The organism is Tepidibacter sp. Z1-5, from assembly GCF_037844525.1.
GTDB lineage: Bacteria > Bacillota > Clostridia > Peptostreptococcales > Peptostreptococcaceae > Tepidibacter_A.
This window is the reverse complement of the sequence record NZ_JBBMMD010000015.1, coordinates 1-50,136: the sequence shown is the minus strand read 5'-3', so window position 1 is coordinate 50,136 and position 50,136 is coordinate 1. Positions and strand designations below refer to the sequence as shown.

Below are 50,136 nucleotides of genomic sequence, written 5' to 3'. Positions count from 1 at the left end.
AATATAGAGAACAATTGAAAATAGGTAAGTTAATCATACGCGCAGATAGCGGATATGGAACTGAGGAAATAATAGATATGGTATCCTCTATATCAAAATTAAAATCCATTTCATATCTAAGAAACATATTAAAAAACAAATGGCATTAAAATGTTAGCGAATGATTTAAATATTTTTGTATAAAACTTGAATTATAGCGTTTGAATATCCGTTAAGAAAGTTCGTTGTTTGACCTTGAGGGAGTTCAGAACTTTTAGGAGATTCAATAAGATGTAATTCTTAGTTTTATTAAAAATATTTACAACATTAGCGGTATTTTAATGTCATTTGTTTTGGGATTAAGAGCTATAATTTTTCCAAATTAGAGATTTGATCAATTGGTATTTTATAGTGAATAAATAATTACATTTGTACGAAATTTAGGTAGTTAAAGATATAGAAAAAGAATATAAGCATGATGTAGAATCAATATTATATGCCTTTGCGAATAAATTTTTAGAAGGTAAAGATTTAGAAATGGTAAAGGAGGAGTTGAAAGTGACTGAAATTGGTAAAAGCTTGATAGATGAAGGTACGGGATGGATTGATGCTATTTTTTTATGTAGGTATGGGATCAGTCGGGTTCCCTATGGCGACAGAATATGACTTAAAAAACTTTCCATTCCTGTGTAAAGTTAAAGTTCGATTAGTTGTATTTATGGTTATACTATAATTTTAAATAAAATACCTTCTGATATTAATATATTAATACTAATTGTATATATATTATTCTTATGATATAATTTTTTAAAATATTTTAATGAATATCAGAATATTTAGTCTATAACACCTGTATTTTTTCTATAAATAATTATTGAAAGGAGGTTTTACTGTATTATTACAGTAAAATTAAAAATGAAATTAAAAAAAGAATCATATTTAAAAAATGTTAAGAGAATAGTTGTCAAAATAGGAACATCCACTTTAACTCATTCAACAGGATTACTAAATTTAAATACAATGGAAAATATAGTAAGACAATTAGTGAATATCCATAATCAGGGGATTGAAGTAGTTTTAGTAACATCAGGAGCTATAGGTGCAGGTATGGGGAAATTAGGACTCAAGTCAAAGCCAAAAACTATTCCACAAAAACAAGCTGCGGCTGCTGTTGGACAAGGTATATTAATGCATATGTATGAAAAACTGTTTTCTGAATATGGAAAAATAGCTGCTCAGATACTTTTAACTTCAGAAGATATGTCAGACCGAAAAAGATTTTTAAATGCACGTAATACATTTTTTTCCTTATTTAATCAAAAAGTTATTCCTATTGTAAATGAAAATGATGCTATAGCTATAGATGAAATTAAGTTTGGTGATAATGATACTTTATCAGCAATGGTGACAACTCTTGTAGATGGAGATTTGCTGTTAGTACTTTCAGATATTGATGGATTATATAATGCTAATCCTAAAACAAATATAAATGCTAAACTTATTAGCTATGTAGAAGAGATAACAGAAAAAATTAAATGTTCTGCAGGAGATGCAGGTAGTAACTTAGGAACAGGTGGAATGATAACAAAATTAAAAGCAGCAGAAATTGCCGTATCATCAGGAGCTTCTATGATTATTGCAAATGGTTCTATTCTAAATATTATTAATAGGATATTCCAAGGAGAGAATATAGGTACATTTTTTCAAGCAACTAAAAATCCTCTTCAAAGCAAAAAAAGCTGGATAGCATATAATACTGCTGCTAAAGGGAAAATAATCATTGATGATGGTGCTAAAAAAGCTATTCTAGAAAAACGTAAAAGTCTACTCCCTTCTGGAGTAAAATCTGTTAATGGAAAATTTAATAAAGGAGATGTTGTTTACATTGTAGATTCAGAATACAAGGAAATAGCTCGTGGTATTACAAATTATAATTCATTAGATATAGATTTAATAAAAGGAATTCAAACATCAGATATAACTGATCAACTAGGCTATAAAAATTATGACGAGATAATACATGTTAATAACCTAGTAATACTAAATAATGATTAAAAAACTTTTATAAATTAATATTATTTAAAGAGGTGAAAATTATGGATATAAAACAACATTTAATAGAAAAAGGTAAGTTAGCAAAAAAGGCTTCCAGAAAAATGTCTACCTTAGATACAAATATAAAAAATAATGCACTAAAAGCAATGGCTGAAGCTCTTATAATAAATAAAAATCTAATTCTTGAGGCTAATGCTAAAGATATTGAAAATGGTAAGCAAAAAGGATGTTCACAAGCTTTACTAGATAGACTTTTATTAAACGATAACAGAATAATTGAAATGGCTAATGGACTTAGAATGGTATCTTCACTTAAAGATCCTATTGGAGAAGTAGTGAAGATGTGGAAAACAGAAAACAATCTTCAAATTGGTCAAATAAAAGTTCCTCTTGGCGTTATAGGAATGATTTATGAAGCTAGACCTAATGTAACAGTAGATGCTGCAGCCTTATGTATAAAATCAGGAAACTGTGCAATTTTAAGAGGTGGTTCTGAAGCTATAAACTCAAATATAGCATTAGCAAATATTATCACGAAAGCAGCTATTGAGAATGGTCTTCCTGAAGGTTGTATACAGCTTTTAGAAACTACAGATAGACAAGCTGCTAATGTACTAATGCAGCTAAATGAATATATAGATGTACTTATACCAAGAGGTGGAGCAGGCTTGATTAAAGCTGTAGTAAAAAATGCTACAGTACCTGTTATTGAGACAGGTACTGGAAATTGCCATATGTTTATTGACGAAAATGCAGACTTAAAAATGGCTGAAGAAATAATTGTAAATGCAAAAACTCAAAGACCTGCTGTATGTAATGCTCTAGAAACATTACTTATTCACAAAAATGTAGCATTAGAATTTTTACCAAAGTTAGAATCTCGTCTTACTTCTATTGGAGTGGAATTGAGAGGGTGTCCTTTTACTCAAAATGTAATATCTAATGTAAAACCTGCAACAGAAGATGACTGGTCTACTGAATATTTAGATTTAATATTAGCAATCAAAGTAGTGGATTCATTAACTGAAGCTATAGATCATATTTTCAAATACAGCACAAAACATTCAGAAGCAATAATAACAAATAGTTACTCCAATGCACAAAGATTTTTAAAAGAAGTTGATGCAGCTGCAGTATATGTAAATGCATCTACACGATTTACAGATGGAAGTCAATTTGGATTTGGAGCTGAAATAGGTATTAGCACACAAAAACTTCATGCTCGAGGACCTATGGGTCTTACTGAACTTACAACTATTAAATCTATAATATACGGAGAAGGACAAATTAGAGAATAAAATTTAATAGTACTTAATGTAATAATGTCAGTAGGGTTCCTTATAGCTGGCAGAGATAGAGTATGGAACTAAAAATAGTAAAAAAAGAACAGGTGGTGGCTTATTAGATTGTATAAATATAACATATATTATTTTATTAATAGTAAATATTGTCGGATATATAGTAGCTATCACCAAATAATGAATTGAACCCTTTAAGCTTATATCTTAAAGGGTTTTTCAAAATGTAAAAAATATATTATAATGTTATTTTAGTATATATAATAATTAATAGACAACAGGAGGAAAAATATGTATAAATTAATTGGATTAGATATGGACGGTACTTTACTGAACAAAGAAAAGAAAGTATCAAAGGCTAATTATGAAGCTATTCAACAGGCAAAGAAGCAGGGAAAGAAGGTTGTTCTTGCAACTGGAAGACCACTTCTTGGTGTAAAGAAATTTCTTAAAGAGTTAGATCTTATTTCTGATGAGGATTATGTTGTAGCATTTAATGGAGCTTTAGTTCAAACTACTAAAAGTGGAAAGATTATCTCTAAGATAACTTTAAGCTTAGATGATTATAAAGAGCTTTATGAACTGAGCAAAGAACTTGGTGTTAACATACATGCATTAACAGAATCTAGTGTAATTACACCAAACAATAATAAGTATACAGATTTAGAGGGTAGTATGAATGGAATAGATGTTTATGAATTACCAGTTGAGTCTGTTGATAAAGATGAAACTATAGTTAAGGTTATGATGATTGATGAACCTGAATTAATAGATGGGATTATTCCTAAAATACCTCAAAATATTAAAGATAAATATACTATTGTAAAGAGTGCTCCTTTCTTTTTAGAGTTTTTACACAAGTCTGTAAATAAAGGTGTAGGAATTGATGCAGTTGCAAATGAGCTTGGTATTAATTCAGATAAAGTAATTTGTGTTGGAGATGCCGAAAATGATCTTGCAATGATTGAATATGCAGGACTTGGAGTTGCCATGGAAAACGGATTTGATGAAGTTAAAGAAATTGCAGATTATATAACCTTATCAAATGAAGAAGATGGTGTTGCACATGTTATAAATAAGTTTATGATAGAAAAAGTAGAAGCAGTATAATACAAAGACCCCTTAAATTTAAGGGGCCTTTGTATTATAGCTTTAGAGTCATTATATTGTATAATCTCGTCAATACTATCCTTAGTTTTTTTCAATTCGTCTATAGTTATTATATCTAGTTCACTCCTTGAGTAGCCTTTTGCTTTATACCCTTTAAACTTTTTGGGCTCGGTTTAGAGAATGAAATTCAGCAATAACTCCCATCATACCTTCAAGAAGCTTACCTATTGGAGTATTATCAAAATTTTCTGTAGTGCTTATTAAAATGAGGTTGTCTTTTTTATGTGGATATAGATTCAGATGCATTACCAAGTAATAATATATAATTATACTAAAAAATGGTATTTTCGTATATAATTAGATTAAGAAAATTAAATTTGAGAATACATAAAAGATACTTACAAATAAGGAGGATTCATATTTTGAAAAAAATAGTTCTAATTACCTTGATTAGTATAATTATTGTTGCTATGGGTGAAGTCTGCGAGGCTTCAGAAAAACCACTTACTATCACAGTAGATGACAAAGTAATCCTGTTCGATGAATCTACGGGATTCCCTTATGTAAGTGATACAGGTCGTACTATGGTACCTTTACGAATTTGTTTGAATTCAATAGGTTGTGAAGTGGACTGGAATCAACAGATACAGACTGTGATATCAAGCAAGGGTGAAATTAAAGTTGAAATTCCTATGGGTAAAAGTGAGATTTATAAAAATCAAATACCGATTTCTATAGATACCGCTGCAATAGTAAAAAATGGACGTGCTTATCTGCCTCTTAGGGAGGTTATGGAGGCTTACGGATATGCCGTTGATTGGGACAGCAAAACTAGAATTATTTCAGTAACTCAAAACACCTCATATGACAATGTGATAGAGTTCACACCATTCAATATTAATGGAGGTTCTACAGGGATATTCTCACGTAAACAGCTTGAGTTTAAAGGTTTTGATGGTGTACAAGCAGAAATTACACTACCTATGGTTACAATAGCAGAAAAAGGAGACTGTCCCTATGTATATTTTGGTTTTGACTGGACAAATGATGTTGGAAATGTTGAAGGTGGTTTTCAATTCATTGAAGATTCTAATCATCCCAACTATAATAAATGGACTGTATATATGCGTCAAGGGAATGATTGGCTCTGGGGGAACAATATTGCTTTAGAGCAAGGTTCTACCCATCATATAAAATTTTATAGCGAGAAAGTATCTAAAGAACAAGTGGATTTGGTGATTGAACTTGATGAGAGCGAAATAATCCGAAAAGTTTCAACGGTTAGTGATTTTAGAAATGCTTCTGTAAAAGCAGTCACCTCAATAGCAATGTCTAAAACTTTTGATGGTACTAACTGCTTTTCACGATCAGACAATTGCAAGATTGCTAATATGAAGGTATCCGAGGTGAAATCCGATTTGTATTTAGATTTCAAAAGCTATGATTTATACAGCAAGTGGAGGCCAACAATTGGAGTTAGCGGTACATGGTTTGGAACAGTAGACTGCATTCCTTCTTATTTGCATATTGGAACGGATGGAGCAATTTCTATATATAAGGGACAGTAGACAATAAAACTGTCATTCTTAGATACATTTGTTTACTATTTATATTAGTTACCCAGATTTCGTACAAAGGTAATCAATTCATCACCATTATTTGTAATAAATATTCTGTTTTATTTCTGACCTAAATTATCATAAATTAAAACTCAACTGCTCATACGAAGGATTACACATTGCGTTAGCAATGAGGTTTGTAAGTTTAGTGACGGTTGGAATATATACAATTATTTCATTGAAAGTACGCCTTACAAATCCTTTTACATTTCCTACTTTTTTCACTAAGTCTCATATACCTATATTTTTCAGCTGGGTATCTTTTAATAATGTTTCTTTAAATAATACAATAAGATTATGAGTTATAAAAACCATCCACAGAAAAGCATATATTCTATAAAACTTAGTAGTTCTAAGGTTTCTAATGTGATAAACATTCTTAGCCATTTTAAAAAAAGCTTCTATAGTTTGTCTTTTATTCTATGGTAAAAATAAGGAATGAAGTTGTAAAATCAAAGGCGATGACTTTGCCATAGCCTTTGATTTATTTTATTTATTAAGTTTATTTTTAATAGTTGTCCAATAATCAGAATTTTCAAGTCCAAGTCTCCAAATGGCTATACCAGATAAGTCGTAGTTGTTAACTAGGTCTAATTTATAACTAATACTTTTATCATTTTCAAACCATACGGTATGACTTATGCCATTAGAATCTGTATAAGTAAAGTATGGACATTGTGAAGTAGAATCCCAAAGTATAGAACTTCCGCATGTGGATGCCAAGTTATAAATACCTGAAATGCTATAAGCTTTAGTTCCATTTGAGGACCAATCATATCCATAAGCTGCAGTTCCAAGAAGAATTTTTTCTTTTGGAATAACGCTAGTTGCATAGTTTATCACATTTTCTACCCAATTAATTGAAGCTATAGGTCCTGGGCTGCCCCCAGGATAATGTTCATCGTAAGTCATTAATACTACTTTGTCTGCATATTTACCAAGTTCAGCATAATCATAAGCTCCACTCCAAGGGCTAGTAGGACTATCGCTTGTTTTCGCTGGAACAGAAACTGTTATAGTAAAGCCTTGCGAATTAAGTGTATTATAAAGTTCTTTTATAAATGTAGTATAATAGCTTCTATCATAATAAAAAACTCCTTCAAGGTCGATATTAACCCCTTTATAATTGTTAGCGTTTAACTGAGATAGTATATTGTTAATTAAATTTTGTCTATTAGTTGGATTTTCTAATAAAGTTTTTGCTATGTTTCCGTCAAAATTATTAGCTACCATGGCAAGTGCTGATATTCCATTATCATTTGCATAAGTTATTTGATTATTTGGAATTAATCCTATGATATTTCCATTACCATCTGTTGTATAATTGTGAGTTGCAATTGTATCTATCATTGAAGAATTAGAAACCATAGAATTATAAGATGAACTATCTCCTTCATAATAGTAAGTTGTAAATCCTAGAACAGTTTTTGTAGGATTAATAGGATCTACAGGTATAGGGGCAATTGGTGTTGGCTCTTCATTTTGGGTTGTTATTTTTATATGGATTGAATCTTGTGATAGCCCATATTGGTTATAGGCTTTTATAAAGTACCAATAATCAGTTGAAGGATCTAAATTACTATCTTTATATGTTGTAGATGAAGCTGTTGATACTAATGTATAATTTGAATCATTTAAATTTGATCTATAAACTTTATATCCTGAAGCCTTTGATACATAAGACCAATTTAAAGTAACATTAGTTGAGTTAATACTTGTTGCTGATAACTGAGTTGGTGCATTAGGTGGAATTTTATTCTTTCTAGGCCTAGCCATTCCCTCGTTAGTGTTTAATATAAAAACAAATAAAATTAGAAATAGTGCTAAAATATTTTTTGAATATTTCATTTTATTAATCTCCCTCCTTATTTTCTTAAATTATTTATCGGAGATATATTTCGACAAAATTACATGCAATATATAGCAATTTTAATATTAATAAATAAAATTTTTTAGCCAAGGTAAGAAAATAAGAAACTTTCTAAAGTTGAATTAATATGGGGAAAAGATCAAATTGAATGATTTTTTTTTAAGGTTATTTTTATAAGGTATTATAAAAAATGACATTTTGGGTAAGTAGTGTATAATATTGTATGAGGATAGAAAATAACCACAAAAGTAAAGATTTTAAAAGGAGTGTTAGAAATGTATACAGCAGATTATTTTATTAAAAAACTAAATATGAATTCTCACCCAGAAGGTGGATTCTACAAAGAAACATTTGTTTCTGAAGAAACTATTACAGATAATGACCTAGATGTGAACTTCAAAGGTTCTAGAAAATTATGGTCAAGTATTTACTTTTTATTAAGAGATGGAGAAGTTTCAAATTTCCATAGACTTAAATCTGATGAAATGTGGTATTACCAAGCAGGTTCTCCATTAACAATATATATGATTTCTCCTGAAGGTGAACTTACAGAAGAAAAGCTTGGATTAGATATTGAAAATGGAGAAAAGCCTCAAGTTCTAGTTCGTAAAAACTATATATTTGGCTCTGCAATGAATAATCATGGATATGCTCTTGTTGGATGTATGGTTTCCCCTGGATTTCAATTTGAAGATTTTGAGCTATTCGAAAGAGAATACCTTTTGAATAAATATCCTCAGCATAAAAATACTATTATTAAATTAACAAGGAGTTAATTAACAGTAGATTTATTAATACTAGAATGATATATTTTATTATACAATGACAAATTAAGTTAAGGGGTGCAAAAATGTTTCAAATTTGTAAAATCAAAAAAACACTAAAAAGGATTATACCATCAGTAATACTTTTAATAAATTTTTCAGTGGTTAATGCTCAAGAAATATCAGATATTAATCATAGTTCTGACTATGCAATAGAGTCAATACAAAATTTATCACAGCTTGGTATAGTAAGTGGGGATGAAAAAGGAAACTTTAATCCTAAAAAAGCAGTAACAAGATCAGAAATGATTAAGATGATTGTAAAAGCTCTAGATATTGACACGAATAATGTAGACAATAATGCAGTTTTTAAAGATGTTCCAAAAGAAAATTGGGCATTTGAGTATGTTCAAGCAGCATATGAAGCAGGTATAGTAAAAGGGATTTCAGAAGACGAATTCGCTAAAAATCAAAAATGTACTCGTGAACAAATGGCAGTAATGTTTGTTAGAGCATTAAGTATGAATGAAGGTAATGATGTATTAAACAATATAAATGGACTGAATGATATGAATAATATATCGGATTGGTCTAAAAAAGAAGTAGACATTGCTATTGGATTAGGTCTTATGAATGGGGTTGATAATAATACATTCGATCCAAAAGGTGATGCAAAAAGAGAACAAGTAGCAGTAGTAATAGATAGATTTATAAAGAATAAAGAAGAATTAACTGAAAAATATGTCAATCCTTCTAAAAATTCGGAGTTTTCTAAGGACGTAGTTGCTAAGGTTAACGACAAAATAATAACTGTTAGTGAATATGAAAAGACTTTAGCTATGTATAAAAAGAATTTTGAAGCTATATATAGTCAGGAAATATGGACAACTGAAGTTGAAAATGGAAAGACAGTAATAGAGGTTGTAAAAGAGCAAGTTCTTAATAATATGATTAATAATGAGGTGATTTATCAAACAGCTCAAAAGGAGAATATAACTATAGAGGATAAGGATGTAGAAGAACAATTTAAACAGTTTAAAACTCAACTTGAATCAAACGAAGAATTTAAGAAATTCTTAAAAGAAAAGGGAATAGACGATCAATTTCTAAAGAATCAACTTAAAAAAGATATGTTAATATCTAAATACAAAGAAAGTTATATAGCATCTTTAGAATTAAATGATGAAAAACTAAAAGAGTACTATGAAAATAATAAAGACGAATACACAAAAGAAGAAGTAAAAGCTTCTCATATATTATTTAAAACTGTTGACGATAATATGAATCCTTTATCTGATGAAGATAAAAAGGAAGCAAAGAAAAAAGCAGAGGATATATTAGTAAGAGCTAAGAATGGAGAAGACTTTGCATCTTTAGCTAAAGAATACTCTGAAGATACTGTCTCAGGAAATAACGGAGGAAATCTTGGATACTTTGGAAAAGGTGTTATGGTTCCAGAGTTTGAAAAAGGGGCTTTTGAACTTAAGCCTGGAGAAATATCTGATTTAGTAGAGAGTCAATTTGGATATCATATAATAAAGGTTATTGATAAAGCAAATGAAATTATACCTTTTGAATATGTTAAGAATCAAATAAAGTTTGATATAGAAGGTGACTCATACAAAGAAAAAATTGATCAGATTCAAAAAGAAAATAATATCGAAAGATTTGAAAAGAATATAAAGTAATATATTAAAAAACTAAAAGAGTAGATAGCAGCATGATCTCGATATTCAATCGGACTCATGCTGCTTTTTAGTTAGATTCTCTATCTGGTTTTGTGGATATACTCATATAACAGTATCTAAAGTGTACTTATCTTAAAAGTTACAGACTATAAAACAAAGGGGGTTAACATTGTTTAAGAATGAAAAGAAGGATAAGAAAAATTATTATACTATCCTGCATCTAAAACAGTACATCATGATATATATTCAGGATTACTATATCATACTTATAGAATGCTTAAAAGTTAGTCGGAATTTATGATGGAATATATAAAGATTTATTATTTGCAGGGGCTATTCTTCATGACATAGGAAAATTAAGAGAATTAAATGCTAATGATATAGCTTTAGTAGATGATTATACAAAAGAAGGCAATTTACTTGGACATATGATACAAGGAATTAAAATAATAAATAAAGCATGTGAACAATTATCAGTACCTGAAGAGATTTGCTTAATGCTAGAACATATTATAGCTTCACATCATGGAAAGAAGAATATGGAGCAAAAAATTTAACAAAAGAAGAAATGGGTAGAAAATATGATGTGATATCTCAGTAGTAACTGCGTGCGTGTATCAATAACATGTATTAGCATAATAAAACTGATATTATTACATATAATAAACTTAATAACTAAAATCAGACATATAGGAGTGATATTTATGGCAAATAAGAAAGTTGTTCCTCAAGCAAAGGCTGCACTTAATCAAATGAAACTCGAAGTAGCTAATGAATTAGGTTTGTCTAATTCTAACAATGTAGATAAAGGAAACTTAAGCGGTTATGTTGGTGGTCATATGACTAAAAAGTTAGTTGAAATGGCAGAAAAACAAATGATTGGAAAATAATATATTTATATAAACTAAAGATCTATATAAGCGTAATATTTGAAGCCATGGTTCTTGCGTTAAAGTTAATTTACAGAGTAAAGATATATATAGTTAAAAAAATATAAACGGAAGTGGGTATTTCAACTTCCGTTTATATTTTTTTTATGGTAGCCACAGGGCCATTACTTTTGATTGATTTAGTTATGGCATTCATGTTCATGGCAAGAATCACCAGAATCGGAAATAATGCCTTCAAGCCATTTGAGTGCAACAGTCTTAAGATCGCCTGAACACCCGCGTATTACTTCAATACCACAGTTGTTTAACACACGTACGGCACCATCACCCATATTACCTGCAAGCATAATTGATACACCTATATCTGATAAAATTTGTGCGATATTTGATTTGCAACCACAGCCTTCTGGTGATGCAATGGTTTCTTCAGAAATTATGTCCTTGTTATCTTTGTCAACTGTAAAAATAGTAAAGTATTCGCAGTGACCAAAATGGTCGTCTATAAGATTTTGACGAGATGGTAATGCAATTTTCATATAATTATTCCTCCTATAAAATAGTTAAATAAGCATGATGCATTTGTGGAATTATTGGCATATGCTCTTTTATAAAATAATATAGAAGTATAAGATATATGTCAAGAGTTAAACAACTAGTTTGGGTCATTGTATATGCTTAGCAAATGCTTCTTCGAATAAAATAATTTAATATCTAAGAAGAGCATAATAGCTTTTTACCGGGAAATAATTGAGTATAGATTTATTAGAAAAAATGGACAAGTACTAGGTGCTGGAAAAAATAAAGTAGAAGTAAAAAAGTTCAACGATTAACTTAATTGCAATCTAGATGGAGTAAGACTCCATCTACATTAGTTTTATTTTGCTCCTATGAAACTGTTTATTTTAAGTAAAAATTTATCCCATACAAGACTTATTAGAATAAATTGAACAGGTATCATAATTAGAGTTTTAATTATGCGAGTAGGAAGTAATGCTACATATCCTTTACCTATAAGTATTGATAGCCATAAAGTATCTAGACCTAAGTTAAGTAAAATACATACTATTAAAACGGATAGGAATAGTCTTTTATGTGACTTAGGTTTGTTGAAAAATAAAATCCCATAAGTAAATCCTGTAAGAAATGCAGTTAATGTAAAACCAGGAAAATAAGTTCCCGTTGGGAATAAAGCAAATCCAATAAGGTCTGCTATAGCAGCTGCAATTCCTCCCACCCAAGGTCCGTACAATATTGAAGTTATAGCTAATGGTAAAAAACCAAAACCTATTCGAACTATTGGTGTATGAATAGACATAAATCTTGTTAATATAACTTGTAAGGCTATTAAAAGTCCAACCTCAGTGGTTATTTTTGCATTAAGTTTTTTATTCTTTTCATTACTCATAAAATCACCCTATTCATTAGTAATTGTGTGCATATATGCAAAAATGCAATGGAATAATTAAATAAATATGTAAAATATTTGTATTTAAATTATAACATAATTGAAGTGCCTTGTCAAAAAAATATCAAGTTAATATTGTAAATTAATCTTGAAATTATTGCTAGTTAATAGAAGTTTGTATTATTACACATAAAATTATATATTTGGATATGAAACAAGTTTCTAGAAATGTTGATGATATAGTTGGATTTATAAAATAAAACAAGGGGATGAGTAATCCTAACGATTTAGTAAAAATGACAGAGGAGGATACACTTGGTAAAGGAGTAACTGATACAACTTAAGTTGAAGCAATTATACAATAACGGAAGAATTAAGTGCAAACTAAAAGGAATGAGCCCTGTACAAGACAGGATTCACTCCTCATTAGCTACGTAATTAAATTTGTCTGATTTTTTGGATTTAGTTCAACTTATATGCTTTTAAAAATCATAATGATATTAGAGTCTTAGTTCTCTTCAGAAGCTTCTGCATCTACTTTTGTTTTATGAACTGTACCATGTGGATGCTCAGGTGGAGCATAGATAGCGTACAATTTAAGTGGTTTATTACCTGTATTGATTACATTGTGCCATTTACCAGCAGGTATCATGATCGCAAAGTTATCATAGACTTTTTCTTGATAATCCAATTTATTTTTTTGGTCACCTATTTGAACAAGACCTTGACCTTCTTCAATACGTATGAATTGATCAACTGTTGGATGAACTTCTAAACCTATATCATCCCCAACCTTGATACTCATCAAGGTAACTTGTAAATTGTCTCCTGTCCATAAAGCGGTACGATAAGTATTGTTTTGTTTAGTAGCCTTATCAATATTAATTACAAATGGTTCTGGTCCATAGTCTTTCAATTTAGTAAACTGTTTCGAAGAGTCTGAGTTATACATTGGCGAATTAACCCTGTAATAATGTGGATGATTATATATAGTGCGTAAGTTATATATTAGTGGGTTAATGTAGTAAGGACATAGATATGGTTTATAAAAATTATACATATTGCACACTCCTTTCATACCCTCATAAAATTATCATATGCTCTATGTTTAGAGAATGTGCCTTGAGTCACAGGAAGGCTGTGTCCCTGACTTCATAACATTAATTGAATTAAATCAATGAGGGCCTAAAAAATCTTGTGGAGTAATAGGGTTTAGTTTGTGTGAGAGAATATATAAATTTTAAAAATCCAGTATACTAATTTTTTTAGTTAGTTATACTGGATTTTCTATTTCAAGATGGTAAATCTTTGACGGATACGTATATATTAAGATATGTAGAATATAAATAATCAAATATTGTCTAGAATTTATAGCAATGAACAGTATAGTAAAGTACATAATTCTTTAGAAAGGAGTTTAATAAAATTTAGATTTATCAATAGAATTCTTAACGGTTATATCCTATATGAAAATTTTTATACACATTAAAGTTTACATCAAAGAGCAGTTTATTTTTTTATGGAATTTAATAGCCTATTTATAGATATATAAGTTTCATTTAATAGATCATAATCTCCATTATGAATACACCAATCATAAAGTATACCTCTTGACAATCTAAGTAAATAGGTTGTTATTTGAGATGCGGTAAATTCTTTTGTAATTTCATTATTATCTTGTCCAAATTGTATAGTATTTTTTAGTATTTGATTTAATTTTCTTTCTTCAGATATGAAAAATTCCCTACCATCATAAAGTTGTGCTTTATATACTTGTTTAAGTATATCAATGCCCATTTTTTTTGCATAACTAACTTGGTATAAAATTATTGATAGTATTTTATCTATATAGGATTCTTCACTAAGATTATTATTTACATAATCTTCAAGTGTAATATCAAATTCTTTATAAAATTCTACTATTATATCTTCTTTAGACTTAAAGTGATGATAAAACCCTCCTATAGATATACCAACTTCTTTACATATTCGACTTATTTTTACATTATCATATCCATATTCCGAAATTAATTTCATTGAAGTATCTAATATTTGTTTTTTAGTTTCTATAGCCTGAGCTTGCCTTTTAGTTAAATTACCTTCATTCATTTTAAAATCCCCTACTTTCAATCCGATGTATAACAATTTAATTATACACAATATTTAATATTAGTAAAGTTTTATGAAAAGGTTTTTATTTTTTAATAAAAGATATTGACAATTAACTAACGAAAAGTTATTATATAAGCAAATACAGAATGAATTCGGCGAATTTATTCTGGTGAAAAAGGAGGTATATTTATGACTAAATATCAAAATCTTTTTGAAAGTATGAAGATAGGAAAAGTAGAGCTTAAGAATAGATTTTCTATGGCACCTATGGGACCTATAGGTTTTGCAAATGAAAATGGAAGTTTTAATCAAAGAGGGGCAGATTATTATGTGGAAAGAGCTAAAGGTGGAACAGGACTTATAATAACTGGTATTTGTAGTGTAGAAAATGAAATAGAAGAATTAGCAAGACCTTCTATTCCATGTCCAACTATAAACCCTACTGCATTTGTTCTTAGTACAAAAGAAATGACTGAAAGAATACATGCATATGGTTCTAAAATATTTATGCAGTTAACTGCTGGATTTGGTCGTGCAGGTCTTGGTCACATAATTAAAAAGGCTGTTGCACCATCTAAAATAGAAAATATATGGGATCCAAACTTAATACATACAGAATTAACATTGGAAGAAATAAAAAAATATATACAAAAGTTTGCTGAAGCTGCTGCAATAGCTCAAAAATCTGGATTTGATGGAGTAGAAATACATGCAGTTCATGAAGGATACTTATTAGATCAATTTGCTATAAGTTTATATAATAAAAGAACTGATGAGTATGGTGGAGATCTAAGAGGAAGACTTAAATTTGCAACAGATATAGTTAAAGCTATAAAAGCTACTTGTGGAGAAAATTTCCCAGTTTCACTTAGATATAGTGTGAAGAGTTTTGTTAAAGATATAAGACAAGGTGGACTTCCAGGTGAGGACTTTATTGAAAAAGGTAAGGATATTGAAGAAGGATTAGAAGCTGCTAAGATATTAGCTGAAGCAGGTTATGATGCTTTAAATGTAGATGTTGGAACTTATGACTCTTGGTACTGGAACCATCCTCCTATGTATTTTGGAAAAGGTGGTATGTACTTACCATATACTAAAGCTGTTAAAGAAGTTGTAGATGTTCCTGTTTTATGTGCTGGTAGAATGGAAGATCCAGAATTAGCATCTAGAGCAGTTGCAGAAGGTATGTGTGATGGTGTAAGTTTAGGTAGACCTCTTCTTGCAGATCCAGAAATACCAAATAAGATAAGAAAGAATAAGGCTGACAAAATACGTCCTTGTTTATCTTGTCATGAAGGTTGCATGGGAAGAATTGCCAATGCTGGAACTTTATCTTGTGCAGTAAACCCACAATGTGGTAGAGAAGAAATATATAAATTAACTCCTGCATGTACTAAAAAGAAAGTCATCATAATAGGTGGTGGAGTAGCTGGTATGGAAGCTGCTAGGGTTTGTGCTCTTAGAGGTCATGAAGTAAATCTTTATGAAAAGAGTGATAAACTAGGTGGAAATGTTATACCAGGTGGAATACCTTCTTTCAAAGAAGATGACCATAAATTAATAAGATGGTTTGAAGGTGAGTTAAGAGACCTAAATGTAAATATTCATATGAATGCAGAGGTTAATGAAGAATTAGTTAAGAATGAAAATGCTGATACTGTAATTGTGGCAACTGGTTCTAAGCCATTTATATTAGATATAAATGGAAAAGAAAAGAACAATGTTTTAACTGCTGATAAAGTACTTTTAGATCCTTCTTTAGCTAAAGATAAAGTAGTAGTAATAGGTGGAGGTCTTGTTGGATGTGAGACTGGCCTTTGGTTAAAACAACAAGGAAAAGATGTTACTATATTAGAAGCAGCAAAAGATATAGTAGGTGGACCTCATGGTATACCAGTTATGAACTATCTTATGTTAAAAGATATGTTAAAGTTTAATGGAGTTAATGTTATGATTTCTTCATTAGCAAGTGAGATAACTGAAGATAGTGTAATTGTTAAGACTAATGATGGTGAAGTTAAGGTTGATTGTGATACTGTAATATTTGCAGTTGGATATAAATCTGAAAATAACTTATTTAATAAGTTAGAACTTATATGTGATGATGTTCATCTTTTAGGAGATGCAAAAAATGTTAAGAACATAATGTTTGCTATATGGGATGCTCATGAAGTAGCTAGAAATATTTAATAAACTGACATAAAATTTAATTGAGGATATAATTCATACGAACAGATATATTGATTGAAATTTAGGATGCTTATGAAGTTGTAAAAAATATTTAAAAATTGATGATGAAAGGATTTTAACTATGTCAAATAAATATGAACACTTAATAATGAAAGATATAGAATGGACAAAAAGTTTACCAGACCACGAAGGATCCATAGGAGACAAAGGTTTTCCAATATTAATGAGCAATGAATTTGTGCCAGAAGCAAAAGCATGGGTTTGCCCTGCACTATTAAGAGCAGATAAAAAAACAAGTGAAGCAATTGCAAACGGATCATTTGGCAAAGCGACTCCACATATACATGATGGAGATGAGATGTACTTAATCCTAGGAGAAGAAAACTCTTCAACAATTGCAGTGACTTTAGGAGACGATTATTATGAAGTTACTACACCAGCAGCTGTATATATTCCAGCAGGTTTACCACACTCAATTGAAGCAAAGAGAATAGATGAAGGTAAATTTGGTGGTGCATGTCCAATATTCTTAGGAACGGAATATATAACAAAACCTGTACCAGAAAATCCATTAAAAATTGAAAATACTGAGAAGTTGGTAATGAAAGATATAGAATGGGTGAAAAGTTTACCAGACCATGAAGGTTCCATTGGAGATAAAGGTTTCCCAATATTAATGAGTAACGAATTTGTTCCAGAAGCAAAAGCATGGGTTTGTCCAGCTCTTTTAACAGCGGATAAAAAAACAAGTGAAGCAATTGCAAATGGATCATTTGGTAAAGCGACTCCACATATACATGATGGAGATGAGATGTATTTGCTTGTTGGGGATGAAAACTCTTCAACAATGGCTGTGACTTTAGGAGGAGAATACTATGAAGTTACAACACCAGCAGCTGTATATATTCCAGCAGGGCTACCGCATTCAATTGAAGCTAAAAGAATTGATGAAGGCAAATTTGGTGGTGCATGTCCAATATTCTTAGGAACAGAATATATAACAAAACCTGTGCCAGAAAAATAATTGAATGCCAAAATAATTGTTATGGTGCAAAAAGTAGAATAGTGATAGCAAGTTAAGTATTTAAATAATATGTTAAGATTTCATAGTTTTGAAATAGCAGAAAAAACTATTTGTGGAATCCAAGCAATGAATATGATTAGAAAAGGGCAGGTTGAAGAAATTCAATGTGCCCTTTCTGAAATTGAGTCCATAAATAAAAAAGTATATATAGATAAGGCTCAGTTATATTATTTTTTGAATTAAATTTAATCAATTACTTGCAAATTGGTGTTAAATGAAAGAAAATGTTAAATGATTCTTTTAGATTGTTGACAAAGTTAAAAATTTTAATTAATAATTAGGAATCCTTAATTTCAAAAAGGATTCCTTGATTTTTGGAAAATAAATATATGAGTATATTTATTTGAAAAGGAATGACAACTTTATTAACTAGAAATGAGGAAAGACAAAGCTCTATAAAATCAATAATAATTAATCAATCAATTTCTTAAATCTAAAATTTAAATTTAAATTTAAATATGAAACTTACACACATTTAATTACATACTCAGTATTTTCTACAAAGTATCAATAATTTTCTGACCTAATAAATTTATATTTTTAACATCTAAATAGATTTTATACATGTTTATTACTATTAATTTCTCAGTATCACTATTTAATGAATTAAAGATGTCTTTTGCTTTTTCATCAAAATTTTGCACATTAATATTTGTATTAAAAATCTTCGCTATTGAGTTTACGAAAGTAGAGTTATTATCTAGATAATTACTTGCTTTTAATAGAAAGCTTATATCAGTAATAAAATTATTTTGTTCACTTAATAGATTTTCAATATCATTGCATTTTAATTCTTTATTATTATAATTGATTCTTCTCCAAAAATAATTAGTAGTAAGTAGCATAATTTCTAACTTATTTTTATCTATATTATCTTTATCTAATTCATTTAAAATGCGTTTATTTAAATCTATATATTTTATTATAGTATTTTTAGTATCATCTTTTAATTTAAAAGGAAAGAAAATATTCATTATTATTGCTGTAACAATTGCACCTATTAAAGTGAACAATACTCTATATTTAGTTAATATAAAACCTATATTGTTAGGATACATTATTTCAACACCTAATATAGAGTTAAATGTTATAAAGATAGATCTTATATTATAAGGCACTGTAAATGATGAATGGTATGCAGATATAATCAGTAAAATTATCATCAAAACTACATTATCATTTATAATCAAGTTTATTATACTAAATAAAATACCTCCTATAATAGTACCTATTATCCTATCCTTAGCTCTTTTTTTGTTAAATTCAGCATTTGGGAATAGCAATATTGCTATTGTATATATAGCCCATTGTCCTTGGTATATATGAAAATAGTTCACTATAAAAACAGATAAAGAAATTAATACGGATGCTTTTGTTGCTATATTAAATCTTAATGAAGTCATTTTAATATTATTTTTTAACCCATATAAATTTTCTTTAATTAATTTTAACAATTTAATTCTTTCATTTATATAAAGCGATTTAACATTATCCATATCTTCTATGGATTTGTAAATTTCTTCTATTGAGGATTTTAAAATGTAGTAATTGTATTTGTCTATATCGTCTGTTATTTTATCTGTTTCTAGGTTGTTATAATAATTTTTTAAGTCATCCTTTAACTTTTCCAAACTATCTTCATTTAATATATATAACTTTATATCTTCAAGCATTTTTGCTATATTTTCAAGCATAACTATGTTACTTTCTTTTCTTTTTGCCATAGGGAGAATTGTATTAAATTTTCTTAATAAAACTATTAGTATATCTTTTATATAAGTACTTTCTAAATCATTTTTAGAACTCTCCATTCTCTCATATATTTTGAGTTTTATATTTTTCAATCTAATATTTACGGATTTATTTTTATTATTTATTTCATTATCAGCTAAAATTAAATCTATCTCTTCTTTTATTAAATCTATAACACTGATAATTTCTTTATTTATAACAGCATTAAAGTTGTATTTGGATAAAGTACAATACAATAGCATTATTATTATTCCTGAGAATGCAAGAGCAATTAACCTTAAAGGTATATCATTTAATGGAACCGGAGAATATAATAACATTAAATATGTTATTATAAATCCAATACTTTTTGATGGTTTAGCATCATAACTGAATAAATAGTAAATAATAAAACTTACAAAAAATGTACAAGCTAATCCTAAAAAATGATTTATACCTGCAATATATGAAAAAACTCCTATAAAAACATTTATTATAGCAAGTAGTATAGTAGTTGTTGTTATATCAGCAGTATAATCTTCTCCAAACATAGTTGACGCTGTAATAACTGCTGCTATTCCAACTACCAAGTTATTGCTTCCAAATATACAAAATAGCAAAACAGCTACTAAAGCTATTAAAAATATTTTTAACCTAATTAAAGTTAAGTTATTTTTTGTATTACTTTTCATACCAAGTCACACCTTTACAATTATTTTTCATCAAAAATTTTTCCTTGATAAATAAAGTTTAAAAACTGAACTTTATTTTATATTACATTTTAGTATTTTGAGTGAAAAAAGTCAATAAAAACTGAACTTTAATTCATATTTATTGATTAATGTCTTATTTATATATATAATTATTATAAGAATGTATGGAAATAGGTGATTATATGCAACAAAAGATAAGAGAGCCTAAACAAAAAAGGGCTATAGAAAAAAAAGAATGTCTTATAAATGCAGCTTTTGAGTTATTTAATGAAAAAGGTTTTTATAATACAAATTCAAAGGAAATTGCGAAAAAAGCAGGAGTATCAACAGGATTATTTTATAATTATTTTAAAGATAAAAGTGATATTTTTTTAGAAATATTAAATAGAATATCTCATAAAAGATATCTAAAAATAGAAAAATTTTTAGATGAATTACCTAAAGAAAATGATAAAAGAAAAGTATTAAAAAATTTTTTTATTGAAAATATAAAACTCTTATCTGAGTTGGCCTTTATTTATAAAGATATAGAAACAATAAAAAAAGAATATAAAGAAATAGGAAAATATAATGACAAAAATAAACAATATACAAAAAAGTCAATGATGAAATTTTTTAATAAAATTAATAGTAAAGAAAGTATAAAAAATTCATATATAAAATGCGAAATAATAATGACAACTATAGATTCAAATTGTATTCTAATATCAAAAATAGAAAATCAAGATGATAAGATGAAATTTATAGATGAAATAGTATGTCTAATACATGATTATATGTTCTAGATTTCAAAATACAAGAGAAGAAAATCAAAAACATCCCTCATTGTTATCTGACCTCAAAAATTTATATATATAAGGTTCAGCCCATTAAGCAGATTCCTTTTTTATATTAAAATGTACCCCATAGAATAGACTTTTTTTTAATCGTCTACTCTATAGGGTACATTTTGATTTTACTCTTTACGGTTCCTTATTATTCTAAAAATTAATCTAATAAATACTCTTTATGTAATACCCAAGTATTATCAACCCATTTATAAATACAAATATTATCAAAATTACAATGAAAATCACAAGGTATTAAAGAAACATAATCCCATAATTTATTAAATATATTTCTTATTTTTTTAGAACTTATAGTAATATGAAAAACTTTATCTTTACCATCTTCTTTAGAAAAATCTAAATAATTAATTTTATTTAAATCGTCAATTAATTTATCATGAATAGTTTTACCTTCATCACTCATTAAAACTTTCATAAATATAACGCTATCATCAAAATGGTCATATCCTTTAATTTTATATTCACTAGAATTATGAGATTTAGAAAAATTATCTAAAATATTTTCTAAGTCATTTATATCATCACTTTCAAAAGGAGCTTTTATAGTAAAATGAGCAGGAAGTTTTGAAGATCTAGCTTTAAACTTTTCAAAAACTTCTTTTCTTAAGTTGTTATTAAAATTACCAGCATTGCCTTTTACAACACTTACAATTACATATCTCAAAATATACCTCCAAAATTAATTTAATAAATATTATATATACTATTAAGTAGTATATCCTAAAAAAATTATTATAATAATAGTCAAAAAAACAAATTTAGAATAAATACAAAAATATAATAATATGAGATAAGAATTATAGTGGTTATAATCATTAACACATCTAACTGGATAGGTTATACTTAATTAGACAATAAATACTCGGACATGATAATGTTAATTAAATAAAATCGGAGAAGATATCATGTCTAATAAATCAAAACGATACACAGATGAATTTAAGCAACAAATAGTAAAATTAGCTAACAACGGTAAATCTATGAAGGAAATAGCTAAAGAATATAATATAGCTAGATCAACGGTAAATAAAAGGGTTTCTGATTATAATAATACAAAATCTTTTGAAGCTAAGGATAATAGAAGTGATGAAGAAAATGAACTTATAAAACTCAGAAAAGAGATTAAGCGACTAGAGATGAAAAATGATATTTTAAAGCAAATAAAGATAAGTACAGTGAAATCATCGGGTATGCTGAGGGTAAGAACAAAGATGCTCAACTTGTATGTAGAGCATTTTCCAAGATTAAAAGACCCCTTAATGAGATTGAAATACTATATACTGATAGGGGAAATGAATTTAAGAATAGAGCTATAGATGATAGAGGTATATGATGATTATGTAGATTTTTTAAGGGCAGGCTAACGCCTTAAAAAATCAAAAGCGTAAAAAAACTTAGGTAAAGTATATATAAATGTGATGGAATGATTATCATAAATTAATATTATTAATATAAAAAAGCACCTAATGGAATAAAATTTCCATTAAGTGCTTTTTTTCTAATGTCAATACAAAAATATTGTATTGATGCAACATTAAAATAATGGAGGGCGGTTTAGCAAAAATAGAGTAGATTATTTTGAAACTACTTTTGACTAGTCTTTCTTTCAAAAATTCGCGTGCCATAAATATTTAGCAGCTCTTTCACATCGAATTCCATTTGATCAATACAAGAATCAGAGATAATTTCACTAATAATGTGCTTGGGAACGTTATACGTTGATAGTGCTATGTCGAAGTAAGTCTTCATTCGTATACGGAATGGAATATCTAGGCAGTTAACTCTGTTACAAAGATAACTGTATATAATACCGTCCATAGCGAGTGTTTTAGGATAAAAACTGTCGAAATCACAATTAGGATTGTACTCTTTAAACCAGTTCATATTAGTTCTAGCAGTATGTCTAGCTATTGTATGCATTATTAGAGGCGCATGAAAGGCTTCGTAAATAATATCCAAGCAATTGTCGTAGTGCTCTGCAAGATAAAAAGTACAAAATGTTGTTACGGCATAGTAATAAGCGTTGCTTAAACCCTTATCTTTATAAAAATCTTCAACCATTTCCCTGTATGTTTCGAAAGTCGAGATGGCTGTATATGAAAAAATTTCCTCTTTATTCTTGAAAAAATGATAAATACTGCCTACTTGCATCCCTGTAGCTTCAACTATTTGCTTAATAGTAGTTTTATTATATCCCTGAGTGCGAAATAGTTCATTGGCGGCTGTTGCTATTTTCTGCTTTGCATCTTCATTCATAATAATACCTCATCTTGTTTTTAGTAATTAAATAGTAATGGAACTATAGTATTTGCTTTTTCTTGTATACAAGAATACTATCACAATTAATATTAACACTATTGAAAAGTTAATGCAAGTAATTCAAATTCAAGTCTAACACCACTTTACAAGAAATCATAAATTAATTGAATATAAATAACAAAATTAGACACCTGAATCCTAGGGATACTAATTAACAAAACCGGAAATACTTATCTTAAATCAAAGATTGAAAAACTATCAATTTCAAAATCCCCAAGTAATAAAGCGTGAAATAGCTAGTTGCATTCAGAAAGAATTAATTTTAACCAGTTTCGTATCTTCACTCGAAAATAGAAAAATATATTCTACTATAAAAGAATCCGCTAATTACTATTTGAAGGGGAAAAAGATTGCTTAGTCAAACTTGTGAACTGGTGTGAAGTCTAAATAAAAGTTATATAAAGGCAATATCATCCGCTGTGCGTGTAATAGGAGACGGTGTTGTAGAACTCCTATTATGCTCTGTTTTTAGCCATCTGTTGTTACTGAATTATTAAATGGGATTTGTTGCGATTTTATGATAACGAATTATTTATATAAAGTATTCTTCCAACACAAGCTTGAATGAATTCAAGTGATTTTATGAGAACTTAAAAAGATGCATTTCAAAAAAAAAACCGCAAAAGTGTGTGAAAACAAGGATTAACAGTATTGACAATTTTAAAAACTATGATAGAATTAAGATGTAACTAGAATGAGTTCAAATTATTTTGGAGGTGATTTACGTGTCATTTAAAGCACAAAAAGAAAAAATATACGCAGCTCCGGTCATTTTTGGTCCTCAGCCTTGCATGATTCAAAATGATAGCGAACAAAGATATGAAGGTGTACAGGAATCTGTACGTCAATACAATCTTGCATACGAAGTTGACAGAGCAGCTTTAGAAGAGTTTTTACTTGAGGGAATGGAGTTAATAGCCCCAAATTTACTGCTACGTTTTGAAGCACTTGAAAATGTAGCTTGGCTTGCAGGACGAAGTATGAACCGAGTTGAGTTATTGGTTCCAGTAAAAATGAATGGAAAAACGGGACTTTATAACATGGTTACATGGGAAAATAACGGAGATTCTATTCTTGCAGGAAGAGATGTAAAGGGACATGCAAAAGTTTATGCTTGCATTAAAGAAGAAGAAAATAATGGAACGAACAGTTTCAAAGCGAAATCATGGGATTTCGAATTTTTAAAAGCAGATTTTGTGTGTAATTCAGATCAAACAACGGAAGAAATTCCAGACTACTTGAAGCAATATGGTGGAACTTTCCATTATAAGTATCTTCCTCGTACAGGGGAGGGGTTTGTGAAATCTGATGCAGATTATGTTCTTTTTGCAGAGGAGAAGAATCATGTAGCGTATAAGTCGTGCGCTAGTGCTACCTTCAACTGGAACAGACCTGCGTTCGAAGATGCACCTACCCAATATCACTACATTCAGAAAATTGAGGCATTGATTCCAAAGAAAATCGTATGTGCTTATTTTGCAGAATTTGAACGTATTGATGACGGTTATGACCAAATAAAAATAGGTTAAATGAGGTGAATGTGATGAGTTTTCAAAAAAATAAGAATGAAATGTATATGATGCCGGCAAATTTTGGTCCTTGTGTCAGCCCACGCAGAAGAGGAGATGGAAAACGATTTCTAGGAGATGGACCTATAAAGTCAAACCGCTATATAACGGTTGCGGCATTGGAAGATCCAGAACAGGTAGAAGCGTTACTTCCAGAAGGTATGTCTTTGATAGCTCCATTTATGATTGTCGGTGTTGATTATTTGACAGAAATTCCATGGTTAGGTAAAAAACAGTATGCACTGATAATTGTTAATTTCCCAGTGTGCTTAAGATCTGATGAAGGTCCTATGTATGGGCAATATATGGGTGCTATTTGGGAAAATCATGTGGATCCTATTATAACAGGCAGAGAACAGTTAGGATTTGCTAAAGTGTTCTGCGAAATTAGTGACCCTGTGGTTGATGGATCAAAAGTGACAATTACAGCTTCTGAATATGGTAATAAATTTCTTGAGTTGACTTTTGATTCAAATAAACTTCCACAAAATCCTGTTGTATTCGATGCTGTTATGAAGTCGAAGAGCGAGGGAATGTTCCACTATAAACACATGACAAACTCTGCTGCTCCTTACTTTGGTGCTGACGTGGATTACATTGCTTTTACACCAACAGAATTTGATATTCCAAGTGATTATGAAGTTAAACCAATGAATGGTATGGAAATCACTCCTGGATATTCAGACTTTAAAATCAACTCGCTGAGTTGGGAGGAGTCTCCAGCACACCATCATAAAATTCAAACTCTAAGCGAGATTAAGATTAAAGGTTGTATTGGTGGCGTGCACATGAAATCAGAAACTGTTAATGATATATATAATCAACGTATAGTTAAAAAATATTAAATTAAATTATATTAAATAAATGGAGGGAAAAATTATGAGAACAGCAATGTTTGGATGCGGTGCAATGGGAACTGTTATGGGGGCTATCCTTAATAGAGAAGGCGTAAAAATGGACATGATTGATATTTATGAAGATCATGTCAATGAAATGAACGCAAAAGGAGCTAAGCTGATAGGCTCTGAGAATTTTACTCAACCAGTTAATGCACTTTTACCTTCTCAAATGGAAGGAATTTATGATCTAATTATTCTTTTAACTAAGCAGACTGCCAATCAACAAGCTTTCGAGCAGATTAGCAAGCATGTGGACGAGAATTCAACAATCCTTACTCTTCAAAATGGTTTCCCAGAACCATATGTAGCTAATTTCTTCGGTGAAGAAAGAACAGTTGGTGGAACACTTCTTTGGGGAGCAACATTCATCGAGCCAGGAGTATCTGAAGTAACAGAGCCATTAGAGAAGAAAGAAATACTATTTGAAATTGGTAGAATCAACGGTAAAGTTGATGACAGAGTTAAGATGATAGCAGAGATACTGGAAAAGATGGGTACTACTGTAATCACAACTGAGCTTGAAAAATCTAGATGGAACAAAGTATTATACAACTCTTGTATGAGTGGAATGTCTGCTGCACTATGTTGTGAATTTGGTAGAATTCTAGACAATGAAAAAGGAATGAAGCAAATCGGACGTCTTGCTGAGGAAGTTGTAAATGTATGTAAAGCTAGTGGCGCTTCTTTTGAGGACTTCCTGGAAGAGATAATAGCTAGTTCAGAAGGTGACCTGCAGACAAGAATGATTAAATTCTTTAGCCAAGGTTATGCAAACATGCGTCCAGCTAAAGCTAGTATGCTTCAGGATTTAGAAAAGAATAAGATGACAGAGGTTGAATACATTAATGGATACGTTACATTAATGGGACGTAAGCACAATGTAGCAACACCTACGCATGATTTAATCGTTAAAATGGTACATGAGCATGAAAAAGAAGATGGTATGTTATCATTTGAAGAAAATCTAAGCAGATTTGAAGACTAATATATACAGACTTCAAAGAGACTATTAAAATAGAAATAATAAACTGCGTAAATAAGGAGGGTATTAAGAGTGAATATAATGAACTATAGTATTGCTTGTCCCGTTCAATTTGGTTCAGGTGCTATTTCACAGTTAAGCAATGTCTTAGGAGGGCTTGGATGCAAACATGTAATGTTTGTTACTGATAATTTTGTTTCTAGTCAGTCATGGTATGCGGATTGTAAGACTAAACTTGAACAAGCAAATATCAAAGTAAGTCAATACAACCAGTGTCTACCTGACCCACCAGACTACACAATAGTTGAAATTGCAAAACAAGCAAGAGAGCTTATGGTAGATGGCTTAGTGGCAATCGGTGGCGGTAGTGTAATGGATGCGGCTAAGGGAGCTAATATTCTAATAAATAATCCTGGAACTCCAGCGGATTACTATTTTGTACCACCAGAGAACCAGAAACAGGGATTCCCACTAGTGTGTATACCGACAACAGCCGGTACTGGTAGTGAAAGTACGATGTATTCGATAATAACGGATACAAAAAACAATGAAAAAAATGTTCTGATTCATCCGGCAACTGTAGCAATTGTGGATCCTGAACTAACTTTAACTGCACCACCTAGTGTTACGGCTAATACTGGTATGGATATTTTTGCACACAGCATTGAGGCTGTTACAGCAGGAATGCGTAATCCTTATTCAGAAGCTCTGGCGCTGGATTCTATCCGTCGTGTGGTGAAATACCTGCCAATAGCTGTAGCAACTGGAAGTGACATCGAAGCAAGAGAAAACTTGGCAGCAGCTAGTAACCTAGCAGGAATAGCCTTTAATAGCAGCTCAACGCATATAGGACATGGAATCGCTCATGTATTGGGTGTAAAGTATCACATACCTCATGGTATTGGATGTGCTATGGCGTCTCCAGAGACATTACGTTGGACAGCTGAATTCCTGCCGCGTGAAGTTAAGTTGATTGGAGAAGCAATGGGTTTAACTTTTAAGGGAAGTGAAGATAATGCAGAAATCGGTAAAAAGGTCGCAGATGCAGTGCTGGAGCTAATGGCTAAGGTTGGAATTCCACCACTTTCAAAATTCTGTAAATCTGAAGAAGAGGCAGTTTCAATTTCTGGTATGATACTGGCAGACCCTAATGTTTCTAGATGTCCTATACCGATTGACCTTAGAACAATCAAGGAAATTATGGCAAGGATATATAGTGCTCAGAGATAACGAAAATATGTTGGTTGCGTAATGATTATTCTTTCGGGAATGAGGTATGAAGATTTAGCAATGCGCAACTTAAGTTCTCAAGAAAGTTGGAAGTAATGCCCATTCCCTAGTCATAAGACCATAATAAAAGTTAGTCAGACAAGACTAGGGAATGGGCATATTCCATTGATGTTATATTGCTTAGCGAACTATACGTCTCAATATGTTGTACTCATAATGCCAAATGGTTGCAGTATAGGTTGAATGCTACGCGAAAATATATTGTAATAATCTGTGCGTCTGATGAAGAAAGATGAGAGAATCAAAAAATATTGAGTGTGTAAAAAGCTTTAATAATTCTAATAAGTCAATAGTGAATTTTAAAGGAGGATGAATAACTTGAAAAGTAATGCAAAAATCACGAAGGCACATCTGAAATTAACCACATTGATTGTAACGTGGCTTGTAATATGCAATGTCATTTTTGAACAACTGCACATTCATGATGCATGGCCCGCATTCTTTATCTCTGTTTTTTTCTTTGCATATGAGCTTGACACAAAAAGATTGAAAGAAATATTCATTGGTGCAGCATCAGGTCTTGTATTGGGGTATTCTATACCGATTGTTCTCGGAATATTGGCGCCGATTTTTGGCCCTCAAATAGCGTTTAATATGTATTTGGCAATGGTTCTATTCTTTATTATGGCAACAAAGCCGATAGCACACACGGCATTGAATTCTATTACCTTTGCCTATGGTACCCTGTGCCTTATGAATATCACGGAAATAACTGATCATGTTGTAGAATGGGGCTTGATTATGGTTTTTGGAGGTTTATTGCTGATCGGAGGCATCATTGGAATCGTCAAGATACTAGCAAAAGCAGATCAAGGTCAAGCAGCAAAAAAATAGCCATCCAATTAAAAGGGTAGTAATTATATCATTTATACCCTTTTAAAAAGAGCTTCTAAAACTGCTTTCTTTCGAAATCAGCTTTCAGCAGCTCTTTTTAAAAGGGTGTAAATCCACAATCACACCCCAAAGTCTAATTAGGTCTGCAGCTTGAAATCCATTTACCTTAGCTCCTTTTAGTTCGATAGGTGGTGAGGAAATCATGGGAGCTATAAATTTTATCTGTTTGTAGAGTAAAAACACTATAAATGTATCAAAATAACTACAAAAATAGAATTATATTAAAAAGAAAATTATGTATCAAATAAGATGCAAAAATGCAGTTGATATCTAACAAATATAGCTAAAATACAGCCGGAGTATCAAAAATGATACACGAGCTGGATTGTTTTTAAAATGTTATCCATAAAATGTAAAATGCTATATATAATCACAGTAGAAGAATCATATGTATAGGAGGAAGTATTAATATGAAGAAAAGATTAGAACTTCAAGATGCCATTAACATGATTGATGACGGTATGACATTAATGATTGGTGGTTTTATGGCAGTAGGAAGTCCACATGCTATCATAGAAGGCTTATTAGAAAGCGGCAAGAAAGATTTAACTATTATATGTAACGATACAAGTTTTATTGACAAAGGTATTGGTAAATTAATAGTTAATAATCAAGTTAAAAAAGTAATTACTTCTCATATCGGAACTAACAGAGAAACTGGTCGTCAAATGAATGAAGGTCTTATCGAAGTAGAACTTGTGCCACAAGGAACTTTAGCTGAGCAAATTAGAGCTGGTGGAGCTGGTCTTGGTGGAGTATTAACACCTATTGGAATAGGAACACCTGTTGAAGATAATAATGAGGTTATCGAAGTCGATGGAAAACGTTATATCCTAGCAAAAGGTATTAAAGCAGATATCGCATTAATCCACGGTTCTATAGTTGACGAAAAAGGTAATATTTTTTATAACCAATCAACTAGAAACTTTAATCCACTTATGGCATCAGCAGCGGATGTAGTTATTGTTGAAGCAGAAAAAGTAGTTAAATCAGGTGAACTTGATCCTCATATGATTGCGACACCTGGATTATTTGTAGATCATATTGTAGAGGGGGCATAAGAATGAATCCAAAAGAGATTATAGCAAAGCGTGTTGCAAAAGAATTTAAAGATGGTGACGTAGTAAATCTTGGAATCGGACTACCGACGATGGTAGCAAATTACGTAAGTGACGACATTGAAATTCTTTTACAATCAGAAAATGGTTTTGTAGGCTTAGGCCCAGCTCCAGAAGAACATTTAGTTGAAAAAGACCTAGTTAATGCTGGCGGACAGCCTGTAACTATTAAACCAGGTGGAATGTTCTTTGACAGTGCGATGTCATTTTCTATTATTCGTGGTGGTCATCTGGATGCAACAGTACTAGGTGCTTTACAAGTAGACGAAAAAGGAAACTTAGCTAACTGGATGATTCCGGGAAAATTAGTTCCAGGAATGGGTGGAGCTATGGACCTAGTTGGTGGAGCAAAGAAAGTTATTGTTGCGATGCAGCATACTGCAAAAGGTAATCATAAGATTATGAAAGAATGTAATCTACCTCTTACAGGTCGTGGTAAAGTTAGCAAAATTGTGACAGAGATGGGTGTTATGGAAGTAACTGATAAAGGGCTTTTACTTACAGAATATAACCCAGAGTTCACATTGGAACAAATTCAAGAAGCAACAGAAGCTAAATTAATTGTTTCAGATTCATTAATTGAAATGATTTAAATGAAACATGAGATTCAAATTCCCCCCCTTAAACTATATTAATGTTTAAGGGGGGGAAGATATTAAAATTTTTTGTTTTCAGGTGCATTTGAACTTGAAAAATAAATTTTAAGGAGTGTTATTAAATGAAAGCTACAGAAATCAAAAAGATTGCTTGTATTGGGTCTGGTGTTATTGGAGCTAGTTGGGCTACGAACTTTATAATGAAAGGCTATCCTGTCAATGTATACGATATTAAACAGGAACAACTAGAGTTAGCTAAATCAAATATTGATAATAATTTGAAATTTCTTTTTGAAGAAAAAATATTAACAGCTGAAGAGGTTGAAAAGGCAAAAAGCTTAGTAAATTATACCACTAGTATGAAAGAAGCTGTAAGTGATGTGCAATTTATTCAGGAGTCTGGTCCAGAGAGATATGAGATAAAGCATGCAATTTTAGATGAATTAGAGAAATATACTAGCCCAGAAACAATATATGCAAGTAGTACATCAGGTTTGTTAATTACAGAGATAGCCAAAAATGCTAAGCATCCTGAAAGATGTATAGGTGCACATCCTTATAATCCACCTCATCTTATTCCGCTAGTGGAATTATCAAAGGGTGAGAAAAGTAGTGAGGAAGCAGTAAAGACTGCATCTGATTTCTTTAAACTTCTTGGAAAGGAACCTATTACTTTACAGAAGGAAGCTTTAGGTTTTATCTCTAACAGATTACAGGTAGCTCTATATCGTGAAGTAATAGAGTTAGTAATGAGAGGTGTATGTACTGTCGAAGATATTGATAAGGCTGTATGTTTTGGACCTGGATTACGTTATGGTACTATGGGACCGAATCTAATATTTCAGTTAGGTGGAGGACCTCATGGTATTAAAGGTATAATGAAACACATTGGTCCTTCGGTTGAGTTATGGTTAAATGATATGGCTAGTTGGACTAAAGTGCCAGAGGAATGGGCAGACATAGCTCACGAAGGTGTTGTAGAAGAAATGGCAAACAGAGAGCCTGAGTTTGGACAGAACAATGAAGATCTTACTAAATTCCGTGATAGAATGCTTATAGACTTATTAAAGCTACACAAGAAGCTATAGATTTAATAGTTTTAATTTATAATACCATGGTTCTATAGTTGAAGGAAAAGGTAATCATAAGGTTATGAAAGAATGTAATCTACCTCTTACAGGTCGTAGTAAAGTTAGCAAAATTGTGACAGAGATGGGTGTTATGGAAGTAACTGATAAAGGGCTTTTACTTACAGAATATAACCCAGAGTTCACATTGGAACAAATTCAAGAAGCAACAGAAGCTAAATTAATTGTTTCAGATTCATTAATTGAAATGATTTAAATGTAACAAGGAAAAATAGGATGGAGGAAAGAATTATGAAAGAAATAGTAATTGCAAGTGCAGTGAGAACTGCTGTAGGTTCATTTAACGGAAGTTTAAAGAATGTAACACCAATGGATTTGGGTGCTACTGTTATTAAAGAAGCTCTAGAAAGAGCAAAAGTAGAACCAGCGTTAGTTGATGAAGTATTATTTGGTTGTGTACTTCAAGCAAGCTACGGACAAGGTGTTGCTCGTCAATCGGCTATGAAGGCTGGCATTCCTAAAGAGGTACCAGCAGTAACAGTAAATATGATTTGTGGTTCTGGTCTTAAGACAGTGTCTATGGCTTGCCAAGCGATTATCGCAGGCGATGCAGATATTGTTGTTGCAGGTGGTACAGAGAATATGAGTATGGCACCGTATGCGATAAAGAGTGCTCGTTGGGGTCAACGTATGGGCGACGGCTCAATGTATGACGTAATGGTTAAAGACGGGCTTTGGGATGCATTTAATGATTACCATATGGGTATTACAGCTGAAAATATTGCAGAGCAATGGTCAATTACAAGGGAAGAACTTGATTCGTTTTCTGCAGTAAGTCAACAAAGAGCTGCTGCCGCTAGAGATGCAGGTAAATTTAAGGAAGAAATTGTTCCTGTTATGATTCCACAAAGAAAAGGTGACCCAGTAGTATTTGATACAGATGAGTATATTAGAGATAACGCGACTGTAGAAGGATTTGCAAAATTACGTCCTGCGTTTAAGAAGGATGGAGTAGTAACTGCAGGTTCATCGTCAGGAATTAATGATGGTGCTGCTGCTATTGTAGTTATGTCAAAAGAAAAAGCAGAAGAACTAGGCATTACACCATTAGCTACAATCGTATCTCATGCGTCTGCTGGTGTAGATCCGTCAATTATGGGTTATGGTCCAGTTCCTGCAACTAAGAAGGCACTTGCTAAGGCTAACCTTAAAGTAGAAGATTTAGATGTAATTGAAGCAAATGAAGCTTTCGCAGCACAAGCTATTGCTGTTGTAAGAGATTTAGGCTTAGATATGAATAAAGTAAATGTAAATGGTGGTGCTATTGCGATTGGTCATCCAATTGGAGCAAGTGGAGCGAGAATTTTTGTAACACTTCTTCATGAGATGAAGCGTCAAGATGCAACTCATGGTTTAGCTACTCTTTGTATAGGTGGCGGTATGGGTGAAGCAGTTATTGTTAAGAGAGATAAGTAAGGCACCATATTAAATATTGCTGTATCGTTATGAAAATAACTTTACCCACGAGGGTGTATCTTTTTGGATACACCCTCGAATTTTTTACATAATATAATATTATTAAGAGAGGAGATGACTAAATGGGAGGTGTTGGCATGGAGTGCTCATATGATGAATTGAAGTGTCAGATGAATTCATAGAAAAAGCCTATGAAGGGATGGTAATTGTAGATGCCAATGGGTACCTTTAATTTAGAGCCATGGCTTTTATTTTAAACTTGATTTACACCTTTTTTGGACTAAAACCCGAATAATAACCTGTTAATTCAAACATTTGTATTGACATAAATGAATAACTGTTTTTAGGAGTAGTTTTAAAATAAACACAAGTTCCACAAGCTACGATAATTTTTTAAAAGTTTTTTACATTTAAATTCCTTATATCCATATTTAAAAAAAATACATAGTATGATCAAATCAAGAATTAACCATATTAAAAATATAATACGAGCTATTAAAAAGCTTTCAGGTGGATATATAAAACAAAAGGTAAATTCCCAAGCTAAGTTAAGAGAAATAGCAAAAAATGGAATGCCATATGTTCTATCTTTAAGACTTTTAGCTATTATTAACACGTAAGTTATAATCCAAAAAACACCACATAGTATTAGTTCTATATTCAAAAAATCCCCCCCTATTAGGGGTATGCATTTACTCCTTTATTAGTGTCTATTAAATTTTTTATCAAAATTTTTATCAGCCCTTTTATAGTCAATTATAAATAAAGTTGTTTTTTTAAGATATGTTTCTACATACAATGTACGTAGAATGTGTTAGTTACATAAAAATACTAACATAACTCCAAATCATATCTTTTATTTAGAAGAATAACAATTTTAGCTATATAAATGTAAAGTCTGTTAATTTACTACCTATCATAATCTTTAAAAAGGGAGGTAGTAAGATGTTTATTCATATAACAAATTTTAGAAAAAAGTTACTAGGGGTTTTATTAGTAACCATAATACTTGTTACAATAATTATTTTAAAATCAACTTATTTTAATGAGAGTCAAATTATTATTGGTGCATTTATACATAGTGAAAAAGAGAGTAAATATGAGGATGATTTGTATGAATTTAACAGTAATAAATCTTATGAATTAGACGAACGATTTCAAAGACCGTCTAAACTATCATCAGTAAAGTTAAAATATAATTTTAGAAGACCAAAGGATAAAGGTGAAGTTCCACCATATGTTGCTGAAGGATTTCCAACAATATATCAAACTCCAGAAGATGTTATTCATGGATATTATGCTATTCTTAAAAGTGCTGCAAATATGATGGGGTATGAGGGAGGATGCGGTACAATCGCATGGATGGATTCACCATATCCCTATGCATATAGGTTACTTAGTGATGATATTAAAGACAATATTACATTAGAAGAATTTAAAGATTCTTTTAAAGGAACAGGGGCTATGAATTTATTACATCTTGAACCTGCTTATGAGCCTACTAATACTCCTGATAGTATTAAGTATTATTTTACAGAGGTAGAAGCATTAAAAGGTCATCCATATAAAAAAGGGGAAACATACGGCACACAGCCTAATTATTTTGAATACTACTATGGTATAGTGACAACTGAATATAATAAGAAAGATGGATGGAAAATAAAATCAGTTGATTATTTACCAGAAATTTATTTATGTCATCCTTTCCATGGGTGGAATTATGATTATGATTCGATTATAGGTGTTATATATAATAACTGGTATGGTATGGATTTGAAAATTGATAATACAGATATAGAAAATAATTATATACAAGTATATGCAAGTAATCAAGATAACGAATATAAATTTGATTTTATACGGTTGACAAATGGAGACGATGTTTTATTACATGAATATATAAAAGAAAATGATAAGTGGAAAGAAGTATCAATACTTAGACCAGATGATGAAAAATATTACAAAGTATCTATATTGAAATTTAATAATGAATAGTTGAGCTAACAAAATAAAATCGTAACAAAAATAATAAAGTTGCACTAAAAGTCATGTGATTTTGGGATGAAAATGCTTAGAATTATATGGCTTTTATTTATTAGAAAAAATGGACAAGTCGTGCTTGTACAACTAATGGGGCACACACCATTTTAAAATAGCTTTTTTATTAAAGTACCATTAAGGAAGAATACTTAAAGGAGAACACTCTTTACATTTTCGAAAATGACTATATGTTTATTAAATTAAATAAGGTTAAACAATCCGTTAGAGGGTCCCGTCGAAAATGGTAGTACGTGGAATTTTGATTTCAAAATAAAATAAGAACAAAAAGAGGGAGATAAATTATGGAGGATATTAAAATAGTTTACAATAGGAAATTAGTTTTATATATTATATTGAGTACTTTAGTTATTAGCTGGATATGTTTAGGAATTATTGCAACAATCTTTATTTTAGGTACAGTATATTTTATATTTTTTTATAAAAATCCAATTAAATTTGATTGGATTAAAAAGTCTTTAATTGTTTTTGATTTACAAAAGAAGGGAATTAAACTATATTCTTATGAGAAGGAGATTCCTTGGAATGATATTGATACATATTACATTAAATTTGCTTATTTCAGATATTATCTTTGTATAAAACTAAGAAAAGATATAGTGATGACAGAAGAAAAAAATTGTTTTATGAAAAATTACAACAATCAAATATGGATTGTCAACACTTTTTAGGACACTTTTTTGTCGGACATTAATAATCATATTCTACAGGGCTAAGGTAATCTAATGAGCCGTGTATTCTGTAGTTGTTATACCAATTTACATAATCAAACAATTCATATTCTAGCTGTTCAAAATTTCAAATATTTTATTAAAAGCAAACTCTGTTTTTATAACCTTAAAAGTAGCCTCCGCTACGGCATTATCATAAGGACACCCTTTTTTGCTTAGGGAACGCCTTATTTTAAAAGTTGTTAACAGTTCATCTATAGCTCTATTCTTAAATTCATTTCCCCTATCAGTATGTAGTATTTCAATCTCATTAAGGGGTCTTTTAATCTTGGAAAATGCTCTACATACAAGTTGAGCATCTTTGTTCTTACCCGCAGCATACCCGATGATTTCACGGTTATATAAATCTAATAATATACATATATAGTTCCACTTTCCTTTGACATTTACATAGGTCAAATCACTTACCACAACCTCTAAGAACTTTTCTCTATTAAATTCCCTATCAACTATATTCTCAATTTTTTCTTCGTTACATTTAGGTGTATATACTTTGTATTGTTTAACTGTATAACTAGAGACGAGTCCATATTTTCTCATGATACGCCCGATTCTTCTTCTAGACACTTTATATCCCTTTTTATTCAATTCTTTTTTAATTTTTCTTGTACCATAGTTATTTCTACTTTTCTTAAAAATAGTTATAATCTCATTGTCTAATTTACTATCGTATAATTTTTCCACAGAAATATAATAAACAAGACTTCTAGATATATTTAATAGATTACACATTGCGCTGATACTGTACTTATCTTTATTTGCTTTAATAATAGCTATTTTCGTCCCATTATCAGCGCCGCTTGCTTTAAAATATCATTTTCCATCTCTAGTCGCTTAATCTCTTTTCTGAGTTTTATAAGTTCATTTTCTTCATCGCTTCTATTATCCTTAGCTTTAAAAGATTTTGTATTATTATAATCAGAAACCCATTTATTTACCGTTGATCTCGCTATATTATATTCTTTAGCTATTTCCTTCACGGATTTACCGTTGTTAGCTAATTTTACTATTTGTTGCTTAAATTCATCTGTATATCGTTTTGATTTATTAGACATGATATCTCCTCCGATTTTATTTAATTAATATTATCATGTCCGAGTATTTATTGTCTAATTAAGTATAGCCTATCCAAAGTATAGCCTATCCAAAATTAGATGACTTAATATTAAATTCCTATAGTAAAATTAGGTTTAAGTAATATTAAACTATGAGGATTGTACAAAAAAAGGACAAGTCATGCTTGTACCACTAATGGGGGACACCCCAACAAGAATACACTGTAGATATGAAAAATAACTACCTGTTTGTTAAGGAAGGCGACTTGGGTCACCTTCTTTGTATATTAAAATATATAGATTATTAATAATAAAATTAGTAGAGATGCAAATATCTTTTATTAGCAAAGTAGTAATACTTGAAGCTACTGTTTCTATTCCATATATCTAAAAAATTACATATAAATGAAAAAGATTGATTTATATTATGGTAAAATATAGATATATATTTATTTTTAATATATTACATAATGTCTACAATGGGAAGTTGAATTACTGAGTACTTAATTTATGAGTGCTGAGAATACCGTAGTTATGTACAATAATTTGTTTATGAGATTTTATAATATAAGAAGGTGAATACAATAAAAAGTAATCTAACACAACTTAGAAATAGGGGATACATAGAGGAAACAGATTTATTAATTTATAAGAAGTGTACGAAAAAAGAGTTGATTCAATTATTGAAATCTAAAGTTCCTGTAGAAAGGACTGTAGCTGCAAGATTGTTGGGAAATTATAAAGACAAAGAAACTATGACTTCTCTTATTGAATCTCTAGCAATAGAAAAAAAGTTATATACAAAAATTGCTATTACAGAATCCATAAGTTTATTTGGTGAAAAAGCTAGTCAACTATTAGTAAAATATTTAGGTAAAATTGGAACAAATCAACACAAAGTACTTCCAGATAAACCATTTAATAAAAATAATTACCCACTACCTAGAGATATAGTTGCTAGAACTATATGTAAAATAGGTGTGCCTGCACTTAAGCAGTTAAAAAAATGTTTACATAATGGAGAATATGAACAAATAATTGAAGCAATTGATGCTATAGGTTTTATATCTTATTATAACAGTAATTATGATTGTTTTAATGATATTATTGAATTATTTGTTGAGTATAAAAATGATGACTTAATGATGTGGAAGTTACTTAGAGCTTTACAGGCGTTTCCGAATGAGAAATCAATAGAAATATTAAGAGAATATTCTAATTCGAAGGTTAAACAACTTCAATGGGAATCAAAAAGAAGTTTAAAACAAATACAGAGAGATTAAAGCAATTTGTATTGCTAAGCACTACTTTATAATAAAGATTCCTATTATCTATAGTAGATGGATTTAGAAAGTTAGAGACATCAAATATACTATAAATAAGTAAACGGTTTTAATTTATATGAAAAATATCTACCAATAACTTACTTAGGAGTGAAATATGAAGTATAGAAAAAATAGTAAAAAATTAGCTTTTAAAAAAGATAAAGAAGGAAATACAATATGGAGTTTTACATGTTTAGATCTAGATGAATTTCCTTTGATAGATGATTTTAAAATCAAAATAAAATATAACGGTGAATATTTAGGTAATCATTTATATTTTATAAATACCCAAAATGAAATCTTAGCTAGTTTTCCATGGTGGGATCATGTAGATAAAGATTTGATAAATATGAATATAGAAAATATACCTTTAGGTCCAATCAATGGAGCCTTTGATGATTTAGAGCAAGGATGGCACATATATATTTTTGAACATAATAATTATGTATATATATTAGAGGGTGAAGAACCATGTTGTGAAGAATTTGAAGTTTGGTTTAAAGTAAATAAAGAAGTATACATAAATGAATGGATAAAAAAAATAAATGATATAAAAAATATTAATTCAATTCCGCTTATTTCGTTTAAATGTAATAAATTTATTTCTAATATTGGTAATTAGACTTTCAAACAGTCACCTTCTAATATCATATAAAGGAGGCTCTCTATGAAAATAAAAATACTATCCATATTTTTATTACTACTAATCACATTTTCAATAATGTTCAATTTTGAATTTCCTAATGGGTTTGTTTTAGGAAAGTATATTCTAACAAGCTTACGAATCCCTATATATTCTAATGTAAACACAGGATGGTATTTTCCAGGGATAATTGGCTTGATACTTTTATCTATTGGGTGGATTGGATCAAGAAAGTTATTGAAAGATAGATACCCTAGATTAGTTGATAATATTTTTTGGTTTGTATTGGGTTTTATATTTTTACTTAAATCCATAGGTTGATTTAAGAAGTGGGATGTTGAGGTTAGAGAAATGGGTCTGGAATTAGATATTTTATCATGTGTGATCTTTTAACCTTACTTCGCATTTACCCATATTTACTGAATTATTCTATGAATTTTGCCATGACTTTTGTTTGTGGTGAAATATAGAAAATAGATTTGAGTATAAATTTATTAGAAAAAATGGACAAGTCATGCTTGTACTACTAATGGGGCACACCTCAGTAAGAATGCGTTGTACATTAAAAATAATTACCTGTGTATTAGTATGAAAGAGGATGTTAAAACATTCTCTTTTCACATATAAAATTACATACAAAAATATAAAGGTTAAACACTAACGATATGGATAAAATTATTACAGCTATAGATGATAAGGTAAAATACGTACAATTGATACATATCTAAATCATTTTAGACAAAGTTCTGATCTTTGAATAGGAACAAGAAAAGAAATGCTTTATTGAGTTACAGCTTAGTAATTATTTTTATACATTTCTATTGCTAAAAATATGATATGTAAATTTTTTTCATGACATAATTGATTGACTATATATGAGCATGATAACATTTCTTTTTATTACGTCGTAAGGTAAAATTAAAACAAATAGTAATATATAGTTGTATTAGTTAGGATATTAAAGGGAGTGATGAAATGAAAAAAAAGCCAATAATTTTTATCCTATTTATATTAATTATTTTTACATATGGATATGAGAAAAATAAAGAAAATGTAACTTCAATTGAGCAACTTACATATACAGATAGAGAAAATCTTTTACTAAAATCAGAAGGAGTAGACCATAGTTATATTTTTAAGATTAATAATTTAGAACCTAGTTCAACGTATCAATTTGAATGTTGGTCAGAGTATTATAAAAATGGACAACTTGATAATAAACTGGAAATTTTAGAACAACCTCAAACTTTTGTAATAGGTCAGAAAAGCTCCGATGGATATATTTTGTTAAATATACCGAAATATTCAAATGCATTAAACTGTATTTTAAGTGGAGATAATCATAACAATTTTATCATAATAAGCGGATATAAAAATGAAAGTTTTAAGTTTAAAGGAGTAATAACTGCCTTAAAAGAAATGAAAATTTCACAAAATAATGAGATATTGCTTTTAGCATCTGCAAATGGCAAAAATGCTTCATTCGGTATTCCAATTAATCAGGAAAAGAAATTAATTCAAGATGACATAAAAAAGAATGATGAAGTATATTTAATAAAATGCAAGTTAACAAAAATTCACTAGGTAAAGCAGCATATAATAAAGCATTATAATCTCCGCAGAAGAGAACATTATTTATATAACCAACTTGTTATACAATAGTAGAGAAGTATGTAAAGTCGTTATAATTAGCGGCTTTTTTGACTGTGTATCATTAAAGGGTTTATTCTAAATAGAATTTGCATTTGAAAATAATAAAACCGATAACTATGTAACTTTTTACCATGAAGTTACCGTTTTTTACACGTATCTCGGCGTCCCTCCATAAAGGGGAGTATTTTTTATGTCTAAAAGGTCAAGGTATTCAGCTAATGAAAAATATAATATTATTCAAGAATATAATAGTGGAGCTTTATCTACGTCGGATATATCTCATAGATACGGAGTTGTGGATGCGACTTTGAGACATTGGATATATTTATATAAAAAATATGGTGTTCTTGGATTAAAAGAATCTAAGATTTGGAAAAACTATTCAGAAGAACTTAAAACAAATGCTGTTTTAGAATATGGACTGAACCTGATTAAGTAGACACAATAAATAGTCTATTTGAGCGGTTTTATTTTTTAAAATTCTAAAGGAGATAAATATACAATAGAAGAGTGTATTAGGTTTCTGCTATAAAGTAGCTCAATATATTCAATTGGAATAATATGTAAAGAATAGACAAGTTATGCTTGTACCAAAAATGGGGGACACCCCAACAAGAATGCTTTTTATACTTTAAAAATAATTATCTGCTAATTAAAAGAGGATATTAATACTTTTAAATGTATAGAACATGAATAAGCAAATATTCAAAAGTAATAATATGAAACTTCAAAAAACAAATAATTAATTTACTAGAATGCTTAAGAAAAAACAACTTAACTAAAAACTACGAATTCCACCCCAAAAAACGAATATACTAATAAAAAATAAAAGGAAAAAGGTGATTAAATGAGCATTACGAATTCATACATGGAACAGATGAAGAAAATTTAAAATGAGATAGATTATCACTTGGTATTCACAGAAGTGGTGTAATTAACCATGTTTAAGATTCTTCAAGCCTATATCATCCTAAGGTAATCTGATGTAGGATTCATTGAGTTTTAAACACCTTGGGTTACAAGCTTAAATGGGGTAATATAAACCAAGGAGATGTCAGATTATGAATAAGGGCTATGCATTAGATTTAGAGATGTGGTGTACTAAAACTAAAGATGACAGGGATGATCCAGATATTGTTAGTGTAGGGTTAGTAGACTTAGAAGGGGAAAGTGAATACTACACCCTAGTGAGACCATTCAAGAAGAAGAAGGAAGTTCCGACCTTTATGAAAGAACTATTAAACCTACCTGAAGAGGAGATGTGGAATGCACCTATGTTCCCTAAAATATACTATGAGTTAATTGGTGAAGGTGCACTTATAGGTGACCTGTACACATGGGGTAATTATGATGATAAAGCTTTGCGTCACTGTTGTAGAAAACATGGGACACCTTATATGTTTAAAGTTAAGGACTTCCAACAGCATATTGCCACATTAACCAATATACGCAGGAATCTAGCATTATCTGATTTACTTGAATTATTCTCCCTAAAAGAAGAAGGAACTAAACACAATGCTTTAGATGATGCTAAGAGTTTAAAGAAACTTATACTCTACTTCAATGCTAATGAGAAAGAGTGCGTACATGCAATACGTAAGAAGTGCTATGAAACAGAACTAGCACAACTTCAAGAAAGATATAAGGATGTGGTAGATAATATTAAATAAAGGTGAAGTCCAAATAAACTTGGGGATACCCAGCTACAACAACATCCTCTCTAAGTTAAAACAAATCATGGAAGACCCATCTCTAAATGGATTACATGAAGGGGAAGAAAATATAAATCTATTACACCTAGGCTGTAGAACACATGGGACTTATTAAATATGTTTTAGAGGAAATACCAAATTTATCTTACTTGAGTAATGAAGATAAAAAAAGTCACTTAGATGAAATAGAATCATTGATATAGATTTAAGATTCATAAAGGACACACCTCTAATACATGGTGTGTCCTTTTATAGGAGTTATTTTTTTGGTTCTGGTGCAAAAAGTAGAGTAGTGATATAATGATTTCAAAAACCATGAATTGGAGAAAAAAATATGTCACAAAATCTATTTAAATGGAAGCACTATGAATCAGAAATTATTCTTTTTAACTGATAAATCTGTATTATATGAAGTATTTAAGAAAACGTTTATACTTTTATTATTAGTTTTATGTTTGTTAATTACAATGAAATTTTTAGAGGAATAAGGAGCTACATTATTGATTCTTACTTTTTTAAGAGTACCCATTTCAAAATACTTTTCAGCCATGGAGCTTAGAACAAAAGCATATCCAAAGCCTTCGTGGACAAAATCAAAGACTTCGTTGATTTGATCGATATACATTTGATAATTCATTTGTCCTCCAGTTAGTTGTTTCAGCCATTCTTCAAAGGATTGACTTAAATCTGCATAGATTAACTTCAAGGCTTTTAATTCATGAGCGTGGATTTCATCCTTAAAATCACATGTATTTTTTGCAACTAAGATAATGTCATCATACAAAGTATGTATGGGTATGTACTTATTAGATGTAGGCACATAAGATACAATGGCAATGTCTATGATTTCATCTATTAAAAATTCTAATAGTTTATCACTATGGTTTATTAATACCTTTATAGATATATCATCATGTTTTTTCAAAAAATCCTTTAAAATCTTTTTAATATGACCCTCATAGGCGGAGTGTACAGATCCTAATTTTATTGAGTTTTTATACTTCAAATTGTTTAGAACTGCTATTCCTTCCTCTTCAATCAGAATCATTCTTTTACAGTAAGGAAGAAATTCTTCTCCAGCTATAGTTAATCCCACAGTCTTATTGGTCCTATATAAAAGTGAAGACCCTATATATTTTTCAAGTTCTTTAATTCTATTAGACACAGTTGATTGAGTAATATTTAGTTTTTTTGCTGTTGTTGAAAAATTTTTTGTTTGGGCTAAAGCAATAAAGGTTTTATAGTAGTCATAATTCAAAGAAAACACCTCGTTTATTATTGATATTATCGATTGTTATTAACTATATTATTTGTTATACAAATCATACCACATACTGTATTATAAAAATATAATTATTTAAGAAACAGGAGGAGAGTGTAATGAATAAAAAAACGGCACTTTTAATAGTTGATGTACAATTTGCAATGTTCTGTGATGAAAATAATAAACTGCATGAAGAGGAAAGAGTACTAAATAATATTTATACATTATTGGAAAAGGCAAGGGAAACAAAAACGCCTGTAATATTTATACAACACACAGAAGATGGAGGAGAATATAAGAAGGGAACAAAAACATGGGAGATTCATCCTAAGATTGCTCCTATAGAAGGAGAATCAGTAATAGAAAAGCACACATGGGATTCATTTCATCAAACTAGTCTTCATGAAACTTTACAAAAAGAAGGCATAGATGAATTAGTTATAGTAGGAATGCAAACAGAATTTTGTTTAGATACAACTTGCCGAAGAGCTTTTAGTATGGGGTATAAAAATACTTTAGTAAAGGATGCACATTCTACCTTTGATTCAGAAGATCTAAAAGCATATGAAATTATAAATCACCATAACAGAGTATTAGGTGGACGATTTGTACAATTGAAATACTTAGAACATATTGATTTTTAAAAATGAAAAAGAGGAAGTAAAATATAAGATCACATATTTAAATTATGATATGTGATTTTTTAGTGTGAATAAAGTATTGTGATTTGTCAATTTAGTTTTTGTATATATATTTAAATATCTTGTGATTGATAAAAATGTTTTAATAATCCTTTTTGATACTATGATATTATATTAGTGATAATCAATCTGAAAGTATGTTAGAACATAGAAAAGATAAAGATAAGATTTGTATCCCAATACGTATAGGAGTGTTAAAGTTGAAAATTAGAAGTAAATGCACGTGTCCTTTAGAAATTACTCATGATATCCTTAAAGGAAAATGGAAGACTGTTATTCTTTGGCAACTAAAATATCGTGGAAAGGCATCCTTATCTCAATTAGAACGAGATATTAAAGGGATAAGCCAGAAAATGTTATTAGAACAATTAAAGGAGTTAAAAAAATTTGGATTAGTAGATAAAAAAACGTTTGAAGGATATCCTTTAAAAGTAGAATATTTCTTAACGGACAATAGAGGGCAAAAAATTATAAAGGCTTTAGAAATCATGCAAGAAGTTGGAAAAGAATATTTAAATGAATGTAATGAAAACATTGATACCAATTAAGTTAAGGTTTCAATGTTTTTTCTTTTATATAAATAGTTTAGATTTAAGTTCAAGAATAATATTTCTACAAACATACACACGAAAAAGTGGGTAATTTACGGAGTATCATTATGATGTTAGTATAAAGTCAATGATAAGGAAATTAGGAAATGAAATATTATGAGGAATTATATAATTTGAGGAGGATATGTTAGATGAAAAAAGCACTTTTAGTTATTGATTTACAAAATGATTATTTCGCGGGTGGAAAATTTCCTTTGTGGAATACTGAAAAAACTTTAGATAATATTGAAAAAGCTATAATTAAGGCAGAAAGAAACAATGTTCCTGTAATTATTATTCAGCATATTGCTGATATCAGTCAAGGTATTGCTCCATTCTTTAACGAAGGGACGGAGGGGGTTGATGTTCATCCTAGAATTTTAAAAGCTACGCTTAATGGAAACGTTGTTATAAAAAGCTATGCAGATAGCTTTTATAAAACAAATTTAGATGAGGTTTTATCAGAATTTGGAGTGGAGGAACTTCTTGTGTGTGGGATGATGACACAAAATTGTGTTACACATACAGCTATATCAAAATCAGCGGAAAAATATAGCGTAAAGATATTACCGGATTGCTGTACTACTGTTAATGAGCATATTCATCTTATTGCTCTTCGTGCTGTATCTACACGTATTGAATTTGTGAACTCTGAGGAAGCCTTATAAGGGAATTATAATTGATTGAATGAAAATAAATATGATGGATTTCGTTTGTGGTAGAATATAGAAAATTGATTTAAGCATAGATTTATTAGAAAAAATAGACAAGTTATTCTTGTACTACTAATGGGGAACATCCCAATAAGAATACAGTATAGATTTCAAAAATAATTACCTGCGTATTAATATGAAAGAAGATGTTAAAACGAGACCACTGAAAAAGCCCTTATTCAAAGCTTCAAATAACAAGTTTAAAGAAAGAGAGCCATTAGAATCGATTCTAAGGTCTTTTTTAGTATTGAATACATTTTTGACCATTAAAAAATATTCAAAATATGAAAAAAGCCACTTTTTCAGTGGCTTCTGTTAAAATAGTCTCTTTTTTATGACACAAATATACAATATATACCAAAATATCCTGATGTATGATAAAATACACCTAGAAACAAATGGAAGTTATATATATGAAAAATATCAATTTTAGCTTGATTACATTGAAAAAGCCTATTATGATTATAATCTTTGGTTCTGGTAAAAATACATGTTTTCTCTATCCTCGTCTAACGATTCATTATTCTAGATTTATGAATTTTCATAAGTAAGTAACCCGCCTTTTTGGGCAACAGCTTTTTTAAAATCATAGTCCTCGGGCTTGCCAGTGAAATAATAATTTATTATACGTGCGTTTGCAGCATGAGTAACAATTAAGACGTTTTTACTCCTATATTTTTCTATAACCATATCGCAGAAATCACAATTTCGTTTCATGAATTCTTTAGAACTTTCAACACCCTTATTTCCGCTATTGCACGCTTCCCAAAACAGGCTAATAGATTCCAACGTTTCCTCTGTGCCTTCAAACTCACCACAATCTATTTCAGTAAGTCTATCATCTAGAACGCTTATACCATTATAGATGATCTCGCAAGCTTGACGTGCTCTTTTTTGGGGGCTGCTAAAACATACATCAAAGCAAACACTTTTTAAGTTTTCCGCCTGCAATTTTGCTTGCTCTATTCCTGTTTGATTTAACTTAGTCTCTGTACAACCGTTAAATTTCTTAAATAAGTTCCAATCAGTTTCACCATGGCGCACAAGATATATCATATTTGTTTACCCTCCAATTGTATAAGTAATATTTTGTACATCTGCCAATTAACATCTAGTTATTATATAGATTTCTGAAATACAGTATCACTTGCGCATAACGTTTTTTTTACGAACCTAGTTCGTTATTTCTGCTCATGTAGCTGTATTCACGACATAGGTTCGGGAATATTAACTTACAGATAACATATTGAATGTACCATATTTTTCTAATTCCCAAAAACAGAGTTCAAGACATAAATAATTTTTAATTGTTCTCTAAGCTCTTTATTTTCTTTTTTTGATTTTTTATTCTTCTTTTTAATTACATTTAATAAAGTATATGAAGTAGAAACTGACCATATTATCTGATGTTTAGATTACTGATACAGTGTCATCAACATCATTCGTAACATATGGGAAAGGTTGAACTTCCAGTACAAGTATATGAGTGAAGAAAGATATTTATATTTATTAATTCCTTTAACATATGAATATATTTTTTTCTTTCATCTGGCGAATTACTTCCATTAATAAATAATTGTACCTAACTTTTTAGGTTTGAAATTTTTAACAATCCTTTTAGTAATAACTTTATTCTCTTGAGTCTTATAAAGACCTCTAACTTCTGATTCTTAATCTATTAGAATTGACTTATGTCACGAAAAATCTTAATATGAAATGATTGAAATTAGTCGTAAAAAGTGTTATGATATCAACGGTAAACTTAAAAAAATGTCGTTACTACATAATAATCAATTGCAAAAATGCGATTGGGAATATTATATATTAAAGAGCTTATTTTTATAAGCTCTTTTCAATTGATAAAGAGAGGTAATAATATGATAAAAGTTGATAACTTGTCCTACTCATTTCCGCAAAAAGATCTATATAATAAGATTTCATTTACATTAGAATATGGTCAACATTGCGCTTTTATAGGAACAAGTGGCAGTGGAAAAAGTACACTGATAGATATAATTATGGATCCAGAAAGATATATGTTCGATGGTAAGTTAGAGATGGACACAAATTGTAGAATTGGGTATGTAAGTCAGTTTTCACAACTAGACAAAACAAAAGAAACTACAGTTTTCGAATATATAGGGGAAGAATTTATTAAGCTACAAAATGAAATGACATCTATTTGTACTGAAATGGAAACATCTTCGGATATTGATACTTTACTAGAAAAGTACCAACAATCTTTAGACGCATTTGATGCAATTGGTGGAGATGATTTCGAAAGCAACATTAATAAGAAACTAAATCTTGCAAACCTAACCAAGCATAAAGATCTAATGATATCGGAACTTAGTGGTGGGGAATTCAAACTTATTCAAGTGATTAAGGAAATGCTTAATAGTCCAGACTTAATGATTATGGATGAACCAGATGTGTTTTTAGACTTTGAAAACCTTAATTCTCTTAAAAATCTAATTAATTCTCACAAAAAAACAATGTTAATTATTACGCACAACAGATATCTATTGAATCATTGTTTTAACAAAATTATACACCTTGAAAATATGGAGCTCCAAGAGTTTGATGGAAGATATATTGATTATAACTTCTCATTACTTCAAACTAAAATTGAGTTACAAGAACTCGCTATTGCTGATAATGAAGAAATTGAGAGAAACGAAATCTTAATCAATAAGCTAAGAACTATCGCAACTAATAATGCTGACGCTTCTAACGGGAAAGCTTTAAAAGCTAGAGTTAAAATTCAAGAAAGATTAGAAAATCGTAGAATTAAAGCACCATTTGTAGATATTAAACAACCGGATATCAGTTTAGCTACTGATAATAAAATTGAAGAAACCATTGCTTTAAAAGTTAATGATTACAGTATTGCCTTTGATGAGATGCTTTTAGAAAATGTTAACTTTGAGATTAAATCTACTGATAAAGTAGCTCTTATTGGTTCAAACGGTACCGGGAAAACGACTTTATTGAGAGAAATCTTTAAAAATAATAGTGATTCCATTGAAATAAATTATGACGTTGAAGTGGCTTATTTATCTCAGCTTCAAGGAGAAATACTAAATGAGTCTAATACAATACTTGAAGAGTTCTTCGATGTAGGATTTAAAACTTATCGAGAGATTAGATCATATATTTCAAACTATGGTTTTGACGAAGAAGTCATTGATCAAAAGATAGAATCTTTATCTGGTGGAGAAAAGAATATACTTCAATTGGCTAAAGTTTCTGCTAGTAAAGCAAACATGTTGCTTCTAGATGAACCGACAAGTCATTTAGACACCTATTCACAAATAGCACTTGAAAAAGCCATAGAAAACTATAACGGTGCGATTCTAATGATTTCTCATGATTACTATTCTATAATAAACTGTATGGATTATGTTTTAATCATTGAAGATAAGACAATTAGAAAAATGAGTATGCGAAAATTTAGAAAGATGATTTATGCTAGTCATTTTGATAAAGACTATTTAGAAATTGAACAAAAGAAAAAATCAGTTGAAACGAAAATAGCATTGGCTTTAAAAGATACTGATTTTGAGCTTGCAAAAATTTTATCTGAAGAGTTAGAAGAGCTGATTAAGTTACTTTAAATCGTGTATTCTTTACAACAATAAGTTATAATCCCCTTAAAATTGACAGATTAAATCACAAAATCTGAATACTACTAGGGGATTATTTCATGTTCAAAAGAGTGTCATCTGATTGTGAGGCAATTGAGATGAAAATATGTGTACCCCATATTGTCTGCAATCGTCTCGTATGTTTGTATCCGTCAAAGATTTACCGTCTTGAAATAGAAAATCCAGTATAACTAACTAGAAAAATTAGTATACTGGATTTTTAAAATTTATTTCTTATTTTTGATTTGCAATTCCTCGGGTAAAGTATCTGACCAAGGCATTAGTGCTAGTAAGTTCGCTTTCGTTCTTTCTATATCTTCCAATTTTGATATCGCATTCATTAAATATAATATATATTTTTCTGACACTAAACCATTGGCTTTCGCCGTTTCTATAATTGAATATATCAAGGCACTAGACATAGCTCCTTTAGATGTATTTGAAAACAGCCAATTTTT

The 50,136-nt window shown here is 29.9% G+C and carries 47 protein-coding genes and 2 pseudogenes; 35 read left to right on the top strand and 14 right to left on the bottom strand.

Annotated elements, in window-relative coordinates:
* Positions 1-894 precede the first annotated feature (894 nt).
* The 4 genes from proB to WJW32_RS04010 all read left to right on the top strand — a co-directional run bounded on the left by proB (position 895) and on the right by WJW32_RS04010 (position 6,010).
* A complete protein-coding gene (proB, locus tag WJW32_RS04025; RefSeq protein WP_340255340.1) occupies positions 895-2,034 on the top strand; it encodes a glutamate 5-kinase in 1,140 nt (379 codons plus the stop codon).
* 41 nt (positions 2,035-2,075) lie between these two features.
* The gene (locus WJW32_RS04020) at positions 2,076-3,332 is read left to right on the top strand and encodes a glutamate-5-semialdehyde dehydrogenase (RefSeq protein WP_340255337.1); all 1,257 of its coding nucleotides are present in this window, start codon (positions 2,076-2,078) and stop codon (positions 3,330-3,332) included.
* A 291-nt stretch (positions 3,333-3,623) separates the two neighbouring features.
* On the top strand, positions 3,624-4,442 hold the full coding sequence (gene yidA, locus WJW32_RS04015) for a sugar-phosphatase (protein ID WP_340255334.1): 819 nt from the start codon (positions 3,624-3,626) through the stop codon (positions 4,440-4,442).
* Positions 4,443-4,864: 422 nt separating this feature from the next.
* Positions 4,865-6,010 (top strand): stalk domain-containing protein, encoded by a 1,146-nt coding sequence (locus WJW32_RS04010; protein WP_340255331.1) that lies wholly within the window; start codon positions 4,865-4,867, stop codon positions 6,008-6,010.
* A gap of 282 nt (positions 6,011-6,292) precedes the next feature.
* Here the strand turns inward: WJW32_RS04010 and WJW32_RS14890 are convergent, their stop codons facing one another.
* Both WJW32_RS14890 and WJW32_RS04005 read right to left on the bottom strand, forming a co-directional pair.
* Positions 6,293-6,466, bottom strand: coding sequence for a hypothetical protein (locus WJW32_RS14890; RefSeq protein ID WP_445330208.1), 174 nt, complete (start codon positions 6,464-6,466; stop codon positions 6,293-6,295).
* Positions 6,467-6,550: 84 nt separating this feature from the next.
* Complete coding sequence (locus tag WJW32_RS04005; RefSeq protein ID WP_340255328.1) at positions 6,551-7,909, bottom strand: glycosyl hydrolase family 18 protein; 1,359 nt, start codon at positions 7,907-7,909, stop codon at positions 6,551-6,553.
* 297 nt (positions 7,910-8,206) lie between these two features.
* Between WJW32_RS04005 and WJW32_RS04000 the strand changes: the two genes are divergently transcribed.
* The 4 genes from WJW32_RS04000 to WJW32_RS03990 all read left to right on the top strand — a co-directional run bounded on the left by WJW32_RS04000 (position 8,207) and on the right by WJW32_RS03990 (position 11,273).
* Positions 8,207-8,707, top strand: a complete 501-nt coding sequence (locus WJW32_RS04000; RefSeq protein WP_340255325.1) for a cupin domain-containing protein — start codon at positions 8,207-8,209, stop codon at positions 8,705-8,707.
* Between the two features lie 74 nt (positions 8,708-8,781).
* The gene (locus tag WJW32_RS03995) at positions 8,782-10,383 is read left to right on the top strand and encodes a peptidylprolyl isomerase (protein ID WP_340255322.1); all 1,602 of its coding nucleotides are present in this window, start codon (positions 8,782-8,784) and stop codon (positions 10,381-10,383) included.
* A 293-nt stretch (positions 10,384-10,676) separates the two neighbouring features.
* Positions 10,677-10,940 (top strand): HD domain-containing protein, encoded by a 264-nt coding sequence (locus tag WJW32_RS14885; protein WP_445330207.1) that lies wholly within the window; start codon positions 10,677-10,679, stop codon positions 10,938-10,940.
* A 147-nt stretch (positions 10,941-11,087) separates the two neighbouring features.
* Complete coding sequence (locus tag WJW32_RS03990; protein ID WP_340255320.1) at positions 11,088-11,273, top strand: small, acid-soluble spore protein, alpha/beta type; 186 nt, start codon at positions 11,088-11,090, stop codon at positions 11,271-11,273.
* Positions 11,274-11,452: 179 nt separating this feature from the next.
* Here the strand turns inward: WJW32_RS03990 and WJW32_RS03985 are convergent, their stop codons facing one another.
* Together WJW32_RS03985 and WJW32_RS03980 are read right to left on the bottom strand one after the other, a co-directional pair.
* Entirely contained in the window at positions 11,453-11,809 is a 357-nt protein-coding gene (locus WJW32_RS03985; RefSeq protein ID WP_340255317.1) for a NifB/NifX family molybdenum-iron cluster-binding protein, read from the bottom strand.
* 338 nt (positions 11,810-12,147) lie between these two features.
* The gene (locus WJW32_RS03980; RefSeq protein ID WP_340255314.1) at positions 12,148-12,678 is read right to left on the bottom strand and encodes a folate family ECF transporter S component; all 531 of its coding nucleotides are present in this window, start codon (positions 12,676-12,678) and stop codon (positions 12,148-12,150) included.
* 345 nt (positions 12,679-13,023) lie between these two features.
* On the opposite strand from WJW32_RS03980, the gene WJW32_RS14880 reads away from it, so the two are divergent.
* Positions 13,024-13,116, top strand: coding sequence for an IS3 family transposase (locus WJW32_RS14880; protein WP_445330206.1), 93 nt, complete (start codon positions 13,024-13,026; stop codon positions 13,114-13,116).
* 70 nt (positions 13,117-13,186) lie between these two features.
* On the opposite strand, the gene WJW32_RS03975 is transcribed toward WJW32_RS14880, so the two are convergent.
* Together WJW32_RS03975 and WJW32_RS03970 are read right to left on the bottom strand one after the other, a co-directional pair.
* Entirely contained in the window at positions 13,187-13,738 is a 552-nt protein-coding gene (locus WJW32_RS03975; RefSeq protein WP_340255311.1) for a cupin domain-containing protein, read from the bottom strand.
* A 449-nt stretch (positions 13,739-14,187) separates the two neighbouring features.
* Positions 14,188-14,787: a TetR/AcrR family transcriptional regulator gene (locus WJW32_RS03970; RefSeq protein ID WP_340255308.1), complete on the bottom strand. Its 600-nt coding sequence runs from the start codon at positions 14,785-14,787 to the stop codon at positions 14,188-14,190.
* Between the two features lie 192 nt (positions 14,788-14,979).
* On the opposite strand from WJW32_RS03970, the gene WJW32_RS03965 reads away from it, so the two are divergent.
* Together WJW32_RS03965 and WJW32_RS03960 are read left to right on the top strand one after the other, a co-directional pair.
* A complete protein-coding gene (locus WJW32_RS03965) occupies positions 14,980-16,980 on the top strand; it encodes an oxidoreductase (RefSeq protein WP_340255305.1) in 2,001 nt (666 codons plus the stop codon).
* A 121-nt stretch (positions 16,981-17,101) separates the two neighbouring features.
* Entirely contained in the window at positions 17,102-18,004 is a 903-nt protein-coding gene (locus WJW32_RS03960; RefSeq protein WP_340255302.1) for a cupin domain-containing protein, read from the top strand.
* Between the two features lie 557 nt (positions 18,005-18,561).
* On the opposite strand, the gene WJW32_RS03955 is transcribed toward WJW32_RS03960, so the two are convergent.
* Complete coding sequence (locus WJW32_RS03955; protein WP_340255299.1) at positions 18,562-20,487, bottom strand: FUSC family protein; 1,926 nt, start codon at positions 20,485-20,487, stop codon at positions 18,562-18,564.
* A gap of 203 nt (positions 20,488-20,690) precedes the next feature.
* On the opposite strand from WJW32_RS03955, the gene WJW32_RS03950 reads away from it, so the two are divergent.
* A complete protein-coding gene (locus WJW32_RS03950; RefSeq protein ID WP_340255296.1) occupies positions 20,691-21,293 on the top strand; it encodes a TetR/AcrR family transcriptional regulator in 603 nt (200 codons plus the stop codon).
* Positions 21,294-21,495: 202 nt separating this feature from the next.
* Here the strand turns inward: WJW32_RS03950 and WJW32_RS03945 are convergent, their stop codons facing one another.
* On the bottom strand, positions 21,496-22,020 hold the full coding sequence (locus WJW32_RS03945; RefSeq protein ID WP_340255293.1) for a 2'-5' RNA ligase family protein: 525 nt from the start codon (positions 22,018-22,020) through the stop codon (positions 21,496-21,498).
* Between the two features lie 241 nt (positions 22,021-22,261).
* Between WJW32_RS03945 and WJW32_RS03940 the strand changes: the two genes are divergently transcribed.
* Positions 22,262-22,672 carry a transposase gene (locus WJW32_RS03940; RefSeq protein ID WP_445330205.1) on the top strand — a complete coding sequence of 137 codons (411 nt, stop codon included), beginning with the start codon at positions 22,262-22,264 and terminating at the stop codon, positions 22,670-22,672.
* Positions 22,673-22,940: 268 nt separating this feature from the next.
* Here WJW32_RS03940 and WJW32_RS03935 read toward each other — a convergent pair whose 3' ends face one another.
* A complete protein-coding gene (locus WJW32_RS03935; protein ID WP_340255290.1) occupies positions 22,941-23,612 on the bottom strand; it encodes a TetR/AcrR family transcriptional regulator in 672 nt (223 codons plus the stop codon).
* 788 nt (positions 23,613-24,400) lie between these two features.
* Here WJW32_RS03935 and WJW32_RS03930 point away from each other — a divergent pair.
* The 10 genes from WJW32_RS03930 to WJW32_RS03885 all read left to right on the top strand — a co-directional run bounded on the left by WJW32_RS03930 (position 24,401) and on the right by WJW32_RS03885 (position 33,586).
* Positions 24,401-25,204, top strand: a complete 804-nt coding sequence (locus tag WJW32_RS03930; protein WP_340255287.1) for an acetoacetate decarboxylase family protein — start codon at positions 24,401-24,403, stop codon at positions 25,202-25,204.
* Between the two features lie 14 nt (positions 25,205-25,218).
* Entirely contained in the window at positions 25,219-26,088 is an 870-nt protein-coding gene (locus tag WJW32_RS03925) for an acetoacetate decarboxylase family protein (protein WP_340255284.1), read from the top strand.
* Positions 26,089-26,122: 34 nt separating this feature from the next.
* A complete protein-coding gene (locus WJW32_RS03920; RefSeq protein WP_340255282.1) occupies positions 26,123-27,127 on the top strand; it encodes a ketopantoate reductase family protein in 1,005 nt (334 codons plus the stop codon).
* 78 nt (positions 27,128-27,205) lie between these two features.
* The gene (locus WJW32_RS03915) at positions 27,206-28,354 is read left to right on the top strand and encodes an iron-containing alcohol dehydrogenase (protein WP_340255346.1); all 1,149 of its coding nucleotides are present in this window, start codon (positions 27,206-27,208) and stop codon (positions 28,352-28,354) included.
* A 378-nt stretch (positions 28,355-28,732) separates the two neighbouring features.
* The gene (locus WJW32_RS03910; RefSeq protein WP_340255279.1) at positions 28,733-29,248 is read left to right on the top strand and encodes a hypothetical protein; all 516 of its coding nucleotides are present in this window, start codon (positions 28,733-28,735) and stop codon (positions 29,246-29,248) included.
* 470 nt (positions 29,249-29,718) lie between these two features.
* Positions 29,719-30,369 carry a CoA transferase subunit A gene (locus WJW32_RS03905; protein WP_340255276.1) on the top strand — a complete coding sequence of 217 codons (651 nt, stop codon included), beginning with the start codon at positions 29,719-29,721 and terminating at the stop codon, positions 30,367-30,369.
* A 2-nt stretch (positions 30,370-30,371) separates the two neighbouring features.
* Positions 30,372-31,019 (top strand): 3-oxoacid CoA-transferase subunit B, encoded by a 648-nt coding sequence (locus WJW32_RS03900; protein WP_340255273.1) that lies wholly within the window; start codon positions 30,372-30,374, stop codon positions 31,017-31,019.
* Between the two features lie 125 nt (positions 31,020-31,144).
* Positions 31,145-32,110, top strand: coding sequence for a 3-hydroxyacyl-CoA dehydrogenase family protein (locus tag WJW32_RS03895; RefSeq protein ID WP_340255270.1), 966 nt, complete (start codon positions 31,145-31,147; stop codon positions 32,108-32,110).
* Positions 32,111-32,243: 133 nt separating this feature from the next.
* Positions 32,244-32,366 carry a hypothetical protein gene (locus WJW32_RS03890; protein ID WP_340255267.1) on the top strand — a complete coding sequence of 41 codons (123 nt, stop codon included), beginning with the start codon at positions 32,244-32,246 and terminating at the stop codon, positions 32,364-32,366.
* A gap of 35 nt (positions 32,367-32,401) precedes the next feature.
* A complete protein-coding gene (locus WJW32_RS03885; RefSeq protein WP_340255343.1) occupies positions 32,402-33,586 on the top strand; it encodes an acetyl-CoA C-acetyltransferase in 1,185 nt (394 codons plus the stop codon).
* A gap of 355 nt (positions 33,587-33,941) precedes the next feature.
* Here the strand turns inward: WJW32_RS03885 and WJW32_RS14875 are convergent, their stop codons facing one another.
* Positions 33,942-34,250, bottom strand: a complete 309-nt coding sequence (locus WJW32_RS14875; protein WP_445330204.1) for a transmembrane-type terpene cyclase — start codon at positions 34,248-34,250, stop codon at positions 33,942-33,944.
* Positions 34,251-34,531: 281 nt separating this feature from the next.
* Between WJW32_RS14875 and WJW32_RS03880 the strand changes: the two genes are divergently transcribed.
* Positions 34,532-35,581, top strand: a complete 1,050-nt coding sequence (locus WJW32_RS03880) for a hypothetical protein (RefSeq protein ID WP_340255264.1) — start codon at positions 34,532-34,534, stop codon at positions 35,579-35,581.
* A gap of 347 nt (positions 35,582-35,928) precedes the next feature.
* Positions 35,929-36,315 (top strand): hypothetical protein, encoded by a 387-nt coding sequence (locus WJW32_RS03875; RefSeq protein ID WP_340255261.1) that lies wholly within the window; start codon positions 35,929-35,931, stop codon positions 36,313-36,315.
* Positions 36,316-36,334: 19 nt separating this feature from the next.
* Here WJW32_RS03875 and WJW32_RS03870 read toward each other — a convergent pair.
* A pseudogene (locus WJW32_RS03870) lies at positions 36,335-37,430 on the bottom strand (IS3 family transposase).
* A gap of 575 nt (positions 37,431-38,005) precedes the next feature.
* On the opposite strand from WJW32_RS03870, the gene WJW32_RS03865 reads away from it, so the two are divergent.
* The 6 genes from WJW32_RS03865 (at position 38,006) to WJW32_RS03840 (ending at position 42,721) form a co-directional block, all read left to right on the top strand.
* On the top strand, positions 38,006-38,713 hold the full coding sequence (locus WJW32_RS03865) for a HEAT repeat domain-containing protein (RefSeq protein ID WP_340255258.1): 708 nt from the start codon (positions 38,006-38,008) through the stop codon (positions 38,711-38,713).
* 157 nt (positions 38,714-38,870) lie between these two features.
* Positions 38,871-39,377 carry a hypothetical protein gene (locus tag WJW32_RS03860; protein WP_340255255.1) on the top strand — a complete coding sequence of 169 codons (507 nt, stop codon included), beginning with the start codon at positions 38,871-38,873 and terminating at the stop codon, positions 39,375-39,377.
* 45 nt (positions 39,378-39,422) lie between these two features.
* Entirely contained in the window at positions 39,423-39,719 is a 297-nt protein-coding gene (locus tag WJW32_RS03855; RefSeq protein ID WP_340255252.1) for a hypothetical protein, read from the top strand.
* A 654-nt stretch (positions 39,720-40,373) separates the two neighbouring features.
* Entirely contained in the window at positions 40,374-40,982 is a 609-nt protein-coding gene (locus tag WJW32_RS03850; protein WP_340255249.1) for a hypothetical protein, read from the top strand.
* 259 nt (positions 40,983-41,241) lie between these two features.
* Complete coding sequence (locus WJW32_RS03845; RefSeq protein WP_340255247.1) at positions 41,242-41,490, top strand: transposase; 249 nt, start codon at positions 41,242-41,244, stop codon at positions 41,488-41,490.
* A gap of 622 nt (positions 41,491-42,112) precedes the next feature.
* On the top strand, positions 42,113-42,721 hold the full coding sequence (locus WJW32_RS03840) for an exonuclease domain-containing protein (protein ID WP_340255244.1): 609 nt from the start codon (positions 42,113-42,115) through the stop codon (positions 42,719-42,721).
* A 412-nt stretch (positions 42,722-43,133) separates the two neighbouring features.
* Here WJW32_RS03840 and WJW32_RS03835 read toward each other — a convergent pair whose 3' ends face one another.
* Positions 43,134-44,021, bottom strand: a complete 888-nt coding sequence (locus WJW32_RS03835) for a LysR substrate-binding domain-containing protein (RefSeq protein WP_340255241.1) — start codon at positions 44,019-44,021, stop codon at positions 43,134-43,136.
* Positions 44,022-44,143: 122 nt separating this feature from the next.
* On the opposite strand from WJW32_RS03835, the gene WJW32_RS03830 reads away from it, so the two are divergent.
* The 3 genes from WJW32_RS03830 (at position 44,144) to WJW32_RS03820 (ending at position 45,986) form a co-directional block, all read left to right on the top strand.
* Positions 44,144-44,671, top strand: a complete 528-nt coding sequence (locus WJW32_RS03830; protein WP_340255239.1) for a cysteine hydrolase family protein — start codon at positions 44,144-44,146, stop codon at positions 44,669-44,671.
* 257 nt (positions 44,672-44,928) lie between these two features.
* Positions 44,929-45,276 carry a winged helix-turn-helix transcriptional regulator gene (locus WJW32_RS03825; protein ID WP_340255236.1) on the top strand — a complete coding sequence of 116 codons (348 nt, stop codon included), beginning with the start codon at positions 44,929-44,931 and terminating at the stop codon, positions 45,274-45,276.
* 194 nt (positions 45,277-45,470) lie between these two features.
* Positions 45,471-45,986: a cysteine hydrolase family protein gene (locus tag WJW32_RS03820; RefSeq protein WP_340255234.1), complete on the top strand. Its 516-nt coding sequence runs from the start codon at positions 45,471-45,473 to the stop codon at positions 45,984-45,986.
* 576 nt (positions 45,987-46,562) lie between these two features.
* Here the strand turns inward: WJW32_RS03820 and WJW32_RS03815 are convergent.
* Positions 46,563-47,075, bottom strand: coding sequence for a histidine phosphatase family protein (locus WJW32_RS03815; protein ID WP_340255231.1), 513 nt, complete (start codon positions 47,073-47,075; stop codon positions 46,563-46,565).
* 833 nt (positions 47,076-47,908) lie between these two features.
* Here WJW32_RS03815 and WJW32_RS03810 point away from each other — a divergent pair.
* A complete protein-coding gene (locus WJW32_RS03810; protein WP_340255229.1) occupies positions 47,909-49,648 on the top strand; it encodes an ABC-F family ATP-binding cassette domain-containing protein in 1,740 nt (579 codons plus the stop codon).
* A 257-nt stretch (positions 49,649-49,905) separates the two neighbouring features.
* On the opposite strand, the pseudogene WJW32_RS03805 reads toward WJW32_RS03810, so the two are convergent.
* A pseudogene (locus tag WJW32_RS03805) lies at positions 49,906-50,136 on the bottom strand (IS66 family transposase); the annotation flags it as partial.

Excerpts from the sequence above, each read along its gene's own strand:
- proB (WP_340255340.1), top strand. The coding sequence starts at position 895 with ATGAAATTAAAAAAAGAATCATATTTAAAAAATGTTAAGAGAATAGTT.
- WJW32_RS04020 (WP_340255337.1), top strand. The coding sequence starts at position 2,076 with ATGGATATAAAACAACATTTAATAGAAAAAGGTAAGTTAGCAAAAAAG.
- yidA (WP_340255334.1), top strand. The coding sequence starts at position 3,624 with ATGTATAAATTAATTGGATTAGATATGGACGGTACTTTACTGAACAAA.
- WJW32_RS04005 (WP_340255328.1), bottom strand. The coding sequence starts at position 7,909 with ATGAAATATTCAAAAAATATTTTAGCACTATTTCTAATTTTATTTGTT.
- WJW32_RS04000 (WP_340255325.1), top strand. The coding sequence starts at position 8,207 with ATGTATACAGCAGATTATTTTATTAAAAAACTAAATATGAATTCTCAC.
- WJW32_RS03995 (WP_340255322.1), top strand. The coding sequence starts at position 8,782 with ATGTTTCAAATTTGTAAAATCAAAAAAACACTAAAAAGGATTATACCA.
- WJW32_RS03990 (WP_340255320.1), top strand. The coding sequence starts at position 11,088 with ATGGCAAATAAGAAAGTTGTTCCTCAAGCAAAGGCTGCACTTAATCAA.
- WJW32_RS03985 (WP_340255317.1), bottom strand. The coding sequence starts at position 11,809 with ATGAAAATTGCATTACCATCTCGTCAAAATCTTATAGACGACCATTTT.
- WJW32_RS03980 (WP_340255314.1), bottom strand. The coding sequence starts at position 12,678 with ATGAGTAATGAAAAGAATAAAAAACTTAATGCAAAAATAACCACTGAG.
- WJW32_RS03975 (WP_340255311.1), bottom strand. The coding sequence starts at position 13,738 with ATGTATAATTTTTATAAACCATATCTATGTCCTTACTACATTAACCCA.
- WJW32_RS03970 (WP_340255308.1), bottom strand. The coding sequence starts at position 14,787 with ATGAATGAAGGTAATTTAACTAAAAGGCAAGCTCAGGCTATAGAAACT.
- WJW32_RS03965 (WP_340255305.1), top strand. The coding sequence starts at position 14,980 with ATGACTAAATATCAAAATCTTTTTGAAAGTATGAAGATAGGAAAAGTA.
- WJW32_RS03960 (WP_340255302.1), top strand. The coding sequence starts at position 17,102 with ATGTCAAATAAATATGAACACTTAATAATGAAAGATATAGAATGGACA.
- WJW32_RS03955 (WP_340255299.1), bottom strand. The coding sequence starts at position 20,487 with ATGAAAAGTAATACAAAAAATAACTTAACTTTAATTAGGTTAAAAATA.
- WJW32_RS03950 (WP_340255296.1), top strand. The coding sequence starts at position 20,691 with ATGCAACAAAAGATAAGAGAGCCTAAACAAAAAAGGGCTATAGAAAAA.
- WJW32_RS03940 (WP_445330205.1), top strand. The coding sequence starts at position 22,262 with ATGTCTAATAAATCAAAACGATACACAGATGAATTTAAGCAACAAATA.
- WJW32_RS03935 (WP_340255290.1), bottom strand. The coding sequence starts at position 23,612 with ATGAATGAAGATGCAAAGCAGAAAATAGCAACAGCCGCCAATGAACTA.
- WJW32_RS03925 (WP_340255284.1), top strand. The coding sequence starts at position 25,219 with ATGAGTTTTCAAAAAAATAAGAATGAAATGTATATGATGCCGGCAAAT.
- WJW32_RS03920 (WP_340255282.1), top strand. The coding sequence starts at position 26,123 with ATGAGAACAGCAATGTTTGGATGCGGTGCAATGGGAACTGTTATGGGG.
- WJW32_RS03915 (WP_340255346.1), top strand. The coding sequence starts at position 27,206 with ATGAACTATAGTATTGCTTGTCCCGTTCAATTTGGTTCAGGTGCTATT.
- WJW32_RS03905 (WP_340255276.1), top strand. The coding sequence starts at position 29,719 with ATGAAGAAAAGATTAGAACTTCAAGATGCCATTAACATGATTGATGAC.
- WJW32_RS03900 (WP_340255273.1), top strand. The coding sequence starts at position 30,372 with ATGAATCCAAAAGAGATTATAGCAAAGCGTGTTGCAAAAGAATTTAAA.
- WJW32_RS03895 (WP_340255270.1), top strand. The coding sequence starts at position 31,145 with ATGAAAGCTACAGAAATCAAAAAGATTGCTTGTATTGGGTCTGGTGTT.
- WJW32_RS03890 (WP_340255267.1), top strand. The coding sequence starts at position 32,244 with ATGGAAGTAACTGATAAAGGGCTTTTACTTACAGAATATAACCCAGAG.
- WJW32_RS03885 (WP_340255343.1), top strand. The coding sequence starts at position 32,402 with ATGAAAGAAATAGTAATTGCAAGTGCAGTGAGAACTGCTGTAGGTTCA.
- WJW32_RS03880 (WP_340255264.1), top strand. The coding sequence starts at position 34,532 with ATGTTTATTCATATAACAAATTTTAGAAAAAAGTTACTAGGGGTTTTA.
- WJW32_RS03875 (WP_340255261.1), top strand. The coding sequence starts at position 35,929 with ATGGAGGATATTAAAATAGTTTACAATAGGAAATTAGTTTTATATATT.
- WJW32_RS03860 (WP_340255255.1), top strand. The coding sequence starts at position 38,871 with ATGAAGTATAGAAAAAATAGTAAAAAATTAGCTTTTAAAAAAGATAAA.
- WJW32_RS03855 (WP_340255252.1), top strand. The coding sequence starts at position 39,423 with ATGAAAATAAAAATACTATCCATATTTTTATTACTACTAATCACATTT.
- WJW32_RS03850 (WP_340255249.1), top strand. The coding sequence starts at position 40,374 with ATGAAAAAAAAGCCAATAATTTTTATCCTATTTATATTAATTATTTTT.
- WJW32_RS03845 (WP_340255247.1), top strand. The coding sequence starts at position 41,242 with ATGTCTAAAAGGTCAAGGTATTCAGCTAATGAAAAATATAATATTATT.
- WJW32_RS03840 (WP_340255244.1), top strand. The coding sequence starts at position 42,113 with ATGAATAAGGGCTATGCATTAGATTTAGAGATGTGGTGTACTAAAACT.
- WJW32_RS03830 (WP_340255239.1), top strand. The coding sequence starts at position 44,144 with ATGAATAAAAAAACGGCACTTTTAATAGTTGATGTACAATTTGCAATG.
- WJW32_RS03820 (WP_340255234.1), top strand. The coding sequence starts at position 45,471 with ATGAAAAAAGCACTTTTAGTTATTGATTTACAAAATGATTATTTCGCG.
- WJW32_RS03810 (WP_340255229.1), top strand. The coding sequence starts at position 47,909 with ATGATAAAAGTTGATAACTTGTCCTACTCATTTCCGCAAAAAGATCTA.